Origin of the sequence: Streptomyces sp. AA4, from assembly GCF_000158875.1 — a bacterium.
In the GTDB taxonomy this organism is placed as follows: domain Bacteria; phylum Actinomycetota; class Actinomycetes; order Mycobacteriales; family Pseudonocardiaceae; genus Amycolatopsis.
This window is the reverse complement of sequence record NZ_GG657746.1, coordinates 5,109,267-5,164,452: the sequence shown is the minus strand read 5'-3', so window position 1 is coordinate 5,164,452 and position 55,186 is coordinate 5,109,267. Positions and strand designations below refer to the sequence as shown.

Annotated in this window: 57 protein-coding genes (1 of these 57 running past the window's edge); 26 read left to right on the top strand and 31 right to left on the bottom strand. The window is 70.3% G+C overall.

Annotated elements, in window-relative coordinates:
* From SSMG_RS23640 to SSMG_RS23630, 3 genes are all read left to right on the top strand, one after another.
* Positions 1-222, top strand: the 3' portion of a protein-coding gene (locus tag SSMG_RS23640; protein ID WP_037714629.1) for an SDR family oxidoreductase. The gene continues 687 nt to the left of window position 1, outside the view; 222 of the gene's 909 nt are visible here — the last part of the coding sequence; the start codon falls outside the window, past its left edge; its stop codon occupies positions 220-222.
* Positions 219-1,004 carry a MaoC/PaaZ C-terminal domain-containing protein gene (locus tag SSMG_RS23635; protein ID WP_009080117.1) on the top strand — a complete coding sequence of 262 codons (786 nt, stop codon included), beginning with the start codon at positions 219-221 and terminating at the stop codon, positions 1,002-1,004. Before SSMG_RS23640 ends, SSMG_RS23635 begins: the two co-directional genes overlap by 4 nt.
* A 79-nt stretch (positions 1,005-1,083) precedes the next feature.
* Entirely contained in the window at positions 1,084-2,694 is a 1,611-nt protein-coding gene (locus SSMG_RS23630) for a class I adenylate-forming enzyme family protein (protein ID WP_037714627.1), read from the top strand.
* A 217-nt stretch (positions 2,695-2,911) separates the two neighbouring features.
* Here the strand turns inward: SSMG_RS23630 and SSMG_RS23625 are convergent, their stop codons facing one another.
* Both SSMG_RS23625 and SSMG_RS23620 read right to left on the bottom strand, forming a co-directional pair.
* Positions 2,912-3,517: a TetR/AcrR family transcriptional regulator gene (locus SSMG_RS23625; protein ID WP_037717819.1), complete on the bottom strand. Its 606-nt coding sequence runs from the start codon at positions 3,515-3,517 to the stop codon at positions 2,912-2,914.
* A gap of 52 nt (positions 3,518-3,569) precedes the next feature.
* Positions 3,570-4,166 (bottom strand): TetR/AcrR family transcriptional regulator, encoded by a 597-nt coding sequence (locus SSMG_RS23620; protein ID WP_009080111.1) that lies wholly within the window; start codon positions 4,164-4,166, stop codon positions 3,570-3,572.
* A 61-nt stretch (positions 4,167-4,227) separates the two neighbouring features.
* Here SSMG_RS23620 and SSMG_RS23615 point away from each other — a divergent pair, with 61 nt between their 5' ends.
* Positions 4,228-5,103: an oxidoreductase gene (locus SSMG_RS23615; RefSeq protein WP_009080109.1), complete on the top strand. Its 876-nt coding sequence runs from the start codon at positions 4,228-4,230 to the stop codon at positions 5,101-5,103.
* Positions 5,104-5,107: 4 nt separating this feature from the next.
* On the opposite strand, the gene SSMG_RS23610 is transcribed toward SSMG_RS23615, so the two are convergent.
* Positions 5,108-5,962, bottom strand: a complete 855-nt coding sequence (locus SSMG_RS23610; protein WP_037714624.1) for an alpha/beta fold hydrolase — start codon at positions 5,960-5,962, stop codon at positions 5,108-5,110.
* Between the two features lie 81 nt (positions 5,963-6,043).
* A complete protein-coding gene (locus SSMG_RS23605; RefSeq protein WP_009080106.1) occupies positions 6,044-6,376 on the bottom strand; it encodes a VOC family protein in 333 nt (110 codons plus the stop codon).
* A gap of 253 nt (positions 6,377-6,629) precedes the next feature.
* Between SSMG_RS23605 and SSMG_RS23600 the strand changes: the two genes are divergently transcribed.
* From SSMG_RS23600 to SSMG_RS23585, 4 genes are all read left to right on the top strand, one after another.
* Positions 6,630-8,249 carry an alkaline phosphatase family protein gene (locus tag SSMG_RS23600; protein ID WP_037714622.1) on the top strand — a complete coding sequence of 540 codons (1,620 nt, stop codon included), beginning with the start codon at positions 6,630-6,632 and terminating at the stop codon, positions 8,247-8,249.
* Between the two features lie 952 nt (positions 8,250-9,201).
* On the top strand, positions 9,202-10,725 hold the full coding sequence (locus SSMG_RS23595; RefSeq protein ID WP_009080104.1) for a Re/Si-specific NAD(P)(+) transhydrogenase subunit alpha: 1,524 nt from the start codon (positions 9,202-9,204) through the stop codon (positions 10,723-10,725).
* 22 nt (positions 10,726-10,747) lie between these two features.
* Positions 10,748-12,166, top strand: a complete 1,419-nt coding sequence (gene pntB / locus SSMG_RS23590) for a Re/Si-specific NAD(P)(+) transhydrogenase subunit beta (RefSeq protein WP_009080103.1) — start codon at positions 10,748-10,750, stop codon at positions 12,164-12,166.
* A 14-nt stretch (positions 12,167-12,180) separates the two neighbouring features.
* Positions 12,181-13,155, top strand: coding sequence for an NADPH:quinone oxidoreductase family protein (locus SSMG_RS23585; RefSeq protein WP_009080101.1), 975 nt, complete (start codon positions 12,181-12,183; stop codon positions 13,153-13,155).
* On the opposite strand, the gene SSMG_RS23580 is transcribed toward SSMG_RS23585, so the two are convergent.
* The 4 genes from SSMG_RS23580 to SSMG_RS47130 all read right to left on the bottom strand — a co-directional run bounded on the left by SSMG_RS23580 (position 13,133) and on the right by SSMG_RS47130 (position 16,101).
* A complete protein-coding gene (locus SSMG_RS23580) occupies positions 13,133-14,077 on the bottom strand; it encodes a helix-turn-helix domain-containing protein (RefSeq protein WP_009080100.1) in 945 nt (314 codons plus the stop codon). The two genes, SSMG_RS23585 and SSMG_RS23580, sit on opposite strands and share 23 nt — an antisense overlap.
* Positions 14,078-14,130: 53 nt before the next feature.
* Entirely contained in the window at positions 14,131-15,006 is an 876-nt protein-coding gene (locus SSMG_RS23575) for an NADP-dependent oxidoreductase (protein WP_009080098.1), read from the bottom strand.
* A gap of 412 nt (positions 15,007-15,418) precedes the next feature.
* Positions 15,419-15,916 (bottom strand): N-acetyltransferase, encoded by a 498-nt coding sequence (locus SSMG_RS23570; RefSeq protein WP_009080096.1) that lies wholly within the window; start codon positions 15,914-15,916, stop codon positions 15,419-15,421.
* Positions 15,913-16,101 (bottom strand): hypothetical protein, encoded by a 189-nt coding sequence (locus SSMG_RS47130; RefSeq protein WP_050788261.1) that lies wholly within the window; start codon positions 16,099-16,101, stop codon positions 15,913-15,915. The genes SSMG_RS23570 and SSMG_RS47130 overlap by 4 nt, the downstream gene beginning before the upstream one ends.
* 23 nt (positions 16,102-16,124) lie before the next feature.
* On the opposite strand from SSMG_RS47130, the gene SSMG_RS47125 reads away from it, so the two are divergent.
* Positions 16,125-16,289, top strand: a complete 165-nt coding sequence (locus SSMG_RS47125; protein WP_199841085.1) for an IclR family transcriptional regulator C-terminal domain-containing protein — start codon at positions 16,125-16,127, stop codon at positions 16,287-16,289.
* A 34-nt stretch (positions 16,290-16,323) separates the two neighbouring features.
* Positions 16,324-16,485, top strand: coding sequence for a hypothetical protein (locus SSMG_RS47120; RefSeq protein WP_234392735.1), 162 nt, complete (start codon positions 16,324-16,326; stop codon positions 16,483-16,485).
* Here the strand turns inward: SSMG_RS47120 and SSMG_RS23560 are convergent.
* The 3 genes from SSMG_RS23560 to SSMG_RS23550 all read right to left on the bottom strand — a co-directional run bounded on the left by SSMG_RS23560 (position 16,482) and on the right by SSMG_RS23550 (position 19,943).
* On the bottom strand, positions 16,482-17,528 hold the full coding sequence (locus SSMG_RS23560; RefSeq protein WP_009080093.1) for an LLM class flavin-dependent oxidoreductase: 1,047 nt from the start codon (positions 17,526-17,528) through the stop codon (positions 16,482-16,484). The genes SSMG_RS47120 and SSMG_RS23560 overlap by 4 nt on opposite strands.
* A gap of 196 nt (positions 17,529-17,724) precedes the next feature.
* Positions 17,725-18,981 carry an LLM class flavin-dependent oxidoreductase gene (locus SSMG_RS23555; RefSeq protein ID WP_009080092.1) on the bottom strand — a complete coding sequence of 419 codons (1,257 nt, stop codon included), beginning with the start codon at positions 18,979-18,981 and terminating at the stop codon, positions 17,725-17,727.
* Positions 18,978-19,943, bottom strand: coding sequence for an LLM class flavin-dependent oxidoreductase (locus tag SSMG_RS23550; RefSeq protein ID WP_037714617.1), 966 nt, complete (start codon positions 19,941-19,943; stop codon positions 18,978-18,980). The genes SSMG_RS23555 and SSMG_RS23550 overlap by 4 nt, the downstream gene beginning before the upstream one ends.
* 172 nt (positions 19,944-20,115) lie before the next feature.
* Between SSMG_RS23550 and SSMG_RS47115 the strand changes: the two genes are divergently transcribed.
* On the top strand, positions 20,116-20,247 hold the full coding sequence (locus tag SSMG_RS47115) for a hypothetical protein (protein ID WP_255409766.1): 132 nt from the start codon (positions 20,116-20,118) through the stop codon (positions 20,245-20,247).
* Positions 20,244-21,323 (top strand): YeiH family protein, encoded by a 1,080-nt coding sequence (locus tag SSMG_RS23545; RefSeq protein WP_100266853.1) that lies wholly within the window; start codon positions 20,244-20,246, stop codon positions 21,321-21,323. Before SSMG_RS47115 ends, SSMG_RS23545 begins: the two co-directional genes overlap by 4 nt.
* A gap of 49 nt (positions 21,324-21,372) precedes the next feature.
* Here SSMG_RS23545 and SSMG_RS42555 read toward each other — a convergent pair whose 3' ends face one another.
* The 3 genes from SSMG_RS42555 to SSMG_RS23530 form a co-directional block, all read right to left on the bottom strand.
* Positions 21,373-24,144 carry a hypothetical protein gene (locus SSMG_RS42555; RefSeq protein ID WP_050788260.1) on the bottom strand — a complete coding sequence of 924 codons (2,772 nt, stop codon included), beginning with the start codon at positions 24,142-24,144 and terminating at the stop codon, positions 21,373-21,375.
* A gap of 96 nt (positions 24,145-24,240) precedes the next feature.
* The gene (locus tag SSMG_RS23535) at positions 24,241-24,969 is read right to left on the bottom strand and encodes a hypothetical protein (RefSeq protein ID WP_009080082.1); all 729 of its coding nucleotides are present in this window, start codon (positions 24,967-24,969) and stop codon (positions 24,241-24,243) included.
* Positions 24,970-25,399: 430 nt separating this feature from the next.
* Entirely contained in the window at positions 25,400-26,761 is a 1,362-nt protein-coding gene (locus tag SSMG_RS23530; RefSeq protein ID WP_009080080.1) for an aspartate aminotransferase family protein, read from the bottom strand.
* 1,250 nt (positions 26,762-28,011) lie between these two features.
* Here SSMG_RS23530 and SSMG_RS23525 point away from each other — a divergent pair.
* On the top strand, positions 28,012-28,695 hold the full coding sequence (locus SSMG_RS23525; protein WP_009080077.1) for a transglycosylase family protein: 684 nt from the start codon (positions 28,012-28,014) through the stop codon (positions 28,693-28,695).
* Positions 28,696-29,115: 420 nt separating this feature from the next.
* Here the strand turns inward: SSMG_RS23525 and SSMG_RS23520 are convergent, their stop codons facing one another.
* Positions 29,116-29,943 carry a helix-turn-helix transcriptional regulator gene (locus SSMG_RS23520; RefSeq protein WP_009080073.1) on the bottom strand — a complete coding sequence of 276 codons (828 nt, stop codon included), beginning with the start codon at positions 29,941-29,943 and terminating at the stop codon, positions 29,116-29,118.
* Between the two features lie 78 nt (positions 29,944-30,021).
* On the opposite strand from SSMG_RS23520, the gene SSMG_RS23515 reads away from it, so the two are divergent.
* The 7 genes from SSMG_RS23515 to SSMG_RS23485 all read left to right on the top strand — a co-directional run bounded on the left by SSMG_RS23515 (position 30,022) and on the right by SSMG_RS23485 (position 35,827).
* The gene (locus SSMG_RS23515; protein WP_009080071.1) at positions 30,022-30,759 is read left to right on the top strand and encodes an SDR family NAD(P)-dependent oxidoreductase; all 738 of its coding nucleotides are present in this window, start codon (positions 30,022-30,024) and stop codon (positions 30,757-30,759) included.
* A 26-nt stretch (positions 30,760-30,785) separates the two neighbouring features.
* Entirely contained in the window at positions 30,786-31,526 is a 741-nt protein-coding gene (locus tag SSMG_RS23510) for an SDR family NAD(P)-dependent oxidoreductase (protein ID WP_009080070.1), read from the top strand.
* 64 nt (positions 31,527-31,590) lie between these two features.
* Entirely contained in the window at positions 31,591-32,259 is a 669-nt protein-coding gene (locus SSMG_RS23505; RefSeq protein WP_009080068.1) for a M23 family metallopeptidase, read from the top strand.
* Between the two features lie 73 nt (positions 32,260-32,332).
* Positions 32,333-33,277, top strand: a complete 945-nt coding sequence (locus SSMG_RS23500) for a cation diffusion facilitator family transporter (protein ID WP_234392734.1) — start codon at positions 32,333-32,335, stop codon at positions 33,275-33,277.
* An 84-nt stretch (positions 33,278-33,361) separates the two neighbouring features.
* Positions 33,362-33,709, top strand: coding sequence for a BlaI/MecI/CopY family transcriptional regulator (locus SSMG_RS23495; RefSeq protein WP_037717808.1), 348 nt, complete (start codon positions 33,362-33,364; stop codon positions 33,707-33,709).
* Positions 33,706-34,605, top strand: coding sequence for a M56 family metallopeptidase (locus SSMG_RS42550; RefSeq protein ID WP_009080064.1), 900 nt, complete (start codon positions 33,706-33,708; stop codon positions 34,603-34,605). Before SSMG_RS23495 ends, SSMG_RS42550 begins: the two co-directional genes overlap by 4 nt.
* Positions 34,606-34,639: 34 nt before the next feature.
* A complete protein-coding gene (locus SSMG_RS23485) occupies positions 34,640-35,827 on the top strand; it encodes an Ig-like domain-containing protein (RefSeq protein ID WP_009080063.1) in 1,188 nt (395 codons plus the stop codon).
* Positions 35,828-35,872: 45 nt separating this feature from the next.
* On the opposite strand, the gene sbnA is transcribed toward SSMG_RS23485, so the two are convergent.
* The 7 genes from sbnA to SSMG_RS23450 form a co-directional block, all read right to left on the bottom strand.
* Positions 35,873-36,847: a 2,3-diaminopropionate biosynthesis protein SbnA gene (gene sbnA / locus SSMG_RS23480; RefSeq protein ID WP_037714610.1), complete on the bottom strand. Its 975-nt coding sequence runs from the start codon at positions 36,845-36,847 to the stop codon at positions 35,873-35,875.
* Positions 36,848-36,888: 41 nt separating this feature from the next.
* The gene (sbnB, locus tag SSMG_RS23475; RefSeq protein WP_009080061.1) at positions 36,889-37,956 is read right to left on the bottom strand and encodes a 2,3-diaminopropionate biosynthesis protein SbnB; all 1,068 of its coding nucleotides are present in this window, start codon (positions 37,954-37,956) and stop codon (positions 36,889-36,891) included.
* Positions 37,953-38,966 carry a TauD/TfdA family dioxygenase gene (locus SSMG_RS23470; protein ID WP_009080060.1) on the bottom strand — a complete coding sequence of 338 codons (1,014 nt, stop codon included), beginning with the start codon at positions 38,964-38,966 and terminating at the stop codon, positions 37,953-37,955. The genes sbnB and SSMG_RS23470 overlap by 4 nt, the downstream gene beginning before the upstream one ends.
* 33 nt (positions 38,967-38,999) lie before the next feature.
* On the bottom strand, positions 39,000-41,474 hold the full coding sequence (locus SSMG_RS23465) for an amino acid adenylation domain-containing protein (protein ID WP_009080059.1): 2,475 nt from the start codon (positions 41,472-41,474) through the stop codon (positions 39,000-39,002).
* Between the two features lie 32 nt (positions 41,475-41,506).
* Positions 41,507-44,008 carry a Pls/PosA family non-ribosomal peptide synthetase gene (locus tag SSMG_RS23460; protein WP_199841084.1) on the bottom strand — a complete coding sequence of 834 codons (2,502 nt, stop codon included), beginning with the start codon at positions 44,006-44,008 and terminating at the stop codon, positions 41,507-41,509.
* Positions 44,009-44,944: 936 nt separating this feature from the next.
* Positions 44,945-45,532: a nitroreductase family protein gene (locus SSMG_RS23455; RefSeq protein WP_009080057.1), complete on the bottom strand. Its 588-nt coding sequence runs from the start codon at positions 45,530-45,532 to the stop codon at positions 44,945-44,947.
* Between the two features lie 43 nt (positions 45,533-45,575).
* A complete protein-coding gene (locus SSMG_RS23450) occupies positions 45,576-46,478 on the bottom strand; it encodes a helix-turn-helix transcriptional regulator (RefSeq protein WP_037714608.1) in 903 nt (300 codons plus the stop codon).
* A 129-nt stretch (positions 46,479-46,607) separates the two neighbouring features.
* Between SSMG_RS23450 and SSMG_RS45540 the strand changes: the two genes are divergently transcribed.
* The 4 genes from SSMG_RS45540 to SSMG_RS23435 all read left to right on the top strand — a co-directional run bounded on the left by SSMG_RS45540 (position 46,608) and on the right by SSMG_RS23435 (position 49,282).
* Entirely contained in the window at positions 46,608-46,754 is a 147-nt protein-coding gene (locus tag SSMG_RS45540) for a hypothetical protein (RefSeq protein WP_158688073.1), read from the top strand.
* Between the two features lie 424 nt (positions 46,755-47,178).
* Complete coding sequence (locus tag SSMG_RS23445) at positions 47,179-48,537, top strand: MFS transporter (protein WP_009080055.1); 1,359 nt, start codon at positions 47,179-47,181, stop codon at positions 48,535-48,537.
* Positions 48,534-48,848 (top strand): carboxymuconolactone decarboxylase family protein, encoded by a 315-nt coding sequence (locus tag SSMG_RS23440; RefSeq protein WP_009080054.1) that lies wholly within the window; start codon positions 48,534-48,536, stop codon positions 48,846-48,848. Before SSMG_RS23445 ends, SSMG_RS23440 begins: the two co-directional genes overlap by 4 nt.
* Before the next feature lie 32 nt (positions 48,849-48,880).
* A complete protein-coding gene (locus SSMG_RS23435) occupies positions 48,881-49,282 on the top strand; it encodes a cupin domain-containing protein (protein ID WP_009080053.1) in 402 nt (133 codons plus the stop codon).
* Here the strand turns inward: SSMG_RS23435 and SSMG_RS23430 are convergent.
* The gene (locus SSMG_RS23430) at positions 49,272-49,493 is read right to left on the bottom strand and encodes a hypothetical protein (protein WP_009080052.1); all 222 of its coding nucleotides are present in this window, start codon (positions 49,491-49,493) and stop codon (positions 49,272-49,274) included. The two genes, SSMG_RS23435 and SSMG_RS23430, sit on opposite strands and share 11 nt — an antisense overlap.
* Between SSMG_RS23430 and SSMG_RS23425 the strand changes: the two genes are divergently transcribed.
* Positions 49,465-49,839 (top strand): MFS transporter, encoded by a 375-nt coding sequence (locus tag SSMG_RS23425; RefSeq protein WP_199785964.1) that lies wholly within the window; start codon positions 49,465-49,467, stop codon positions 49,837-49,839. The two genes, SSMG_RS23430 and SSMG_RS23425, sit on opposite strands and share 29 nt — an antisense overlap.
* Before the next feature lie 150 nt (positions 49,840-49,989).
* Here SSMG_RS23425 and SSMG_RS23420 read toward each other — a convergent pair whose 3' ends face one another.
* Positions 49,990-50,373: an Lsr2 family protein gene (locus tag SSMG_RS23420; RefSeq protein WP_009080050.1), complete on the bottom strand. Its 384-nt coding sequence runs from the start codon at positions 50,371-50,373 to the stop codon at positions 49,990-49,992.
* Between the two features lie 339 nt (positions 50,374-50,712).
* Between SSMG_RS23420 and SSMG_RS23415 the strand changes: the two genes are divergently transcribed.
* Positions 50,713-50,904: a DUF2795 domain-containing protein gene (locus tag SSMG_RS23415; protein ID WP_037714604.1), complete on the top strand. Its 192-nt coding sequence runs from the start codon at positions 50,713-50,715 to the stop codon at positions 50,902-50,904.
* Between the two features lie 117 nt (positions 50,905-51,021).
* Here the strand turns inward: SSMG_RS23415 and SSMG_RS23410 are convergent, their stop codons facing one another.
* From SSMG_RS23410 to SSMG_RS23380, 7 genes are all read right to left on the bottom strand, one after another.
* Positions 51,022-52,803 (bottom strand): complex I subunit 5 family protein, encoded by a 1,782-nt coding sequence (locus SSMG_RS23410; RefSeq protein ID WP_037714602.1) that lies wholly within the window; start codon positions 52,801-52,803, stop codon positions 51,022-51,024.
* Between the two features lie 2 nt (positions 52,804-52,805).
* Positions 52,806-53,087 (bottom strand): NADH-quinone oxidoreductase subunit K, encoded by a 282-nt coding sequence (locus SSMG_RS23405; RefSeq protein ID WP_353611803.1) that lies wholly within the window; start codon positions 53,085-53,087, stop codon positions 52,806-52,808.
* Between the two features lie 68 nt (positions 53,088-53,155).
* Positions 53,156-53,872 (bottom strand): MnhB domain-containing protein, encoded by a 717-nt coding sequence (locus SSMG_RS23400; protein ID WP_009080046.1) that lies wholly within the window; start codon positions 53,870-53,872, stop codon positions 53,156-53,158.
* The gene (locus SSMG_RS23395; protein WP_009080044.1) at positions 53,869-54,105 is read right to left on the bottom strand and encodes a DUF4040 domain-containing protein; all 237 of its coding nucleotides are present in this window, start codon (positions 54,103-54,105) and stop codon (positions 53,869-53,871) included. Before SSMG_RS23395 ends, SSMG_RS23400 begins: the two co-directional genes overlap by 4 nt.
* On the bottom strand, positions 54,102-54,401 hold the full coding sequence (locus SSMG_RS23390; RefSeq protein ID WP_037714600.1) for a monovalent cation/H(+) antiporter subunit G: 300 nt from the start codon (positions 54,399-54,401) through the stop codon (positions 54,102-54,104). The genes SSMG_RS23395 and SSMG_RS23390 overlap by 4 nt, the downstream gene beginning before the upstream one ends.
* On the bottom strand, positions 54,398-54,649 hold the full coding sequence (locus SSMG_RS23385) for a monovalent cation/H+ antiporter complex subunit F (RefSeq protein WP_037356679.1): 252 nt from the start codon (positions 54,647-54,649) through the stop codon (positions 54,398-54,400). Before SSMG_RS23385 ends, SSMG_RS23390 begins: the two co-directional genes overlap by 4 nt.
* Positions 54,646-55,101 (bottom strand): Na+/H+ antiporter subunit E, encoded by a 456-nt coding sequence (locus SSMG_RS23380; protein WP_009080041.1) that lies wholly within the window; start codon positions 55,099-55,101, stop codon positions 54,646-54,648. Before SSMG_RS23380 ends, SSMG_RS23385 begins: the two co-directional genes overlap by 4 nt.
* Between the last annotated feature and the right edge of the window lie 85 nt (positions 55,102-55,186).

Genomic DNA, 55,186 nt, shown 5'->3' with positions numbered 1-55,186 from the left:
AACGTGTCGCCGATCGTCGCGTGGCTCGCCAGCGAGGACGCCGCGGACGTCACCGGCCGCGTGATCGAGGTTGAAGGCGGCCGGATCTGCGTGGAAAACGGCTGGAGCCACGGTCCGTCCCGCGAACTGGACCGGCGCTGGACCGCTGTCGAAGTCGGCCCGGCCGTACGCGAACTGCTGAAGGAAGCGCCCGCGCCCGAACCGGTTTACGGCGCACAGTGAACAGCCCGCTGGACTGGAAAGGCCGCGTCCTCGGCGAGCGAACCGTCGCCTACTCCGACCGCGACCCGATCCTCTACGCGCTCGCCATCGGCGCTCGGCCGGACGAACTCGACCTGGTCTTCGAGGACCGGCTTCGAGTGCTCCCGCCGTTCGCGCTGACGCTCGCCCAATGGGCCCCGGACGTCCTCGGCTCGGCCGGAGCGTTCGAGGTCGGCAACGCGGTGCACGGTTCGCAACGGCTGCGGGTGCGGAAGCCCTTGCCGCGTGCCGGGGAGATTTCCATGCAGGCCCGCGTCCCCGAGGTATGGGACAAAGGCAGCGCGGCGGTCTACGAGGTGGCCGTGGAATCGGACTACTTCGTCGCGACGTGGTCGTTGTTCTGTCCCGGTATAGGCGGCTTCGGCGGCGAACGCGGCCCTAGCCGTCCGCCCGCTTTGGACAGTCCGGAGTGGACTGCCGAACTGTCTACTGCGGACAATCAGGCGCTGCTCTACCGGCTGCTGGGGGACCGGCACCACATCCACGTCGACCCCGCGGCCGCCGCCGGAATCGGCCAGCCCCGTCCGATCCTGCACGGTTTGGCCACCCTCGGCGCGGGCGCGCTGGTCGTCGCGCGGCAGGTGGGCGCGCACCCCGCGGATTTGACGTCGCTGGAAGGCCGATTCGCCGCTCCGGTCTTCCCCGGCGAACAATTGCGGGTGGAGGGGTGGCCTGACGGCGGCCTGCGGATCACGTCGGAACGCGGCCCGGTGGTCGACGGCGGACGGGTCCACTTCGGATAACGATCCTGGTCCTCGGGGGAACCGGCACGCGGGCGGTGCGTTCGGCGGGATGTCCGATGACCACGACGGGAGGCGACCGATGACCGATCGGGACGACATCATCGCGCGGCTGACCGCGCCGGGCGCGCCATTCGAGATCCGGACGGAACCGGTCGCGGGCCGTCCGGCGAAGGTGTTCGCCCGGCGGCATCGGTGCCTGACCGAGTTGCTCGAGGCCTCGCGCGGGTTCGGCGACCGCGAGTACCTGGTCACTGTGGACAGCCGGCTCACCTTCGCCCGGCACTACGACCGGGTCGCGGCACTCGCCTCGGTGCTGCGGAACGAATACGGGGTCGGACGCGGGGACCGGGTCGCGTTGTGCGCGGCCAACTGTCCGGAGTGGATAGTCGGATTCTGGGCGGCGGTGTCGCTCGGCGCGATCGCGGTCGGGATGAACTCGATGTGGGCCGCGCCCGAGGTCGCGCACGGCCTCGACCTCACCACGCCGAAAGTCGTGCTGACCGACGCGGCCCGGACCCCGCTGGTCGCGGCTCCGGTGCTGGAGTTCGGCAGCCCCGAATACCGGGAACTCCTCGACCGGCACGAAGGCGCCCCGCTGCGGCCGGAGCCGGTCGACGAGGACGACCCGGCCGTCATCCTCTTCACGAGCGGCACTTCCGGACGTCCGAAGGGCGCGACGCATTCGCACCGCAACGTGCTCGCCGCGGTCTGGTTCCACCTGTTCAACGACGCGGTGGCGGCGGAATCCGGCCGTCCGGCGCGGGACCGCCGGTTCCTGCTGGCCACGCCGTTGTTCCACATCGCCGCCCTGCACAACCTCGCCGTCGTGCGGCTCGCGGTGGGCGATGCCGCCGTGCTGTACCAAGGGAAATTCGACATCCACCGGGTGCTGGACCTCGTGCAGGCCGAGCGGGTCACCAACTGGGGCGCGGTCCCGACGATGCTGTCCCGCCTGGTCGAAGCCGACCTCTCCGGATACGACCTCAGCGCGCTCAAGACGGTCTCGGTCAGCAGCGCGCCGTCGACCGCCGAGCTGAAAGACCGGCTGCGGGAAGCGTTGCCGGGCGCGGCCGCCTCGCTGAGCACGAATTACGGCCTGACCGAGTCGTCCACCGCGGCCACCCTCGCGACCCCCGCCGAACTCGTCGCCGACCCGGACACCGCGGGCCGTCCCGTGCCGAACATGGAAGTGCGGATCCGCGACGCCGACGGCCGCCCGGTCCCCGACGGCACCGACGGCGAGATCCACCTGCGCGGCCCGCAGGTGATGCTCGGCTACTTCAACGACCCGGCCGCGACGGCAGCCGCGTTCACCGGCGACGGCTGGTTCCGGACCGGCGACCTCGGACACCTGCGCGACGGTGCGTTGTTCGTGCTGAGCAGGCGCAGCGATCTGATCCTGCGCGGGGCGGAGAACATTTATCCGGCGGAGGTGGAGGAACAGCTCGCCGGACACCCCGGGGTCGCGGAGTGCATCGTGGCCGGACTGCCGGATCCGGACTACGGTCAGCTCGTCGCGGCGAAGGTAGTGCTCCGTGCGGAGTCCGATGTGGACGTTGAGGAACTGCGCGGATACCTCAGTGCTCGGCTCGCTCGGTACAAGGTGCCGACGGCGTGGTTTCTGACCAGGGAGGCGTTGCCGCGGAACGCGACGGGGAAGGTTGTGCGGCGGTTGGTGCGGTGGGAGTAGCGCCGGGAAGTTCGGCACGACCCCCGCGGACCTGCTGATTGGCGGCGGTGATTCCCGCTGAGAATGTCGCATTCGATCCGCTTGGCTTCAACGAATTCCTTGCCGCGAAACCGGATCTCGGTACGAAATGGCGATCTGCGGTGGTCCGGATGGCACGCGCCGAACCGGACCAGTCCGTACCGGCTGCTCACCGAGGAGGACCGGCGGAGACTGCTGATCACCGAGGCGGCAACCCCCGGGAAATCCCCGCGAACACCTCGCGCAACGTCGCCGGGACGTTCTTCTCCAAGCTCTCGTCCAGAAACCGGTTCAGCACCGTCATCATCGCCGCGATCGCGACGTCGGACACCAGTTGCGGGTACAGCTCGCCGACCCGCGTGCCGGTGCGTTCGGCGATCGCCTTCACCAGTTCGCCGGTGTCCACGCGGGCCAGCGCGGTGCGCATCTCCGGCGTCGCGCTCCACGCCTGCACCGCGCTGATCTGCTCGGACGCCGGCTGCCCGTACGGCACTCCGTCGGCGCGCAGCGGTTCGATGAGCGCTTCGGCGAGCGCGGTCCACAGCGGTTCGTCGGCCGGGCGCTTGCGCAGCAGTTCCGCGCTGAGCCGGATCCGGTGCTCCTGCCGGTAGGCGACCGCGTCGTATTTCGTGGCGAAGTAGTTGCTGAACGTCCGGAGCGACACCCCGGCGCGCTCGGCGATGTCCTCGCGGACGACGTTGTCTGGACCTCTCTCATACATCAGCGCCACTGCGGCGTCGCTCAGCGCTTTGCGCGTGTCGAGCTTCTTGCGTTCCCGCAAGCCGAGCGGTCGTTGGTCAGCCATGCCGACCACGGTATCCAATTGTCCGCCGCATTCGCCCGGCCTATCGGTTTTGTTATGGACGAGCGCCGCGCAGGAACTGCGTGACGGCGGTGTCCACGAGCCCGTCGAGCAATTCCGGCGGAACCAGGTTCCCGTTGCCGAGCGTCGCGATTCCTTGCAGCGTCGCGAACAGCACGACGCCGATCTGCTGCGGCGGGCCGTCCTGCAGCGCGCCCTGCTGCTGGCCTTCGACGATCAGGTCGTTCATCAGCGAGAACGGCGCTTCGGCGGCCTGCACGATCCGCGACGCGCCGGGGCGGTGCTTGCTCGTGTACATCAGTTCCAGCAGCGCCGAGTTCTCGGTGGCGAAGCGGGTGTACGCGGTGGCTGCGGCGCGTACGCGGCCCGGGAAGTCGTTGGCGGTCTTCAGGGCCGTTCGCAACGCGCTGTCCAGGCGGGCGAAACCGGCTTCGGCGAGGGCGTCGAGCAACGCCTGCCGATCGGGGAAGTGGCGGCGCGGCGCGGCGTGACTGACGCCGATCTCCCGGGCCAGGTCGCGCAACGACAGGCGGTCGGCCCCGTGCGCGCGCAGACCGCGTTCAGCCGCGTCGAGCAAGGCGGTGCGGAGGCTGCCGTGGTGGTAGGGGCGGTCTTCGGGCTGGTCGGGCACCCGACGAGTCTAGCAGTATGTTTCCGTTGACAACATTGTTGCCGGTGCCTACTTTGGGGACATGGACCTTCTTCCGGAAAACCAGACCGGCCGCACGGCCGTGATCACCGGCGCGAACAGCGGATTGGGCAGGGCGACAGCGGCGGCACTGGCGGCCAAGGGCGCGCGGGTGGTGCTCGCGGTGCGGAATCCGCACAGCGGCCGCGAGGTCGCCGACCAGCTGCCCGGCGACGTCGAAGTCCGGCGGCTCGACCTCGCCGACCTGGCGTCGGTCCGCGCGTTCGCCGCGGAGTTCACCGAGCCGATCGACCTGCTGATCAACAACGCCGGCATCATGATCCCGCCGCTGTCGCGCACCGCGGACGGCTTCGAATCCCAGTTCGGGACCAATCATCTCGGCCATTTCGCGCTCACGAACCTGCTGCTGCGGCAGATCCGCGGCCGGGTGGTGACCGTTTCGTCGAACGGGCACCGGGTCGGCTCGATCGATTTCGCCGACCTGAACTGGGAACGCAGGCCGTACCGGGCGACGGCGGCCTACGGGCAGTCGAAACTCGCGAACCTGCTGTTCACCGCCGAACTCCAGCGGCGGCTGACCGAAGCCGGTTCGCCGGTGCTCGCGACCGCCGCGCATCCGGGCGTGGCGGCGACGAACCTGCTGAAAGTCGAGACGCCGGTGCTCTCTTCCCTCGCGAAATTCGGCACTCGCTTGATCGCGCAAACCCCCGAGCAGGGCGCCCGGCCGACCCTTTACGCCGCTTTGGCCGACATTCCCGGGAACAGCTACGCGGGTCCGCGCAGCTTCCTGCAGAACCGCGGCGCGCCGAAACTCGTTGGCCGGTCAGCGAAAGCACGCGACATGGAGACTGCCCGTCGCTTGTGGACAGTCTCCGAAGAGCTGACCGGCGTGCGTTTCCCGCTGACGGTATCGGCCTGACGACTCAGCGCGCGCCGGTTTCGGCGAGGAACGCGGTCAGTTCCTTGGCCAGCAATTCCGGCTGATCCTCGGGAATCAGCGTGCCGCTGTCCGGGATCTCCACGAGACGGCCGTCCGGAAACAGGTCGGCGAGCCGTCGTCCGTGCTCGGCGGGCATCATCCGGTCCTTGCCCGCCCACACCACCAGGACCGGCCGCTCGAACGCCCGCAGCCGCTCCGTCCATTCGAGCAGCACGCGCCGCGGCGGGCTCCCGGTGGCGAATTTGACCATGTCCCGGCGGATTTCCTTGTCCCGCAACGCCGGGGAGAACCAGCCTTCGAGAACGTCGTCCGGGATCCGGCTTTCGCACATCCCGCCGTACGCGGCTTTGGCGTGCCGGTAAAACGAGGTCCGGGTGGCCTGGGCGTGCAGCCACGGCCCGCCGGGCAGCCGGAGCAGTTTCACGGCCGCCCGCGCGGGCTTGGGCGGGAAGTTGTCGAAGGCCTCGCACGCGACGAGCGCGAGCCGCCCGACCCGAGCGACGTGTTCGGCCGGGGCCAGTCCGTCGGCGACGAGGAATTGGCCGCCGCCCCAGTCGTTGAGCACGATTGTCGCGTCGTGGAGGTCGAGTGCGGCGAGGAATTCGCCGAGCAGCCGCGCGACGCCGAACTGGGTCAGGTCCGCGTCCGGCCGCATCGGGGCGAGGTGCGCGCCGAGCGGCAGCGTGGGCAGCAGGCAGCGATAGCCGTCCAGCAGCGGGACGACCTTGCGCCATTGCGTGCCGGACATCGGGAACCCGTGGCCGAATACCAGGGCCGGGCCGGAGCCGCCGGTGTCGGTGTAGTCGATCGGCCCGGCGGACAGTTCCACGCGCGGCATCGGACCTCCCTCGGGTTCGCGACTAGAGCGATCACTCTAGTCGCGAGAGTAGGCCGGTCCGGGCCGGGCGGTCAAGCCGCCTCACGTGCCGATGAAGACCACGCGATTCCCGTCCGGGTCGGCGAGCGGCAGGATGCGCGCGCCGCCGCCCGGCTGCGGTCCGTCGTGGGCGACGCCGGCCTTGGTCGCGTGCGCGGCGGCCGCGTCGAGATCCGTCTCCTCCAAGACGACCGTCGACCGTCCGGCCCGCTCGGGTTCGGACCACACCTGCAGGCCGAAGGTGTCGCCGAGATGCCATTCCAGCAGGCCGGGCATCGGCCGGGCGTCCGGATCGCGGTCGAACAACGCGGCGTACCACTTCTCGGCCCGCGCGAGGTCGGAGACGGTGCACTGGGCGAGTACTCGGCGGATCATGGCTTCCCCTTCGAAGCGGTTGTGATTTGCAAGCACTTCCAGGAGACCACAAGTGCTAGCGAAGTGCAAGCACTCGCGCGGACCGGCGGCCGCTATCCGCAGCCTTGAACGAATAGGGCGAATTGCGCCCGATTCGCATGCTGGTTCGCCGCCAGCGTTCATCTTGTGTTTCTCCCGCGGTTTTCCTTCGTCTTTGTGCGCGGCCTGGAATACGCCGGTCGCCGCGTCGGCGGCGGAGACGAGGAGGACATCCGTGTCGAGAATTCGTTGGCGTGCCGCGGCGGCGCTGGCCGCTGCCGCTGCGGTGGCGGCAGCCGTGCCCGCGCTGGCCGCGCCGGTGCGCACCGAGCACGTGCTGCTGCTTTCGGTCGACGGGCTTCACCAGTCGGACCTGGAGTGGTACACGCGCACTCATCCCGGGTCGGCGCTGGCCGCGCTCGTCGCGCACGGCACCGAGTACACGCACGCGAACACGCCGGTGCCGTCGGATTCGTTCCCCGGCATGGTCGGCCAGGTGACCGGCGGAAACCCGGCGACCACCGGGATCTATTACGACGCCACCTACAACCGGGCTTTGCTGCCGTCGGGCACCACGTCGTGCGCGGGCGCGAAGCCGGGGTCCACAGTGGACTACACCGAGGATCTCGACCGGAACCAGAACAGCATCGACGCCGGACAGGGCCTGCCGAACCTGCCCGACGGCGTGCTCGCGATGACCGGCGACCCGCGTTCGCTGATCGACCCCGCCGCGCTTCCGGTCGACCCGAAGACGTGCGAACCCGTTTACCCGCACCAATACCTGCGGGTGAACACCGTGTTCGAGGTCGCCCGGCAGGCCGGATTGCGCACCGCGTGGTCGGACAAGCATCCGGCGTACGAAATGCTCAGCGGTCCGTCCGGGACGGGGATCGAGGATCTCTTCACGCCGGAGATCAACAGCAAAGCACCGAATTCCGCCGACTGGACCAAGGACAACGCCGCGACCCAGCGTTACGACGGTTACAAGGCCCAGGCCGTTCTGAACGAAATCGACGGATTCGACCACAGTGGACGCACCCGTGCCGGTACGCCCGGAGTGTTCGGAATGAACTTCCAGTCCGTTTCCACGGCGCAGAAACTGCCGGTTTCCGGCGGCCAGCCCGGCGGTTACCAGGCGGACGGGACGCCCGGCCCGGTGCTGCGGTCCGCTTTGGACTCCGTGGACCGGCAGGTCGGCGCATTCGTCGCTGAACTGCGGAAACAGCACCTGGACGGCTCGACGGCCGTGGTCCTGTCCGCGAAACACGGCCAGTCGCCGATCGATCCGGCCGCGCTGACCCGGATCGACGACGCTCCGCTGCTCGCCGGGCTGAACTCGGCCTGGCGCGCCGCGCACCCGGGCGCGCCCGACCTGGTCGCCCAGTCCACCGACGACGACGCGATGCTGCTGTGGTTCACCGACCGCTCGCCGGAGGCCGCCGCGTTCGCCCGGCAGTACCTGCTGGCCCAGTCCGGCACCGGAAACGGCAGCACCGGCGCGCCGAAGCCGTTCACGCACGCGGGCTTGAGCGAGGCCTACGCCGGAGCCGACGCCGCCCGGTACTTCCACACCGCTCAGGGCGATCCGCGGGTGCCGGACCTGGTCGGCATCGCGCAGCACGGCGTCGTGTACACCGGCGGCCACTCGAAGATCGCCGAACACGGCGGCGCGGCGGCCGACGACCGCGCGGTCCCGCTGGTGGTCAGCGGCGGGCACGGCGTGCGGATCCCGGCGGCGGTCGAGACGACGCAGATCGCGCCGACGATCCTGCGCCTGCTGGATCTGGACCCGCGTGCGCTGGACGCGGTGCGCGCGGAGGGCACGCGCCCGCTGCCGGGCCTGGGCCGCGACTAGCCCGCTGGCCTCGGCCCGGCTCCCGGGAGGGCCGGGCCGAGGCCGGCAGGCATCGGTGCCGCTCAGAGGAGGCCCGGCAAGCGGCTTCAGCCGCGCACCGGCAGCGGATCCTCGCGGCCGCTGCGCGGATCTTCGCCGAGTTGGGCTAAGCGGCGGGCACGACGAATCGGATCACAGGGCGGGCGCGGGTGTCGATCGGGTCGTTGCGCTGACGGCGCGCGCCGCGAACTCGTGGACGTGGCGTCCAGAATTACCTCGACGATCCGCAACTGCTGCGCGTACAGCTCGTCTACGTGCGTGACCTGCTCGAACGGTGTCCGGAAGCGCGCGTGTCCAATGTGGACCTGGCGGCGCGGATCGTGGTGCACCCGGTGGAGCCGCTCGATCTTCCCGTGTTCGAGGGCGAGCTGACCCGGTACGCGACCGCGGGCTCCGAGCGGAGCAGCGGGTTGCGCCACACCCGGTCGGCTGAGCCGGGAGGACCGCGCCCCGGCGGCTGCGCTGCCGCTTGGACGGCGAAGTCGGCCCGGTCGACGCATTGCGGACCTGGATGTCCCGAGCGGCATCGGTTGTCAAGTGGCGGACATCACTGCGGACGTCGTGATCGATCCGGTGATCGATCCGGTGGCCAGGCCCGCTGCCGCGCCCGGGGTGGCGGAGGCCGGGACCGGGCGCGGCGGTTCAACCGGGTAGTCGGCGGTTTCCCGGGGTGCCGCCGCGGTCCGGGAAACCGCGCGCGGGACCCGGCCGCAGGGACAGTCGGGGGCTATGACCGTGCTCTCGTTGCACTCGCCGCTGAAAAAGGGCCTCCGGTTGGCTGCCGGAGGCCGGGCGGCATGGGAGTATCCAGCGCATCTGTACCTGAAGCGGGCGAAGTCGGACCAGGTGGCGACCCAAAACGCCGTCAGGCCCGGCCGGCGGATCTTCCGCGAACGAGCGGGAAGGAGACGGCATGCTGATCGGGGTGCTCAAGGAGGCCCGGCCGGGGGAGACGCGCGTCGCGGCGACTCCGGAAACGGTAGGCAAGCTGCGCGGGCTGGGTTACGACGTCACGGTGGAGCCAGGTGCCGGTCTGGCGTCGGGCTTCTTTGACGAGGCGTATGTCGAGGCGGGCGCGTCGGTCGGGTCGGTCGCCGAGGCGGACATTGTGTTCGGGGTGAACGCGCCGTCGTCGTCGCAGCTGGATGCGGTGAAGTCCGGGGCGACGGTGGTGAGCCTGTTGGCTCCGGCGTTGAAGCCGGAGTTGGTGGAGGATCTGGCGAAGCGGCCGATCACCGCGTTGGCGATGGACGCGGTGCCGCGGATCAGCCGGGCGCAGTCGCTGGACGTGCTGTCGTCGATGGCGAACATCGCGGGCTACCGCGCGGTGGTCGAGGCGGCGCACACGTTCGGGCGGTTCTTCACCGGCCAGGTGACCGCGGCAGGGAAGGTCAACCCGGCGAAGGTCCTGGTCGTGGGCGCGGGTGTGGCGGGGTTGGCGGCGATCGGCGCGGCGGGATCCCTGGGCGCGATCGTGCGGGCGACGGACCCGCGACCGGAGGTGGCGGATCAGGTGAAGAGCCTGGGCGGGGAGTATCTGTCCATCGAGGACCCGAACGCCGAGGTCTCCGCCACCGGCTACGCGAAGGAAATGGGCGACGACTACAAGGCCCGCGAGAAGGAACTCTATGCGGCCCAGTGCCGCGAGGTCGACATTATTGTGACGACGGCGTTGATTCCGGGGCGTCCGGCGCCGCGGATCATCACCGGCGAGATGGTGGCGTCGATGAAGCCGGGTTCGGTGATCGTGGACATGGCCGCGGCGAACGGCGGCAACGTCGAGGGCTCGGTCGCCGGGGAAAGCGTCGTCACCGGCAACGGCGTGACGATCCTCGGCTACACGGATCTGGCCGGTCGGCTTCCGGCGCAGGCGTCGCAGCTCTACGGCACCAACCTGGTGAACCTGATGAAGCTGATGACGCCGGAGAAGGACGGCCGGCTGGTCGTGGACTTCGACGACGTGGTGGTCCGCTCGATCACCGTGGTGCGCAACGGCGAATTGACGTGGCCGCCCCCGCCGGTGCAGGTCTCCGCGGTGCCGCAGAAACCCGCGGCGCCGGTGAAGGAGGAGGAACCGGCGAAGGAACCGATGTCCTCGGGCCGCAGGCTCGGGATCGTGTTGGGGATCGCGGCGGTGTTCCTGTTGCTGGCGGCGTTGGCTCCGGCGGCGTTGTTGCCGCATTTGACGGTGTTCGCGTTGGCGATCGTGATCGGGTATTACGTGATCGGGCATGTGCATCATGCGCTGCACACGCCGTTGATGTCGGTGACGAACGCGATTTCCGGGATCATCGTCGTGGGCGCTCTGCTGAATCTGGTCAGCGGCAACACGGTGGTGGTGGTGCTGGCGGCGGTGGCGACGTTGCTGGCGACGATCAACATTTTCGGCGGGTTCGCGGTGACCCGCCGGATGCTCGCGATGTTCTCCCGCAGCTGACCCCGGAAGGCCTTCTTTTCTGATGACTGTGCACACTGCGAGCCAGGCCGCCTACATCGTGGCCGGGCTGTTGTTCATTCTCGCCCTCGCCGGATTGTCCCGGCACGAAACCGCGCGGGTCGGGAACTATTTCGGCATCGCCGGGATGGTCGTCGCGCTGATCGCGACCATCGCCCAAGCGGTCACCGGGGACATCACCGGGACCTCGATCGCGTTGATGGTCGTCGCGATGGTGATCGGCGCCGGGATCGGGCTGCGGCGGGCGGCGGTGGTCGAGATGACCGGCATGCCCGAGCTGATCGCCCTGCTCCACTCGTTCGTCGGTCTCGCCGCCGTCCTGGTGGGCTGGAACGGGTATCTCCAGGTGGAATGCGACCCGACCGGAACCGAAGCGCGCCACTTGGAAGCGTTGGGGACGTTGGGGATTCACCACGCCGAGGTGTTCATCGGGGTGTTCATCGGGGCGGTGACGTTCACCGGGTCGATCGTGGCGAACCTGAAACTGTCGGCGAAGATGAAGTCCGCACCGCTGATGCTGCCCGGCAAGAACATCCTCAACCTCGGCGCCCTCGTCCTGTTCGTCGCGTTCACCGCCTGGTTCGTGATCAGCCCGGCGCTGTGGCTGCTGCTCGTCGTCACGGTCCTCGCTTTGGCGTTGGGGTGGCATCTGGTGGCCTCGATCGGCGGCGGGGACATGCCGGTGGTCGTGTCGATGCTCAACAGCTATTCCGGGTGGGCCGCGGCGGCGTCGGGGTTCCTGCTGGAGAACGACCTGCTGATCATCACCGGCGCCCTCGTCGGGTCCTCCGGTGCGTATCTGTCCTACATCATGTGCAAGGCGATGAACCGGTCGTTCATCTCCGTCATCGCGGGCGGTTTCGGCATCGAAGCCGGGCCCAGTGGCGACAAGGATTACGGGGAGCACCGGGAAATCACCGCCGAGGGCGCTGCGGAACTGCTCACCGGAGCCTCCAAAGTGATCATCACCCCGGGCTACGGAATGGCCGTCGCGCAAGCCCAGTACGGGGTCGCGGAGCTGACCCGGAAACTGCGCGACAAGGGCATCGAGGTCCGGTTCGGCATCCATCCCGTCGCCGGACGACTGCCCGGCCACATGAACGTCCTCCTCGCCGAGGCCAAGGTCCCGTACGACATCGTGCTGGAACTGGACGAGATCAACGACGACTTCGCCGACACCGACGTCGTCCTCGTCATCGGCGCGAACGACACCGTCAACCCCGCCGCTGCCGAGGACCCCGGCAGTCCGATCGCGGGCATGCCGGTGCTGACCGTCTGGGAAGCCGAGAACGTGATCGTGTTCAAACGCTCCATGGCCTCCGGCTATGCGGGCGTGCAGAACCCGCTGTTCTTCCGAGAGAACTCGGCGATGCTCTTCGGCGACGCCAAGGACCGCGTCAACGACATCCTCTCCGCGCTGTGAATCAGGAGAAACGCATGAAAGCCGTACACATCAAGGATCTCGAAGGCCCGTCGACCGTGTCCGTGGTCGAGGCGGAGTCGCCCGCCCGGACGGCCGATCAGGTGCTGATCGACGTGCACGCGGCCGGGGTGGCGTTCCCGGATCTGCTGCAGACGCGCGGGCTGTACCAGGTGAAACCGGAGCTGCCGTTCATCCCGGGCGCGGAGGTCGCCGGGGTCGTGGCGGAGGCTCCGGAGGGCGCGGCGGTCAAGGCGGGGGACCGGGTCGCGGCGCTGCCGTTCCTGGGCGGGTTCGCCGAGCGGGTCGCGTGCGCGGCGGACGCGGTGTTCCCGATCCCGGACGGCCTCGGCTTCGACCAGGCGGCGGCGATTCCGTTCAACTACCTGACCGCGCATTTCGCGCTGTGCCGCCGCGGCCGGATGGCGGCCGGGGAGACGGTGCTGGTGCACGGCGCGGCCGGCGGGGTCGGGACGGCGGTGATCCAGGTCGCGAAGGCGTTCGGGGCGGGCAAGGTGCTCGGGGTGGTGTCGACGCCGGAGAAGGGCGAGGCGGCGGTCGCGGCCGGGGCGGACGAGTACGTGCTGGCGGACGGGTTCAAGGACGCGGTGAAGGCGTCGACCGGAGGCCGCGGCGTCGACGTGATCGCGGACGTCGTCGGCGGCGACCGGTTCACCGATTCGCTGCGCTGCCTGGCCGCGGACGGCCGGATGCTGGTCATCGGGTTCACCGGCGGGTCGATCCCGGAGGTGAAGGTGAACCGGTTGCTGCTGAACAACTTGGACGTCGTGGGCGTCGGGTGGGGCGCGTACGCGCTGCCGCGGCCGGGGTACCTGCAGGGGCAGTGGGCGGAACTGCTGCCGAAGCTGGCCGAGGGCGCGATCGTGCCGCCGCTGGGCGGGAGTTACGCGCTGGCGGAGGTGCGGGACGCGTTGGAGGCCATCGAGAACCGGAAGGCGATGGGGAAGCTCATCCTGTCGGTGCGTCCATAGTGGACTGACGCGGCAGTCGAGTTCGAGAACGTCGAGTGACTTCCGGGACCGGAGGGAGATGCTCATCCTGCCGCGCGTCCATAGCGGACTGCTGTGGTGCGAGGTTCTGGGTGCCGATGGCGGCCAGCAGTTTCAGGTGGTCGCTGCCCGGCGGGGCGGTGAACCACAGGAGGCGCTGGCCGCCATCCTCGCTGAGCAGGTTCATGCAGTCGAGTTCCAGGACGCCGAGCGTCGGGTGCAGGAGCCGTTTGCGGTCGGTGCGCCGGACGGCGACCTCTCGTTGTTCCCAGAGCTGCGCGAATTCCTCGCTCCTCGCGAGCAGCGTCGCCAGAAGCTCGTCGGCCAGGGCGTCGCGGCCGCGTTTGGCGAGTGCGGCGCGCAGGTCGGCGACGAAGACTCGCGACTGGTGCCCGTGTTCGTCGGGGTGGTACCGCTCGCGCGCGGCGGGGTCGGTGAACCACTGATACACAAAGCTGGCCTGGACGCCTTCGCCGGGTGTCGCGGGGCCGAGCAGCGCCTCGGCGAGCCGGTTCTGCACGAGCGGGACGCTGAGGTCGGTCATCACCTGCGCGGGCGTCGCGGACAGCTGTTCGAGGAGGTTGAGCAGTGCTGGCTGGACGTGCGCGTGGCCGCTCGACGCGGGCGGCAGCGGGCGGCCCGCCAGGTGGTAGAGGTGGTCGCGTTCGTCGCTGCTCAGCCGCAGCGCGCGGGCCAGCGCGGCGAGCATCTGCTCGGACGGCTGGGCGCCGCGGCCCTGCTCCAGCTGCACGTAGTAGTCCACCGAGGCGCGCGCCAGGGTGGCGATCTCGTCGCGGCGCAGCCCGGCCACCCGGCGGCGCGGCCCGGCGGTCAGGCCGACGTCCGCCGGGTTGATCCGGTCTCGCCGCGATTTGAGGTAGCCGCCTAGTTCGCGCAGGTCCATGCCGCCACTATGCCTTCGCGCGACCGGGCGCAGCCAGGCGACGCCAGCACCACTCAGGCGACGCTGAGCAGGACTTTGCCCCGCGCGTGGCCTTCGGCGAGGTAGGCGAGCGCCTGGGCGCCGTCGGCCAGCGGGCAGGTGCGGTCGACGAGCACTTCGAGGTCCAGGTCCGCGACCTTGGCCAGCCGGGCCGCGTCGGAGGCGTGGAACACGAACTCGGCCTCTTCGGCCGGGGCGGGAGTGGTCACGAGCCGCCCGCCCGGCTTGAGCACCTGCTGGGACCGGGTCGTGACTTCGCCGCCGACAGTGTCGAGCACGACGTCGATACCGCGGAGCTGGCTGTCGAAGGCGACCTGCCGGTAGTCGAGGACCTCGTCGGCACCGAGCTTCTCCGCGACGGCGACGCCCGATCCGGACGCGGTCGCGACGACCCGCGCACCGAGTCGCCGGGCGATCTGGACCGCGAAACTGCCGACGCCCCCGGCGGCTGCGTGCACGAGCACTGTCTGTCCAGAGTGGACATTCGCGACTTCGACCAGTGCCTGCCACGCGGTCGCGGCGGCGGTCGGGAGGCCCGCGGCGATTTCCAGGCTGCTCCGCGCCGGTGCGGGAGCCAGCTGCGCGGCGTCGATCACGAGCTGCTCGGCGAAGGCGCCGCCCGCGCTGGGATCGAGGCGGCCGATGACCGGGTCGCCGATCTGCCAGCCCGGGCCTGCCGTCGCGATCCTGCCGGAGAAGTCGGTGCCCAGGACGTAGGGGAGGGAGACGGGGAAGAAGTCGTTCATCGCGCCGGAGGCGATCTTCAGGTCGAGCGGGTTGAGCGCAGCGGCTGTGACGTCGACTACGACCTGGCCCGGTCCCGGGCTCGGCGCGGGGACGTCGGTGAGACCGGCTTCGGTGCCGAAGGAGGTGATCTGCAGTGCTTTCACGGGATTCGCTCCAGTCCGGCCGCCGGGGTGCGGCCCTGGTGCCAGAGTGCGGCGGCCGAGGTCGGGGAGCTAGGCGGCGGTTGTACTGGTGACGGCGGCACTACCGTCGAAGCAGCGCCGGTCCTTGACTCCGCGGTCTCCGGTGATCTCGGAGGGAACCGTGCCAGAGCCGGTGAACACCGACCTCGGAAGCTACCTGCGACCGATGCGCGAGCGCGTCCAACCCGCCGAAATCGGCCTGGTCACCTGCGGTTCCCGGCGCGACCTACTACACCCGGCTCGAGCAGTCGCAGACCGCGCACACGTCGCCGGAGGTCCTCTTCGCAATCGCCCGACCGCTGGACCTGAGCGCGGTCACCACTGGCGAACTGGACGCGATCGGGGTGGATGCGTTGATGCGTAGGGGGAAGCGCTAGGCGCTCTTCGTCAGGCGGATCGCCCTGCGGATGTGCTTCCCGAGCGTATTCGCGGGAGGTTCCGCGATCCGGTACCCGGCACGGCGGTACATCGTCAGGTTCCGCTCGCTGCCCGCCCCGGTGTAGAGCACCAGGCTGGTCGCCTCCGGAGGAGCCTGCTGCTCGGCATAGCTCAGCAGCCAGCGGCCGACGCCCCGTCCGGCGAGGTCCGGGGCCACCATCAACCGGCCGATCTCCCAGCGGTCCTCCTCAAGATGGGCGCGCACGGCCGCGACGAGACGGCCGCCGGTCCGGACGGTCCACCCGCGCGTGGTCTCGATCCAGCCGCGCACGGTATCCAGGTCCTCGTGCAGGGCGGGGACGTCGAAGGTGTCGTTGACGATCGCCTGCGGGACCCAGCAGCATCGTTGCAGCACAAGGAGTTCGGCGGCGTCGGAGGGCTGGGCTTCGGACAGCTGGGCATCGGCGAGCGGCAGGGCGGCGAGGTCGGTCACGTGTCTTGATCTTGCGCTCCACCAGAAGCCATGTCCAGCGAATATCCGAGCCGCCGCTGTGCGAGTTCGGCCAGCAGTGCCGCTCCGTCGGGGAGGACGGCGTCGTCGAACTCGGCGTCCGGCGCGTGGTTTCCCGGCGCGGTCGCGGGATCCCGGCCGGGCGGGCAAGCTCCGACGCTGGTCATCTCCCCGCAGCGGCACGGACGCGGTGATCCTGGCCGGCTCGAGCGTCGCCCTGACCGCCGGGCTGGGCCTGCGCCGCCGGCTGCACTCGACGGCGCTGGGCAAGGTCCTGCTCGCGTGGCGCCGCCGGGCGAGGACGACCTGCGCGCCGAACTGGACCGCGTCCGCGGACCGCGTCCGCGCTGAATGACGGGGAATCAGCGTTCGGCGTCCGGACGATCGGGGTGCCAGTGCTTCGCGCTTCCGGACACGTGCACGCGGCGCTCGCGCTTCGGTCCACTTCGGACACTCTGACCGACGACCGGTTGCCGTGGTTTCTCTCGCGCGCGCAGCGGTGCGCGGAGGCGTTGGCGGTGTTGTTGCTGGAGCCGGGGCAGCGGTATTAGCTGGGCGGCCACGGCGGCCCCGGTATCGCGCGCCGCAACGCTGGTGCCACCTCGGCTTGGAACAGTTCCAGAGCAGCGCGATGCTCCCGCGGCGTCCGGCCGTCGCGGTCGGCGGACAGGTGCGTCACGCGGTGGCCGAACTGCTCGTGATATCTCAACACCTTCTCGGTGACCTGAGCAGGACTGCCGATCAGCGCGGAGCTGCGTTCGACGAAATCCTCCAGCGTCGGGAAAACCGGTTCCTGGCCGAGTTCGCGCTGGAGCGCCAGGCGGGCTTCGAAGATCGGGCGGTACGCGTCGAGGGCGTCCTGCGAGCGGGTCGCCAGGTGGAATCCGGCCGTGCCCGCGCCGACCACGGCGTCGGCGGGGTCGCGGCCGTGGAAGGCCCAGCGCTGCCGGTAGTGCCGGATCAGCTCGGCGTACGGTTCGATCGGGTTGGTGACGTTCGCGGAGAACAGCGGATCCCCGTGTTTCGCGGCCAGTTCGACGGATTCGCGGCTGGTGGCGCTGCCGTGCCAGATCCGGATCGGCTGCTGCAGCGGTCGCGGCCACACCTCCGCGGCGGTGAGCGGCGGACGGAACCGGCCGGACCACGTGACCCGGTCCGCCTGCCACAGCTTGCGGAACAGCTCGTAGCCCTCGGCGTTGCGGTCCCACTGGTCCTCGGGGGCGACGTCGAACAGCTCGCGCTGGGCGGAGCCGTTGCCCTTGCCGATGATGAGCTCGAGGCGGCCGCCGGAGAGGTTGTCCAGCATCGAGTAGTCCTCGAACGCGCGCACCGGGTCGAGCAGGCTGAGCGTCGTGACCGCGGTGAACAGCCGGATCCGGCGCGTGCGGGCGGCGATGTGGCTGAGCACGACCGGCGGGGACGACGACAGGAACGGGCGCTCGTGCCGTTCCCCGACGCCGTAGCCGTCGAAGCCCAGCTCCTCGGCGAGCACGGCGTTGTCGACGACCTCCCGCAGCCGCGCGTCGGGGGCGGCGAGTTCGCCGGTGACCGGGTCGGGGGTGTGCGTGATGAGGGTGATGAGCAGGAACTTCACGGCCGCTCCAGGGTGGTGCCGGTGGGCGAGGGGCGCCGCGGTTCGGCGACGTGGCGCGGGGGCGCAGGGCGTCCGGCGACCGGCGGGCCGGGCGCGGTCAGTGGGAATTTCCCAGAATCCCCGGCAGCGCCGATGAACGCGCGACGCGCCCGGGCAGCGCGTCCAACCGCCCGCCCGGGCGAGACAAGCAGGAACTTCACGGCAACTCCAGATGCTCGCGCAGCGTCGACCCGGTGTACTCCGTGCGGTACACCCCGCGCTCCTGCAGCTCCGGGACCAGCCGGTCGACCACCTCGTCGATCGAGCCCGGCACCAGGTGCGGGCTGAGGTTGAACCCGTCCACCACCCGGTCGGCGACGTAGCGGGCCCATTCGTCGGCGACCTGCCCGGGCGTTCCGACGAACGAGTGGTGCCGCGGTTCCACTTCCAGCACCAGCTCGTGGATCGAGAGGTTCTTCGCCTCCGCGAGATCGCGCCACTGCCGGATGCGCTCGAGCTTGCCCGTGCGGTGCTCGATCGAGATCGTCCCGCGCGACGGGTCCAGTTCCCCTTCGACCGGTTCGATGTCCGGCAGCGGGCCGTGCGGGTCGTAGGCCGACAGGTCCTGGCCCCAATACTGTTCGAGGAACGCGATGGCCCGCTGCGGGTTGATCTGGCGCCGCCGGATGTCCTCCGCGCGTTCAGCGGCCTCGGCTGGCGTATCACCGAGGACGACTGACGCGCCAGGCAGGATGCGTACCGCGTCAGCGGGCCTGCCGTGGCGTGCCAACCGGGCTCGCAGGTCGGCTGCGTAGGCGGCGGCTTTGTCGTAGGCGGTGTTCGCGGAGAAGACCACGTCGGCGTGTCGCGCGGCCAGTTCCCGGCCGCCGGGGGAGTCGCCGGCCTGGAACAAAACCGGGCGGCGCGGCGGGACGGTCGGTTCGGCGCGCAGCCGCACCAGGTCGGTGTCCGTCTCGAACGGCCCGGCCCACAACGCTTTCGCGGCCTCGACGAATTGGGTCGCGCGTTCGTAGCGCCGCTCGTGGGCCAGCCAGCCGCCGTGCCGGAAGTTCTCTCCGGTCCACGCGTTGTCGGTGGTCACGATGTTCCACCCGGCCCGTCCGCCGGAAAGGCAGTCGAGCGAGGCCAGGCGGCGCGCCAGGTCGGCGGGGTAGTTGTAGGTGGTGTTCTGCGTGGCGACGAGCCCGATTTTCGTAGTGGCCCCGGCAAGTGCGCTGAGCTGCGTGATCGCGTCGGGGCGACCGGCGACGTCGAGCGCGTGCACGCGGCCGCGGTTTTCCCGGACCCGCAAGCCCTCGCCGAGGAAGAACGCGTCGAAGAGCCCGCGTTCCATCGTGCGCGCGACCGACACGTACGTCTCGATCTCGGTGTGCGCCGCGTTCGACGGGTCGTCCCACAGGAACTGCGGTCCGACGCCGGGGTAGAAGACCCCGAGGTGCAAGTGCGCGGTCATGCGATTCCCTTCGACGACACGGCGAATCGGTTCTGCGGACGCGGAAGCCCCAGCGTCGTGCGGAGCGTCGCGCCCGGTTCCGGCGGAGTGTGCCGGCCTCGTCGGCGCAGTTCCGGGAGTACTTCTCGGCTCAGCAACGGCAAGTCCGCCGCGCCGGGGTGCAGGCGCACGCCGTCGAGGTCGAGTTCCTCCAGGAACGGGATCAGACCGGCGGGCGAACCGGTGTAGCGGGTGCGGCCGTTCGCTGCTGGCGTGCCGGAGTCGAAGCGGACCTCCAGTTCGCCGAAGACCAGGCGAGCGTCGGCCGTGCGGGAGCGCCGGAGGTCGTCGGTGAGGACGATGTCCGGGCGGACGACCTCGGTGAACTCCTCCGCGGCCAGGACGACGAGGCTGCCCTGCGGCGGTCGCGGCGTGATCAGCGGGCCTTTCACGGAGAAGGTGTCCCCGACGAAGTCCACGTGGTGGACCTTGTCCGGATTCAGGTAGCGGCCAGTGGCGAGGTCTTTGATGACCGCGTCGTCCTCCCACGAGTCCCACAGCCGCCGGACCGTTTCGACGACGTCGGCCACCTCCTGGCGGAGATCGTCGGGCGCGGCGCGGCCGACTGTCGCGAGCGCTTCGGGAGTGGCCGCGGTGCCGACGATCCAGGCCGCGCGGCCGTGCGTCGCGTGGTCGAGGCTCGCCAGCTGGGCGGCCAGATGGAACGGTTCGGCGGTCAGCACGTGCGACGTCGGGGCGAGGCCGAGGCGGGACGTCCGGGTGGCGGAATAGGCGGCGCGGACCGTGGCGTCGACCCGGAATCCGCCGGCGGGCGGGACGGGCGCGTCGTCGAAGGTGGCGAACGTGTACCCGGCGCGCTCGGCGTCGGCGACGACGTCCGCCAGCGCGCGCGGACTGGTTTCCGGAGGTGCTCCGTCGCTGTCGAGTTCGACCGCGAGGTGCAAGGTTTTCGATGAACTCATGCGGGCCCTCGATTCGTTTGTGCCACAGGTAGCCGGAATCCGGGGCGCGCCGCACCGAGGTTCAGGATGTGGGCGGCCGGACGGTGTTGTTCCGTCGGTGTCCACAACGGGGTGTTCCCAGCTGGTGGACGCCGGGGACCGCGGCGGCCGGTCCGCCTACAGTCCTGCGGTCATGAGTTCAGATGCGAAGCCGCGAGGCGCTGCGCGGATCAGCGCCGACTGGGCCGCGGTGCTGGTCGCGGCCGTTCTGGTGGCGTTGGCCGCGTTCGGCGTGCTGCCGGCGATTCCGTTCCTCGTCAAATGACCGCCGCGCTGGAGGGCCGCCGCACGGTGCCCGCGGTCGTGAGATATCTGCCGGGGCTTCTGCTGTTGGCAGCAGTCGGCATTGTGGGAACGTTGGCGCAGAACGGCATCCGCAGCCTCGGCCACGCGACCGGGACCGCGCTGCCGGACATCGAGTACGTGCTGTGGGCGATCGTCCTCGGGCTCGTCATCCGCAACACGATCGGCATCCCGGCGCTGTTCCGGCCCGGGGTCGGGACCTACGAGTTCTGGCTGAAGACCGGCATCGTCCTGCTCGGCGCCCGGTTCGTGCTGGGCGACCTCGCCAAGCTCGGCGGGTTCAGCCTGGGCTTGATCCTGGTCGACATGGCCGTGGCGACCACCGTGATCCTCTTGGTGGGCAAGGCTTTCGGCCTCGGCGGCAAACTGTCCTCGCTGCTGGCGATCGGCACCTCGATCTGCGGCGTGTCAGCGATCATCGCCGGGCGCGGGTCCATCGACGCCGACGACGAGGACTCCGGCTACGCCATCGCCGCGATTCTCGCGCTGGGCGCGGTGGCGCTCTTCACCTTCCCGGCGATCGGGCACGCGCTGAACCTGACCGACACCGAATTCGGTCTGTGGGCGGGACTCGCGGTGGACAACACCGCCGAGACGACCGCGACCGGCGCGGCGTACTCCCCGCATGCGCAGGACGTCGCGGTCGCGGTGAAGAGCACGCGGAACGCGTTGATCGGCCTGGTCGTCCTCGGGTACGCGGCGTACTGGTCCACCCGCGGCGGCAAGGCGGTCGCGGGCGGGCTGAAGGGCCGGGCGGGTTTCGTGTGGCGCACCTTCCCCAAGTTCGTGCTGGGCTTCATCGCGGTGTCCGCGCTGGCGACCGCGCACCTGTTCGCCAAGGCGCAGGTCGCCAATCTGGGAAACCTCTCGAAGTGGGCGTTCCTGCTGTGCTTCGCCGGGGTCGGCCTGAACTTCGACCTGCGCCAGATGGCCCGCAGCGGATGGCGGCCGCTGCTCGTGGCCGCGCTCGGCCTGGTGGTGGTCGCGCTGTGCTCGCTGGGACTGGTGCTGGTGTCCTCGCAGTGGTTCAGCTTCTGACCGAGCAGGCGGGGCGCCCGGGTGGCGCGGCCCGGGCGCCCCGCGTGGCTCACTGGGGCAGCGTCGGAATCCCGGTGGCGGGCAACGCCGACGGGCTCAGCGGCAGGGTCAGCTGTGCCGGGGTGTTCCCGTCCGCCACCTGCGTGACGTTCTCCGGCACGATGGACGTCGCCTGTCCGAGCAGCGCCGGGCTCAGCCCGTAGACCTGCCCGACCGCGCCGACCGGCGTCTGGTTGTGCTGGCCGGTCGTGCTGACGGTTCCGCCGGAGTTGCCGTGCGTGACGTTGTCGCCGTACGCGTTCGCGACCCCGCCCCACACCGCCGAGTCGCCGAACACCTGCGCCACCTCCGAGGTCGGCACGTCCTGCACCATGCCGGACGTGCCGGTGCCGGAGCTGGTGATGTCGCCGCCCGAGGTGTTGCGGGTGCGGTTCACCGCACTGCCGTCGACCATCCCGATCCACGCCGCCGAATCGCCGAAGGCCTGGGCGATCGGCAGCGCTTCCGCCGAGACCGCGTCGCCGGACAGTTGGCCGCGGTCGCCTGCGGTGCGGGTGTCGCCGCCCGCGGTGGAGGTGACGTTGTTCGTCGCGTCGCCGGTCGTCCGGCCGATCCACGCCCCGGCCAGGCCGAACGCGCCCGCGGTCCCGGCGGACGGAGCGTTGACGACGTTGCCCGCGAGGGTGCCGCCGGTGCCGTCGGCGACATTCTTGCCGCCTGCCCGGGAATCGGTGGTGTTGTCGGACACGCCCTGTCCGTAGCCGCCCCACGCCGCTCCGATCCCGTCGACCTGGGTGACCTGCGAAACCGGGGCCTGCGCGATGTTCCCGGCCGCGGTGCCGAGCGCGCCGGTGCCGTGGTAATTGCCGCCCGCCTTCGAATCGGTGTGGTTGCCTGCTTCGCCGACGCCCCGGCCGAGCCACGCGGCTCCGACGCCGAAGACCTGAGTCGGGGCGGAAAGCGGGGCCGCGACGACGTTCGAGGACAGTTTCCCGTTGTCGTCGTTGGTGTTTCCGTCCCCGCCCGCGGTGACCCTCTTGTGCTCGTCGGCGACTCCGACGCCCTGGCCGATCCACGACCCGCCGACGCCGAACACCTCGGCGGGCAGCGCGGCCGGAGCGGTGACGATGTTGCCGGAGGCCGCCGAGTTGTTGCCTTGCGTGCCGTCGTAGCCGCCCGCCTGCACGTTCTTGGTGTTGGTGGCCTGCCCGTAGCTGTTGCCGATCCACGAGGCGCCGGAGCCGAACACGTCCGGGCTGGCCGCGACCGGCGCGGACGCGAGGTTGCCGGACAGCTTCCCGCCGTTGCCGTTCGAGTAGGTGCCGCTGCCCGCCTTGACGTCGGACGTGTTGTCGTGCCCCGCGTACGATTCCAAGCCCCAGTTCCCGGCTACGCCGAACACCTCGGCCGGGACGGCCAGCGGCGCGTCGGCGATGTTGCCCGAACCGGTGCCGTCCTGCGCGGACGTGGAGGAGAACCCGCCGGACGTGACCGTCGATTTCGAGCTGGACGCCGACTTCGGCGCTTGCGCCGGTGCCACCGGCTGCGGGCTCGGGATCGGGACCGGCCACAGCGGCGACCCGTCCGGCCGGGTCGGCTGGCCGGTCGGCGCCGGTGCGGACGGGTCGATGCCGCCGGTCAGCGGGTTGCCGGTGGGGAAGGGATAGCCGGGCAGCGGAACCGGGTCCGCGAGCGGGCTGCCGTGCACTCCGCCGGTGCTGGACTTGCCCGCCCACGCGGCCGCGACGCTCGCCACGTTCGCGAGGCCCGCGCCCTGCGGCTGCACGATGTTGCCGGAACCGGTGCCGCGGTCGCCGTCGGTCTGCACGTAGGACGGGATGTGGTTGATCCCTTCCTTGGTGCCGCCGGCGGTCACCGTGTCCGCGGTGTTCGAGGAGTCTACTGTGGACACACCGCCCCAGGTCGGGGCGTTTCCGTTGAATTCCAGGGGAAACGCCAGCGGCGCCGCGCCGACGTTGCCGGCGAGTGTGCCGTCCTTGCCGGCGCTGGAGATCGGGCCGCCGGACGAGGTCGTGTCGTGTGCCTGCGAGTCGGTCGTGCGGGCCGAACCTCCCCAGGACGCCGCGTTCCCGGTGACCTGCACCGGCGTCGCCCACTGGCCGGCCAGGACGTTGCCGGAGCCGGTGCCGCCGCGGCCGTCGGTGGTGTCGGCTCCGGTCGTCGAGGTGGTCTGCTCGGCGCGGCCGCCCTTCGTGCGCGCGGCGCCGGCCCAGGAGATCGCGTTGTTCGCGAACTGCACCGGCACCGCCCAGCGCGCGTCGACCACGTTCCCGCCGAGCGGGGTGCCCGCGCCGCTGGTCGTGATGTCGTGGTTGTTCTGGTACGTCTGGTGGTGGTTCGAGCCGTCGACCTCGGCGGGGCCGCCCGCGGCGAAGGCGTTTCCGGCGATCTGGACCGGTACCGCCAGTTCGGCGTTCGCTCGGTTGCCGCGCAAGGGATCGCTCGGCGGCGCGGCGGCCTGGGTGCGTGCAGCCTTGGCCGGGACGGGCGCGTTCCGCGCGGGGTTGGCGGCGACCGGTTTCGGCGCGCGCGGAGCTTGGGCCGGCAAGGCTTGCCGGAGCGGGTTGGTGAGCGTCTTCGTGGAGATCTCGCCCTGGTATCCGGGCAGTTTCGTTTGCCCGAGCGGGGTGCCGAGGACGTTGTCGCCGATGTCGATCGGCACGGTGACCCCGGCGTCGACCGGATTCGCCGGAGTGTCCGGGCTGGTGTTGTCGGCGGCCGAGGCGATTCCGGTGCCGAGGACGAGCAAGCCGCCCGAGAGCAGCGCGGTCTGCATGCCGCGTTTGACCCAGATGTGCATGACAATTCCTTTGTTCGTTGAGCGGACGGAGATTTCGGGCACGACTTCGAAGCCCGAGAAGAATCGGGTGCGGTGCGGGGAAGAATTCCGGCGGCGCTAGTCCGGGTCGTATCCGGGCCGGGCGTTCGTGCCGGCCGGGCAGGAGGTGTCGCGGGGCCGAGCCGGAATCGCGACCGGCGTCGGTTCGGACAGCCGCGTCAGTTGCTGCGCTTCGCACTGGGCCGAACCGCTGTGCCAGAGGAATACGCCAGGCGACGGCGGAATCGCCGGCGCGTGCTTCGCTTTCGGCGCGAAGCCGAAATGTGCGGGCGCGGATGGCCGGTGAGTCGGGTGTCGGGCGATGTGGTTGGCCGGGGCTGTTTGCGGAGCGGCACTCGCTGTGACGGGTGCCTGTCGTTTGACGGCGGTCGGCGGTGTGGTGGCCTTTTCCGCCGCCCGCGTGGCGGGTTTCGCCGGTGGTTCGACGGCAGTGGTTCGCTTCGGCTGGATGGTGGCGCTAGGCGGCTGCGTGACGACTGGCGCGGGTGCCGGGGTGACAGTCCGGACCAGACGGGAGACCGTTTTCTCCACTGTGCCAACGATTTCCTTGCTCACTGCTGCGGCGTCGGCTTTCCGCACGCTGTCCACAAGGTGCGGAACGCCAGCGTCCTTGACGAGCGAAGGAAGATCGGGCGGCGGCGGCAGTGGTTCGGCGGCGGCGGACGAAGACGAAATCAGCCACGCGAGAAGGATCCCGCCCGCGAGCGCCGCCGTCGTCACCAGGATGCGCACGGCCCAGCGAGCCACCTGGCTCGCGGGCATTTCGGCCGTGCTGCCACACCTCATGACGAGGCCTCCTGGAAACGGTGCGTGCGTTCGCGAGCGGCGATTCCTCACCGGCGAAACGATGCGTTGTTCCCAGTCTGACAAACAGTGACGACGAGCACTAGATCCGTAATTGCCTCTTCCCCGTTAGAGTGAATGCCGAACGGTGCTCTTGGTCGGCGGGCACGCAGTGGATGTGCAGGTGGGCCGCGCATTCCGGCAGGCGGGCGCAGCAAGATCGACGGCTCCCCTCGCCGGGGGAGGTCACTCTGCGCGCACAATTTCCGAGACTCGAATTGCGGAACTACTTTCCGTGTTTCCGGGAGCCGCGGAGAAAGGACATCCCGGGCGGCTCAGTCGGTTCAGCGACCCGAAACCTACTCAGAAGACGAGTTTCGCCGCCGTCCGCCGGAAACCCGCACTGACAGTAGAACCGCGGCGCGCCGCGGAGTCAGCGCGCCTCCCGGGTCGCGGAGTCGAGCGCGGCGAGCAGGATTCCGGCGGCCGTGCGCACGACGTCGGCGGTGACGTTGAGCGGCGGCAGCAAGCGCACCACGCTGTCGCCGCGTCCGCCCAATTCGACGATGAGCCCGCGGCGCAGCGCGTGGTTCTGCACGGCCAGCGCGAGTCCTGACGCGGGCGCCCCGGTGCGCGGGTCGGCCAGTTCGATGCCCCACATCAGCCCGGCGCCGCGCACGTCGGTCACCCACGGATGGCTGGCCAGCGGGGAAAGCAGCTCCTCGAACTGGTCTCCGCGTTCGACGACGTTGTCCAGCACGCTGTCGCGGTTGACGACCTCGATCGCCCGCGCCCCCGCGGCGAAGGCGAGCTGATTGCCGCGGAACGCGCCGGCCTGTGCGCGCGGCGCCCAGTTGTCGAGGCGCTCGTCGTAGATGATCAGCGAGACCGGCGAGCCGATCCCGCTCAGCGCCTTGGACGCGACGATCACATCGGGCTCGATGCCGTAGCGTTCGAAGGCGAACCAGGTTCCGGTGCGGCCGCAGCCGGTCCGCAGTTCGTCGACGATCAGCGGGATGCCCAGTTCCCGGGTCAGCTCGCGGACCCGGTGCACGAAATCCGCTCGCGCCGGGACCACGCCGCCCTCGCCCTGCACCAGTTCGAGCACGACCGCCGCGGGCAGCGGGAGGCCGCCGTCGGGATCGTGCAGCGAGCGTTCGAGCAGGTCCGGGCAGGTCGTCGCGCAGGTGTCCGGATCGTGGCCGGTCGGGCATCTCGGGCAGGAGGAGTACGGCGGATACTGCGTGCCGGTCAGGGGGTGCGCGCCCGGCCGCTTCCCGGTCAGGCCCAGCGCGGCGTGCGCGCTGCCGTGGAACCGGCCCTGGAACGACACGACGCCGCCGCGTCCGGTCGCGGTTTTGCACAGTTTCAGCGCGGCCTCGACCGCGTTGGTCGCGGCGGGGCCGCAGAAGTGCAGTTTCATCCGCGAGCGCAGCGGCTCGGGCAGCATCGCGAGCTGGGCCTCGGAGAACTCGTCCTTGACCGGGGTCGCGAAGTCGAGCGCGTGGGTCAGCTTGCTCAGCTGCGCGGTCATGGCCGCGACCAGTTCGGGATGGTTGTGCCCGAGGGAGAGCACGCCCGCCCCGGCGAGGAAGTCGATGAAGACGTTGCCGTCGGCGTCGCGCACGAAACTGCCCGAACCCTCGGTGATCGCGATCGGCAGCCGTCGCGGGCCGCCGCGGGAGTTCGGTTCCCGGCGGTCCTGCCGCGCGAGGTACTCGGCCGAGCGCGGGCCGGGCAGATCGCAGTGCACGGCGGGACCGGTGAGCGGCGCGGGATGGTCGAGGATGGTCATCTGGCCTGTTCTCCCCTGACAGTGGTGGTGGCGCGGCCGGACCCGGCCGCCGGGAGCCCGCCCCGGTGCGCGGCGGCCTTCCCTTCGAAAAGGGCGAATCGTTCCCGCTCAGCGCTCGGGGAGAGCCGCCGGGCGCGCTTCGCCGGGGAACGGCGCGGTATCGCGGTGGCGGGCGTCGGACAGAACACCCCGGTTCTTGCCGGGGGATGCGTTCCGCCGATTTCGCGCCGTGCGTCCGTCATGCACTCCTCCTCCTTTTCGCAGGGATTCGCGCACCGCCGGAAAACGGTTTTCGCGAGCAGAGGCGGGGGAGGGCCGCGCTGGGCGCAGCCCTCCCCGGGCGACCTCACTGGAATACCGCGCGGCACAGAGTAGCGCAGCCGGTTCCGGGGCACCGGTACGCGCGAGGACGGCGGGCGGGGTCCGGCTCCGGAAAGAAAAGGAACGGGCGGGAGGAGGCGAGGCAATGCGCCGGGAGAGTGAACGCGGCGATTTCGCGGAGTTCGCCGTACTGGGCTGAACGACTGAATGCACGACGGTGTTCGCGGCGGCGCGAAACGAAACGTGAATATTCACGGTCCGTTTCCGGCGTGTGAATCGGGGCCGGGAGACCGCATCGTGAGATGTTTTCCGGAGGGTCGCGGCCGGGGTTCCGGGACGTGCCGGATGAGGGAATTGTCGAGGGTTCCGGGGTGTTTCCTGCCTTTTCGCCGTCCGGGTCCGGTTGCGGGTGCGGTTTTCGTCTCGGGGTTGTGGTCCAGACCACCGTGGTGGTCTGGACCGGTGGTCGCTGGTCCAGACCATGGCGGTGCGGCTTCGCGGGCGCGTCCGGGGGTCTGGCCCGACTGCCCGCGGACTGATGTCAATCTCGACCGTAACTGAACATAAGCGTGCGTATACCAAACAAAGTGCAGAGTAGGAAAATAACTAACTGTACCATTTTGGCTGGCGTTTGAGGTGATGAGGGCGGGTAGATCGTTGGGGTTGAGCTGTGATTGAGTAACCAAGTATCGCGCCATGGGCATGACGCACCGTCGCCCGTCTGCTACGCGCCGAGGCGATCTGTGGCCGATCCCACTGACTCTGTACACCTGCTGTTTCCGTTTCGTAATCTTCTCGCGCTTTTGCGGTGACCTGCGATCTACCCCGAGGATCAGCGACCCGGAAGCCGCCGCGCGCCGTCGCGGCTCGCTGCCTGGACCAGGTGCGAGGACGGTGGCGGGGCGTGACAGAGAAGGAGCCCACCCACCGTGGGACGGCACAGCAAACCCAGCAAGACGAAAACAGCTCTCCAGCGCACCGGCGCGACCGCGGCTCTCGCGGGCGCCACCCTCGGCGGCATCGGCCTCGCCGGGGCGGGCACGGCCAACGCCTTCCCGGGGCAGGCCGGCATCGTCAAGTGCGAGAGCAGCGGCAACCCGACCGCGGTCAACAACACCGCGGCGGGCCAGCGCGCGGGCCGCCCCGCCGGCCTGTTCCAGATCGTCACGAAGACGTGGCTCGCGAACGGCGGCGGCCAGTTCGCCCCGACGGCCGACAAGGCCACGCCCGCGCAGCAGCAGATCGTCGCGGACCGGATCTACGCGAAGCAGGGTTCGGCCCCGTGGCAGTGCCGCGGCGGCTCCGGCCCGGCGAGCTACGCGGACTTCGGCGGCGACACCTCCGGCGGTTCGGCCGAGGTCGAGGCCTCCGTCGCGAAGCCGAAGGTCGAGGTCGAGGTCAAGGCCGAGACGAAGGTGAAGTCCGCGCCGAAGCACGCCGCGCCGGCCTCGAACCCGGACGGCAGCTACACCGTCGCCGCCGGCGACACCCTGTCCGGGATCGCGCAGAACCTCGGCGTCGACGGCGGGTGGCAGCACCTGCAGCAGCTGAACGCGAAGTACATCCCCGACGCGAACCTGATCCTGGTCGGGCAGAAGATCGTCACGAAGTAACCCGCCGGGGCCCTGGCCGGGCCCGCGCCGCTTTCCCCCGGGCGGCGCGGCCCCGGCCGGAGGCCGCCGGTGCACGCGCGCGCGAAAGTGCGCTCGGGCACCGAACGCGCGCCCCGGCGGTCGGCGTGCGGGGCGGACGGGCCCGCATTGTGGGAACACGGGCCGGTTCGCGCCGCACGCCTTGCCTCGTGGGCTAAGGATGTTCGAGGAGCGCGGGAAATTTGCGCTCGATTCCCGCGTATGCGTGGCTGATCCGAGCTGGCAGCCTTTCGGTTGCAGCGTGGAAACCGGCCGGATCAGAAAGTCCTGGCCGAGGAAGCCGATAAGGCGAGGGGCGCGCACGCAAATTTCGCCCGGGCATTCCGGACCGCGCCGGTTCGATGTGTTCGCTGCCGACTTCGCGCACGTGAACTCGCGCGGTTACCCCTGAGCGGCTTTCCCGTTGACCCGCAACGGAACACTGCGCAACAACGAGAGCGCCTCGGCACTGCGGCTGCCCGGCTCAGCCTGATAGACGATCAACTGCTGCCCAGGTGCACTGCGCACGTCAAACGCCTGATAAGTCAACGTCAACGGCCCGACCGCGGGATGCGCGAACTGTTTCGGCTCGCGGGTTTTTCCGCGTACCTCATGGGTTTCCCACAAAGCCCGGAACTCCCCGCTGCCCTCGCTGAGTTCGGCGGTCAACCGGGGCAGGGCGGGGTCTCCCGTCGCTGCGCGCAGGTTCGCGACGGTGGCCTGGGCGGTCCAGTCCCAGCGGGTGTAGAACTGCCGTCCCGCTGGGTCGAGGAAGGTCATGCGGGCCAGGTTGTCCGCGGTTTCGAACGGGGAGAACAGCGCGTCGGCGAGGGTGTTCGTCGCCAGGATGTCCAGGACGCGGTTGAGCACGAACGCGGGCGCTTGCGGATAGCTGTCCATGAGTTGCCGCAGTTCGGGGCTTACCGATTGGGGTGCGGGGGAAAGGGCGTCGGGCGGGGCTGCGCCGGCGAGGCGGTACAGGTGGGCGCGGGCGTCAGGCGGCAGGTCGAGGACGCGGCTGAGGGCGTCGAGTACTTGCGGTGAGGGGCGGGTTTCGCGGCCCTGTTCCAGGCGTGCGTAGTAGTCGACGTTCACTCCGGCGAGCACGGCGACTTCCTCGCGGCGCAAGCCGGAGACCTTGCGCCTGCCGGAATAGCGCACGTCCGCGTCCTCCGGGGAGCGTTGTGCGCGGCGTGCTCGCAGGAAGTCGCCGAGATCTGTACTGCCCATGCGGTCCAGGGTAGGCGGCGGCTGGGTGGGTGTGACACGTCCTGTCAGCGACCCGCACAGGCGCTGAGACTGGTCGGCATGACGAAAGAACTGGCGGGAAAGGTCGCCCTGGTCACGGGTGCCGCGCGCGGGGTCGGCGAGGCGACGGTCGCTTGGCTGCGCGCCCGCGGGGCACGAGTGGTGGCCACCGACCTCCGGCCTGAGGTGGAAAAGTTGGCCGACGAGGACGTGGCGGTGCTGGTCGGCGATGTGTCCGAAGAGGACGTCGCGGTGCGGTCAGTGGCTGCGGCGCTCGAGCGGTTCGGCGGGCTCGACATTCTGGTCGCCAATGCTGGGCGGTCGGTGAACAAGCCGGTCACGGAGACGACTGCGGCAGACTGGGACGAGGTGCTGTCCGTCAACGCGCGCGGAGCGTTTCTGCATGCGCGAGAGGCGTTTCGGGTGATGCGTGACAACGGCGGGGGAGCGATTGTCACTGTCGGCTCGTTCGCCAGCACGGTGGGGTTGGCCGAGGCGGCGGCGTACAGCGCGTCCAAGGGAGCGCTGTCGCAATTGACGAAAGTGCTCGCGCTGGAAGGCGCTCCGCACGGAATTCGCGCGAATGTGGTCGCGCCGGGCGTAGTCGAAACCGACCTGCTCGACAGTTTCCGCGCCGACAGCCGGGCGTATCTGCGGTCCTTCGGCGACGTCCATCCGCTCGGCCGGGTCGCGCAGCCGGAAGAGATCGCCGAGGTGATCGGCTTCCTGGCTTCGCCGCGGTCCGCGTTTGTCACCGGTGCGGTCGTCGCGGCCGACGGCGGTTACACGGCGGCTTGAGTTCCCTCCGAAGAAAGGAATACCCCATGCGGCTCAAGGGAAAAGTAGCGTTGCTCACCGGGGCGACCGGCGGTATCGGGCAGGCGACGGCGGAGTTGTTCGCGCGCGAGGGCGCCAGGCTGGTTGTGACCGATGTCGATCCCGACGCGGTGGAGAAACTCGCGGCGCGGCTGGAGACCGACGTGCTGGCCGAGGTGCTGGACGTGTCCTCGCCGGAAAACTGGCGCGAGGTCGTCGAACGGACGCGGCAGCGGTTCGGCCGCCTCGACGTGCTGGTCAACATCGCGGGGATCGTGGACTGGCCGGGCATCGAGGAGACCACAGTGGACGGCTGGGACCGGGTGATCGCGGTCAACCAGACCGGAACCTGGCTCGGGATGAAGACCGCGATGCCGCTGCTGCGCGCCTCCGGCAACGGATCGGTCGTCAACACTTCCTCGGTGCTGGGCCTGGTCGGCAGCGGCGCGGCGGCCGCGTACCAGGCGTCCAAAGGGGCGGTGCGGTTGCTGACCAAGACCGCCGCGGTCGAGTACGCGACGCGCGGCGTCCGGGTCAACTCGGTGCACCCGGGCGTCATCGCCACGCCGATGATCCAGGACCTGCTCGACGAACAAGGCGACCGGCAGCCCGACATCGTCCGCACGCCGATGCGCCGCGCGGGCAGTCCCGCCGAGGTCGCGCGCGCGATGCTTTTCCTGGCCAGCGACGAATCCTCGTTCGTGACCGGAACCGAACTGGTCGTGGACGGCGGGCTCACCGCGTACTGACCCCGGCATCATCTACTATCCGGCGTAGTACTTGATCCCGAGGTCCGGCGAGAGGAGCACCGCGGTGCGGCGTTCGAACCGGGTTTCCGCCGGCGCTCGCGGCGGGCTCGGCGCGGGGCTCGTCCTGGCGGGCTTCGCGGGCGGGGCGGCGTTCGCGGCGGTGGCGCGGGCGGCTCCGGCTGAGCGCGAACGTGACTTGACAGCGACGGGCCACGAGGTGCTTCCGGTTTCCGCGCGTCCGCCCACGGCGGAGCTGGCGGTGCTGAAGTCCGCCGCCCAGGTCCGCGACGACCGGCTGCGGCGTGCCGAGAAAGCTCGCCAGGAAGCCGGACAACCCCGTGCTTACGCGCCGGTGACCGGCACGATCACCTCGAATTACGGCGCCCGCTGGGGAACGACCCACTACGGCCTGGACGTCGCGAACGCCATCGGCACGCCGGTCCGGACGCCGCTCGCCGGGACCGTGCTCGAGGCCGGTCCGGCGAGCGGGTTCGGGCTGTGGGTCCGCGTCCGGCACGACGACGGGACCGTCACGGTGTACGGCCACGTCAACCGCTATTCGGTTTCCGCCGGGCAGCGCGTGGCGGCTGGGCAGGCGATCGCCGAGGTGGGCGACCGGGGGCAGTCGACCGGGCCACACCTGCACTTCGAGGTGTGGGCGGCGGGGGAGCGCAAGACCGATCCGCTGCGCTGGCTGCGCGGGCTCGGCGTGCGGATCGCTCCGGGCGGGTGATCCCGGGTGGACGCAGGGCCGGAGCGTGCGCCACAATACATGCACGTTTCACTATATGTCAGGGACGGTGCGAGTGAGCGAGCACAACACGGGCCACGGCCACGGCCACGGAGTGACGGCGGGGGCGGACCGCAAGTGGCTGGTGCGGGCGCTGGTGCTGATCGTCGGGTTCATGGCCGTCGAGCTGGTGATCGGCCTGATCGCCGGGTCGCTCGCGCTGATCACCGACGCCGGGCACATGCTGACCGACGCCGCGTCGATCGTGCTCGCGCTGGTCGCGATCCGGCTGGCGGCGCGGCCGGCGAAGGGCGGGTTCACCTACGGGCTCAAGCGCGCGGAAATCCTGTCCGCGCAGGCCAACGGGATCACCTTGCTGCTGCTCACCGCGTGGTTCCTCTACGAGGCGGTCGCTCGGCTGATCGAACCGCCGGAGGTCCAGGGCGCGCTGGTGCTCGTGACGGCGCTGGCCGGGATCGTCGTGAACGTCGCGGCGAGCTGGTGCATCAGCCGGGCGAACCGGTCGAGCCTGAACGTCGAGGGCGCGTTCCAGCACATCCTCAACGACCTCTACGCGTTCATCGCGACCGCGGTGGCCGGCGCGGTCGTGTGGTGGACCGGATTCGCCCGCGCGGACGCGATCGCCGCGCTGGTCGTCGCCGCGCTGATGGCGAAGGCGGGCTGGGGCCTGGTCCGCGAATCGGGCCGGATCTTCCTGGAGGCCGCGCCCGCGGGGATCGACCCGGGGGCAGTCGGGGAGCAGGTGGCGTCCGTCCCGGACGTGGTGCAGGTGCACGACCTGCACATCTGGCAGATCACCTCGGGCGAGCCCGCGCTGTCCGCGCACGTGCTGGTGCGGCCCGCGGCGGACTGCCACGCGGTGCGCGCCGGGATCGAGGAGATCATGCGGTCCCGGCACCGGCTCGACCACACGACGCTGCAGGTGGACCACGTCGACGAGGACCGGGCCGAGCATTGCGAACGGTCGCACGGGCCGACGTACCGGTTCACCGGCCGCTGACCGCCACCCGGCCCGGCGCGGGCCGAAAACGAGGCGCACAGCAGCGAAGCAGACGCCGGACGAGCGAGCCCTAGGATGCGTGGCGTGCAAGGACTCGGCGAGCTGGAATCGGCGGCGATGGACGTCTTGTGGCGCGCGGGCGAAGCGCGCACCGTCCGCGAAGTGCTCGACGCGCTGAACCGGGACCTCGCCTACACGACGGTCCTCACCGTCCTTGACCACCTGCACAGCAAGGGCTGGGTGGAACGCGAAAAACGCAGCCGCGCCTACTGCTACACGCCGGCTCTCTCGCGAGAAGAGGCCGCGGCGCGCGCGATGCGGAACCTGCTCGCGGACGTCGGCGATCCCGAAGGAGTGCTGCTGCATTTCGCGCGGTCGGCGTCCGAGGGGGAGCGGGAAGCGTTGCGGCGCGGGCTGCGGAAGCGCTCGTGATCGTCTCCGCGGCGCTCGTCGCGACTGCGGCGCTGGTGGGGTGCTGCGGGCCGTTGTTGCTGCGTCGGATATTGCGCGCTCGGATGCCTGCGCCGCTGCGCTTCGTCGCGTGGATTCTGTTGCTGGGCAGCATGATCGCCGCCGGAGCCGGGGCGGTCGTGACGGCGTTCGGGCCGGGGCACGAACTGGCGCGGCAGGTGGTCGCGCGGCTGCGGCTCGACGCCTCGCGGCATCGCGAAGTGCTGCATCTGGACGAGGTGCTCGGCGTCTCCGGCGCGTTGCTCGCGGCGGGCGCGGCCGGGGCGTTCGCCCTGGCGGCTATCCGGCTCTACCGGCATCAGCTTCGTTTGCACGACCGGCATTTCGCGGACCTGTCGATCGTGTGCCGGGCGCGGGCGGGGGTGTGGTGGCTGCCGCTGGAGGAGAAGCTCGCCTACAGCGTCGCGGGAAAGCCCGGCCTCGTCGTCCTCTCCGAAGGGCTCGCGAAGGACCTCTCTGAAGCCGAACTCGCCGCGGTGGTCGACCACGAACGGTCCCATCTGCGCGGACGCCACCACCGCCTGGTCGGGTTCGCGCACGCGGTGGCGGCGGCGCTGCCGTTCGTTCCGCTGGCTCGGAGGTCGCCGGAGTTCGCCGCCGCCGCGGTGGAGTTGAGCGCGGACGCCGCGGCTGGGCGGCGGCACGGACCGGCGACCGTCAGCGCGGCTTTGCGCCGGATGCATGCGGTGCCTTCGTCGGCCGTCGCACTTCGCCTGCAGCACCTCGCCCGCGGCGATGACACCGCGTTGACCGGCCTTGTCGCCTTCGCAGCGGCCGCGTTACTCCCCGTGAGCACCGCCGCGGCCCTGATCGTCGCCGGAGCCTGGACGGCGGCTCCCGCCCTGCTCCGCGCCTGACCGGTATGACTACTATGTCCGGTAGTACTCGCGAATGGGGGCAGATCAGGTGCTGGGGAGAAAAACGCAGATCATCGCGGGGATCCTCGCCGGGCTGGCGCTGGCCGCGGGATGCACGTCCGCACCGGGCCCCGGTCCCGCCGCGGGCAACGACCCGAAGACCAGCGCCGCGGCCAAGCCCGCGACCCTCGACCTCGGGCCGAAGGACGGCTCGAACGACGTCGCGCCCGGCGAACCCGTCACCGCGGTCGCCGGGGGCGCCACGCTGAGCGAGGTCACCCTCGCGGCCGCGGACGGCACCCCGGTCCCGGGCGAACTGGACCCCGCGAAACAACGCTGGACCAGCAGCAAGCCCCTCGAATACCGCACGAAGTACACGCTCACCGCGCGTTCGGTCGGAGCGGACGGCAATCCGGTGACCCGCACGAGCACCTTCACCACCGCGACCGCCAAGGCGCAGGCCTACCCGTCGGTGATCCCGCTCGACGGCGAGACGACGGGCGTCGGCATGCCGATCACGGTCAAGTTCTCCGCGCCGGTCGCGGACAAGGCCGCCGCCGAGAAGATGCTCACCGTGACCTCCGACAAGCCCGCCACCGGCGCGTGGCGCTGGTTCGGCGACGACGAGGTGCACTACCGCACCAAGGAATACTGGCCGGCCTACTCCACGATCACCCTCGACATCAAGATCGCCGGCCGCGCGCTCGGCAACGGCGTGTTCGGCAAGGCCGACCGGAAGATCGCCTTCAAGACCGGCCCGTCGATCATCTCGAAGGTGTCCGACAAGGAAAAGCAGATGCGGACGTACCAGGACGGCCAGCTCGTCCTGACGTCCCCGGTCAGCCTCGGCAAACCGTCCGCGCGCAGCGTGTCCGGCACCATGCTGATCATGACCGTGCAGTCGCCGTACACCATGGATTCCAGCACGTACGGGGTGCCCACCGACTCGCCGGGCGGCTACCGCACCACGGTCAAGTACGCGCTGCGGCTCACCAACTCGGGCCAGTTCCTGCACTCCGCGCCGTGGTCGGTCCGGCAGCAGGGGCGCACCAACACCTCGCACGGCTGCCTCAACGTCAGCGTCGAGAACGCGAAGTGGTTCTACGAGAACTCCCATCGCGGGGACGTCGTGGTCGTGACCGACACCGGCGTGGACCTGAAACCGGGCGACGGCTGGACCGACTGGCGCTTCAGCTGGGAGGAATGGACGAAGCAGGTCTGACGGAGGGCGGCGCACCGGGGAACGGCCGGCGCGCCGCCGCGCGGGTCAGACGGACTGGCGGGGCCGGGGCGACAGCACGTCCTCTCCGTAGATGCCCTGCAGCCAGTTGGTCTGGTAGATCGTGTCGAGGTAGCGCTCGCCGAGGTCCGGGGCGACGGCCACCGCGGTCAGGTGGTGCGCGTCGTGTTCGGACAGCCAGCTCGTGGCGCCGCTGACCACCGTCCCGGTCGAACCGCCGAACAGGAACCCGTTGCGCGCCAGCCGGTGGCACGCCCGGACCGAATCCGGTTCCTCGACGAGGACCACGTCGTCCACATAGGACTCGTCGAGGATCGCCGGGCGCACACTGGTGCCCAGCCCGGGCAGCATCCGCCTGCCCGCCGGGCCGCCGAAGGTCACCGAGCCGACGCTGTCGATCGCGACGATCCGCACCGGCCGGTGCCACTGCCGGAAGAACCGCGCGCAGCCCATCAGCGTGCCGGTGGTGCCCGCGCCGACGAACAGCACGTCGAGATTCGGGAACGCGGCGGCGATTTCCGGCCCGGTGCGGTGGAAGTGCGCTCCCCAGTTGTCCGGGTTGGTGTACTGGTTGAGCCAGACGTAGCGCTCGTCGGAGGCGCACAGCATGCGCACGTGGCCGATGCGCGCCCCGAGGAAACCGCTTTCCGGGTCGGGTTCGGTGATGATGTGCACCTCGTTGCCGAGCGCCTCGATCGCGCGGCGCGTCGCCAGGTTGCAGCGGGAATCGGTGACGCACAGGAACTGGTACCCCCGGCTGGCGGCGATCATGCTGAGCGCGACGCCGAGGTTGCCCGACGACGATTCGACGATGATCGAGCCCGGCCGCAGCAGGCCGTCGCGTTCGGCCGCGTCGACCATCTCGGTCGCGGCCTTCAGCTTGATGGAGCCGGCGAAGTTGAACCCCTCGCATTTGAGGTAGAGCGAGTAGCCGAAGCTCCAGCGGAGGTCGACGTACAGCGCCTCCTCGTTGAAAGCTTCGGGAACGGTGATGACACGCACAGTTTTCTCCCCTTCAGGCAAAGCTCAGTGGCGGACGGCGGTCAGCCGTACCGGCGCAGTTCGTGGAAGAAGTCCTCGATGACGTGCAGTCCGCCGGCGTCGGACACTCTCTCGTGGACGAAGGCCCCGACCGCGAGGTCGAGAACGCCGAGCCCGAACGGCGAGAAGACCACCGGCCGGTCGGCGGGCGGGCTGACGCGGCCGGTCAGCACGTCGTCGAGGGTGCCGAGCAGGAAATCCCGGCTGCCGGTGCGCTGTTCGACGAGATGCGGCGACGTGTTGGCCTTGAGGCAGTGGTCGACGTCGTCCACGAAATTCGCCGACGCCAGCAGGACTTCCGGGGCCAGATCGCGCAAGGACACGTGCAGCACCAGCGGATGGTGCGAGAACCACGAGGGATCGTGCACGTGCGGTTCGCCCGCGATGGTCGCGAAGACCACCAGATCGCTGTCCCGGACCAGGCCCTCGGCCGTCTCGTGCACGCTGATTTCTCCGGCGAAGCCCGCCTGCTCCAGGTAGCCGCGGAACCCTCCCGCGCTGTCCGGATTCAGGTCGTGCACGTTGATCTCGTCGAACTCCCAGCCGGTCCCGGCGAGGAAGGTGTGGATGTAGCGGGCGATCAGGCCGACGCCGAAGAACCCGACGCGCCGCGGCCGCTGCCGGGTCCGGCTGAGCCAGTCCGCGGCGAGCGCGGCGGAGGCGGCGGTCCGGGTCGCGCTGATGATGGAGCTTTCCAGGCAGGCGAACGGATACCCGGTCGCGAGGTCGTTCAGGATCAGCACCGCCGACGCCCTCGGGATCCCCGCCGCGACGTTGGCCGGGAAGCTGGAAATCCACTTCAGGCCCGCGACGTTGGTCTTCCCGCCGAGGGAGGCGGGCAGGGCGATGATCCGGTCGGCCGGGCGGTCGGGGAAGCGCAGGAAATAGGAGGGCGGGTTGACCGAATCGCCGGAGCCGTGCACCCGGTAGGCGGTTTCGACGAGGTCGACGACCTCGCGTTCGCGCCCGGACAGCGCCTGCTGGACCTGGGCGCCGGAGATCACCGCGAACGGCGGCACGGCCGCCGGCTCCGCGGACGCGGATTCGGCGGCAGAAGCTTGCGTGGTCACTGGTTTTTCCCCTCAGCAGCGAGCGAGCAGTCGGAAAGCCGCACCGGGTCGGCCAGCCCGACGAGCACCTCGCGCGGGCCCTCGTAGGCCTCGCGGCTGTGCGCGGTGCGGACGTTGTCTACCAGCAGCAGGTCTCCCGCCTGCCACGGTTCGCGGACGGTGTGTTCCTCGTACACCTCGTTGAGCAGGTGCACGACGTCCTCGCCGATCGGGTCGCCGTTGCCGAAGCGCGTGTTGAACGGCAGGCCGTCGGCCCCGTAGATGTCGACCAGGTACTCGTGCACCTCGGGGGCCATCGTCCACTCGTTGAGGAAGGCGATCTGGTTGAACCAGCACGCCCGGCCGGTGACCGGATGCCCGACGACCGCCCGGCGGCGCTGCCGCGTGCGCAGGCCGCCGTCGGGCTGCCATTCGAACTCGATCCCGTTGGCGCGGCAGTACTTCTCGACCGCGGACCGGTCCTCGGTGCCGAACGCCTCGGCGACCGACGCCCCGATCTCGTCGTTGAAGCTCCGGGTGAGCAGCCAGCCGTCGCGTTCGAACCGGGCGCGCAGGCCGGCGGGCAGCGCGGCCAGCACGGCGGTGGAATCGCTGACCCCGGTGACCCCGCCCGAGGACGGCGGGCTGACGCAGGCGAACAGCAGCAGGCCGGGGAATTCGAGGGTGTAGCTGAGTTCGTGGTGCATGCACATCGGCTGGTTCGGCGGCCATTCCGTCGAGGAGTGCACCCCGCCCGGGTACGCCGTGCGCGGCGCGAACGCCTCCCGCTCGGTCGTGAGCAGGTCGGTCAGCCTCCCGAACACGGCCGCGACCGCGGTCCGGTCGGCGAGCCCGAGACCGCGGACGAGCACCGCGCCGTATTCGGCGACGAGTCTTCGCACCGTCTCCCGGTGCGTGCTCGCCCAGCCGGCCGGGTCGCCGCCCGCCTCGGCCCGCAGCACCGCGGGCAGCCCGGGACAGAAATCGGGCTCGGGCGGGGAAGCCTTCGGCAGGAATTTGGACAACGACATCGTGGAATCCCTTCGCTTTCCGCGGTTCGAGGGTCAGGAGGGGGAGCCGGACCGGCTGTCGATCAGCTCGGCCAGGTCGGCGAGCACGGGGTGCTTGGCGACGTCCTTGATCGAGACCGCGCGGTCGAGCGCGATCGCGAGCTTCACCGCGGACAGCGACGTGCCGCCGCGGTCGAAGAAGTGGTCCCGGCGGCCGACCTGGCCGGCCCGGATCCCGAGCACCCGCGCCCAGGTCTCGGCGAGCCGTTGTTCGGTGCCGGTGACCGGTGCGTCGTAGTCCTCTTCCGCGGCGTCGAGTTCGACGGCCAGCGCGGCGAGGTTCTTCTTGTCGATCTTTCCGTTGGCGGTCAACGGCAACTGCTCCCGCCAGTGGAACGCCGAGGGCAGCATGTATTCGGGCAGCGCGGCGCCGAGCTGTTCCCGCACCAGCTCGAGGTCGAGCTGCTCCCGGCTGGAGTAGAACGCGACCAGCCGCTTGCCCTGCCCGCGTTCGGCCACGACCACCGCGCCGTCGCGCACCCCGGGCACCCGCAGCAGCGTGTTCTCGATTTCGCCGATCTCGATCCGGAAGCCGCGGATTTTGACCTGCGAATCGCGCCTGCCGAGGAATTCCAGCTTTCCTTCCGGAAGCCAGCGGCCGTGGTCGCCGCTGCGGTAGAGCCGGGCGTCCGGACGGTGCGGGTCGGTGGTGAACGCCCGCGCGGTGCGCTCCGGGTCGTTGACGTAGCCGCGGCCGACGCACACCCCGGAGAACACGATCTCGCCGGGCGCGCCGAGCGGGACCGGCTGGAGCTGGTCGTCGACCACGTACACGCGCACGTTCTGCACCGGCGGCCCGAGCGGCACGCGCTCCCGCGTCGGCGCGCGGTCCATCACCTCGTGGTTGGTGTCGTCCGAGGTTTCGGTGAGGCCGTACGCGTTGACCAGCTTGATGTCCGGCATCGTGGCGAACCAGCGCTGCGCCAGCTCGGTCTTGAGCGCCTCGCCGGTCACCGAAACGCAGCGCAGGTCCGGCAGCGCGACCGGGTTCTTGTCCACCGCGGACAGGACGACCTCGAGATACGACGGCACGACCTGCAGCACCGAAACCCCGCCGCGGCCGAGTTTGTCCACGAACCGGTCGGCGTCGAGGATCGCGTCCTGTTCGATCAGCAGCGTCCTCCCGCCGACCAGCAGCGCGGAAACCAGCTGCCACAACGAGATGTCGAAGCACTGCGGCGCGACCTGCGCCACCACCGAATCCTCGGTGATGCCGAGGTCGTTGATCTTGGCGTAGAGGTGGTTGACCATCCCGGCGTGCTCGCACATCGCGCCCTTCGGCTCGCCGGTGGAGCCCGAGGTGAAGTAGATGTAGGCGAGCTGGCCGGCGTCGACGGCGATGCCGAGGTCGTCTTCGGAATGGTCCTCCTCGTACGCGGCGTCCACGAACAAGGTGCGCACGCCGGGCAGCGATTCGACCGCCTTGCGCAGCGTGGTCGTGCTGCCCGGTTCGGTCAGCACCAGTTCGCAGTCGGCCCGCCGCAGCGTGGTCGCGATGCGGTCGGTCGGGAAATGCGGCTCGATCGGCAGATACACCCCGCCCGCCTTGAACACGGCGAGCACGGCGGCCATCCAGTCCAGATTGCGTTCGGTCACCACCGCGACGACGCCCTCGCGGCGCAGCCCGCGCGCCACCAGAGCCCTCGCCAGGCGGTTCGCGCGCCCGTTCAGCTCGCGGTACGTCCACTGCCGGTCGCCGTGCACCGCGGCGATCGCGTCCGGATTCCGGGCGACGCTGCGCTGGAACAGCTCGTGGCAACGCAGGTCCGGCACCTCGACGTGCGGTCCGGCGAGCCCTTCCAGCTGCAGCTTGAGCTCGGCGGCCGACAGCAGCGTCGTTTCGCGGTGCGGGGCGGTGACGTCGGTGCGGATCAGCGTGAGCGCGCTCAGGTGATAGCCGAGGATGCGTTCGGCCGCTTCGGAATCGAGCACCTCGGTGCGGAAGCGGAGCCGGAGCGTCTCGAGATCCGGCGAGACGTCCAGCCGCAGCACCGTGTCCCCGGCGAGGTCGCCGGCGGTGCCGGTCGGGTCGAAGACCGTTTCGAACGGCGGCGCGAGGATGCCGAGTTCGGCGCGCAGCTCGTCGACCGGGAAGTCCTTGAAGGCCAGGGTCTGCGCGTCGATCCGCGCGACGTACTCGATCAGCTCGCGCCAGGTCCCGGATTCGGTGCTCAGCCGGCAGGGCAGCGGCGCTCCGCCCGGTTCGGCGACGTAGCCGGTGCACACCTCGGCCTCGCCGGACAGGGCGGCGAGGACCTTGGCGTGCGCGGCGAGCAGCACCGAGCTCAGCGGCACGCGCAGCCGGTCGGCCAGCTGCCGCAGCGCGGCGCCGGTCCCCCGGGGGACCGGCGTTTCGTGGTCGCCGACGGCGGAGCCGGCGTCCAGCGTCCAGCGCGGGACGCTGGTGCGGCCGCCGGCGGCGAGTACTTCGCGCCAATGCTCGCGAACCGCTCCCAGTCCGGTTCTCATGGCTTTTCCTTCCCGTGGTTGTCGGTGGTCCGTCACGATTTGCCCGCCGGCAGGCGGCGGGCCGCCCGGATCTCCTGCGCGGGGTTTCCGCCCCACTGCGCGTGTTCCGGGACTTCGGCGCCCTTCATGAGGAAGGAATCGGGGGCGAGGCTCGACCCGTCGCCCATCGTCACGCCGTAGTGCACCAGCGCTCCGACGCCGACCGTGCACCCGTTGCCGATGGAGATGCGGTCCATCTTGAAACCGCCGTCCTCCTGCGAATGGCACTGCACGACGGAGCCGGCGTTGAGCGTGACGTCGTCTCCCATGCGCACCAACGTCTTTTCGATGATCATCGCCCCGTCGTCGAACAGCCGCTTCCCGACCTTGACGCCCAGCAGCCGCCATACGGCGCGCTTGAACGGGGTCCCGTCGAACGCGCGCAGGTGGGCGTTGGTCGCGGCCGCCTTCCAGAACCGTTCCTGCCGCCAGAACCGCCGGTCGTAGATCGAGCACGAGACCGGGCGCAGCGGCCGGACGAGGACGGTGATCCGTTCGACCGCGACGAAGTAGACGACGCCGTACAGCAGGAAGGCCAGCGTGTCGATCGCGAACAGCGGAGGGCCGATCAGGTCGTAGTAGACGTCCGAGGCCCAGGTGAGCAGCAGCAGCCCGTAGAAGAACAGCCACTGGGACAGCGTGTACAGCAGCATGCCCCCGGCGTTGTGCCGCGTCTTGGCGGCCAGCCTGCGCCGGAATTCCTCCGGCGTCTTCGGGTGGTCGAACTGGCTGTCGCGCTCCACCGAGCGCGGGATCTCGAAGCTGGGGGAGCCCAGCAGCCCGACGCCCTCGCGCACCGGGCCGTCGAGCGGCACCAGGACCTTCGTGGCGAGCAGGCAGTTGTCGCCGGTCCTGGCCCCGGCCGGGTAGACGACGTGGTTGCCGAGGAAGTTCCGCGCCCCTACGCGCACCCGGGAGAGCCGGAAGGAGGTGCTGGTGTACTCGGCGTTGACCACCGAGAGGCCGTCGGCGATCATCGTGCCCGCCCCGGCCTCGAAGAGGTACGGGTTCTCGTATTTCTCCTCGAGCCCGAAATTGGACCCGGTCTGTTCTTCCTTGGAGACCTTGCAGCCGGCCGCGCGCAGGAAGTGCACGATGGCCGAGCTGTCGCCGAGGAGGGTTTTGAAGAACCGCGGGTTCGTGAGCACGCGGATGGCGCGGTGTGCGGTGTAGCGAAGGGTGTAGAGGCGGTAGACCTCACCGGGTTTCAGGGCGAGGTTCAGCAGCCGCGGCACGAGCGTGACGATCAGGAAGCCGGCGAGCCGCAGGCCGAAGTACAGGATGAAGGAGACGACGAGGGCTTTCCAGTAGAACTTCGGGTAGGTGAAGTCGATGACGGCCGAGCCGAGCCCCATCGCCGGGCTGAGGTTCGGCAGCGTGGTCAGCACGAAGGCGAGCAGGCCGAGCACGAACGGGGCCAGGAAGAACACCGCGGTCAGCGCCTGGCGCACGGCGAAGAACGCCCGCCGGACGCTTCCGCAGGCGCGCGGTTCGACCCGCCGGTACTGCACGTCGGCGGGGACGGCGGGCACGCCGTGCCAGCTCTGCCCCCGCGGCACCGCCTGCCCGGCGTGCAGGGACGAGGCGTGCCCGAGCTGGGCGTGGTCGCCGATCCGGGTCTCGACGTCGAGGACCGACATCTCGCCGACGTACGCGTGCGCGCCGATCGCTACCGGTCCGGTCCGGATCACCCCGCGCTCCGCGCGATACGTGGGGAAGAAGGTGTCCTTGCAGACCACCGTGCCTTCCCCGACGGTGAGCAGGTCGGTGCACACCGGCACGTGCCGCGAAAAGATCGTGACGCCCTTGCCGATCTTCGCCCCCAGCGCGCGCAGGTACAGCGAGTAGAGCGGGGACCCGGCGAAGAGCGGGACCAGCAGGTTTCGCTGCACGAGCGTCTTGACCACCCAGAACCGGACGTAGCCGAGGCTCCACACGCGGATCTCCGCCGGTTTCCACCGGCCGACGAGGAGCCATTTGAGCGCGATCGGAAGGGTGCACAGAATCACCAGCACCGCGGCGCCGAAACCGACCGCGCGCAGGTAGTAGGAGAGCACGCCGGAACCGGCCAGGATCCAGTCGGTTCCCGCGCCGAGCACCTGGGCCACGAGGAAGGAATAGGCCAGGAAGACCGCCAGCTGCAGGATTCCGCAGCCGAGGTATTCGAGCCGGCTCGCCCGCTTCGGCGGAGCCGCGGGGGCCGGCTCCGGCTCCTCGGCGGGGGCTTCGCCGGTCTCGGACAAAGCGGAGACGAGACTCGCGATGGTCGGATTCCGGTAAATGTCCTTGATGGAGACGGCGGGAAGATCGGCACGCTTGCGCACTCGTGCGCAGAACTGTGCCAGCACGAGCGAGTTGGCCCCGAGATCGGCGAAGAAGTTGCTGTCGGCCGAGACGTTTTCCTGCCCGGTGACGTCGGCCATCACCTGGGCGAATGCTTCCTCGGTGTCGGGTGCCGGACCGGGGCGGGCGGTCGGGTACTCGGTGAGATCCATATTCCTCATCATCGGTGGATGTAACGCCGACGTAACCTACGGACGTCGGTGTTGACAATTTCGTGACCTGTTCGATGCGCGTTTCGGTTGACAAATACGGCACGCGCCTGGATTGAGGTCTAGACCACGTGAAGAGCCATTAATCTGGCAAAGAGGACCAAAGCCGTGAATGCCCTTTGTTTTTCCACGTCCGGTGGCGGTTGTCGACGGATCCGGGAAATTCCGGCGAGGGCTTCCGGGGAAGTCTGATCGTCGTCGTGCATTTACCGCAAACCTGTCCTCCGCACGGGCGATGGTACCAGGATTTCCCCGCTTTCGGGGTCCGGATTCCCCGGTTGGCGCACGCCGAACTGCTCCGCAGGGGTGAAATCCGTGGCGCGACGAGTGGGGTTCGGCGGGGAGGTTGATCTTGTTCCGCTCGCCGCCGGCCGGCCGTCAAGTTTCTTTGGTCCCCGAATTCGGTGACATTCCGCGGCGGACTGGAATATGCAAGTGCCGCAGCACGGGATTGATGGCACTTTCGAGGGAATTGCCGTCCTGGCGCCCCCTTTGCGCCATCCAGGGGAAAAGTGCGGCAGACGGGTGGTTTCGCTGGGCTGTTCGGCTGGTTCCGGCTGCTCCGTCGAAGCCGGCGCCGCGGAAGCTCGCACGGGAGCCTTCCCGGGAGAAAACGGCCTCCGGCGGGATTTCGCGCCCTGGCGGCCCGGCGAGGGTCGGCCGTGACGGTAATTATGCCGCCTCCGCGGGTTTTCCGGCGGTCTTGAAACGTTTTCGTGTTTTACGGATGTTCTGGATCGTGCCGGGAGGCCGGGACGGCGGCGTCGGCCGCGCTGTCTTTTCCCGGGATCACGTGCCGCGGCGAACTCCGGCTCAGGAGCGACGAGGGGCCAGGGCGCGGCTAGGTCCGCGAGACGCCGCGGTCGCCGCGAGAACGCCTTACCACTGTCCGAAGTGGACAGTCTCGCTTTCCGGCTTCCGGCGGCGGGTGGCGGGGGACGCGCCCGGGGAGATCTTGGCGTCCGCGTCGTGGCCGATGGCGATCGCGCCGATTGGCTCGTGGGTGTCGGGGACGCCGAATTCGGCGCGCAGCCGGTCGAAATCCTGCGCGCCGATGCCGAAGTACACCGCGCCGAGGCCCTCGTCGACGACGGTCTGCAGGATGAGCAGGACGGCCATGCCGGTGTCGATGTACCAGAACGGCACCGGCCAGTGGTCCTCGCTGCGGTCGGTCCAGCCCTTGTCCGGCTGGGCGTAGCGGTCGAGGTACGCGTCCTTCACCGAGAACGGGATCACGATCACCGGCGCGGACTTGACGTTGTCGTCCAGCGTCCAGGATTCGAGGGTGCCGGCGAATCGGCGCACGTCGTCGCCCTGCAGGACGAGGAACGCTTGGCCCTGCGAGAATCCGGCGGACGGGCCGCGCAGCGCGTTGCGCATGATCCGGCGGATGCTCTCCTCGGAGACGGGTTCGCCGGTGAACTTGCGCACCATCCGCCTGCGCCGCACGACTTCCTGAAACTCCATCGCTGCCCCCCGAAGAAGTCTTCCGGGCAACTGTAGCGGGTTTCTACCGCGCGCGGCTCGGTCCCGCGGCGATTTCGGTGGCCGCCCAGCTGGCGAGGAGCCGGAGCGATTCCTCGGCCGCGGAGCCGGGCGCGGCGGTGTAGGCGGTCAGGGTGAGGCTGGGGTCGGTGGTGAGCTGCATGGCCTCGAAGTCGAGCGTCAGCTCGCCGACCGCCGGGTGCCGGAAGTCCTTGACGCCGGTGCGGTGGAGGCGGACGTCGTGCGCGGCCCAGCGGGTGCGGAAATCGTCGCTGCGGGTGCAGAGCTCGCCGACGAGGTCGGAGAGGCTCTTGTCGTGCGGATCGCGGCCGGCCTCGGTGCGCAGGATGGCGACGGACGTGCGGCAGGACTTGGGGTAGTCGGGGAAGAAATCGTGGGCGGCGGGGTCGAGGAACCCGAAGCGGGCCAGGTTGGGCGGGGTGTGCTCGCTGGTGCGGGTCGGGCTGTCGAAGGCGGGGGAGTAGAGCGCGCGGGCGAGCGGGTTGGTGGCGAGGATGTCGAGCCGCCCGTTGCGGACGAAAGCGGCGGTGGTGGTCATCGAATCGAGAATGCGCTGCACGATCGGGCTGACGCGCTGCGGAGGACGCCTCCGCTGCCCGTTGCGGTGCGCCCGCCCGGCGGCGTTGGCGGCGCGGGCGAGGTCGAAGAGGTAACCGCGTTCGGCCTCGTCGAGCTGGAGCGCGGCGGCGACGGCGTCGAGCACGCTGTCGGACACCCCGGCGAGGTTGCCTTTCTCGAGACGGGTGTAGTAGTCGGCGGAGACGCCCGCGAGCAGCGCCACCTCCTCGCGGCGCAGGCCCGGCACCCGGCGATTGCCGCCGTAGACGCTCAGCCCGGCCTGCGCGGGCGTGATCTTGGCCCGGCGGGTGACCAGGAAGTCCCGGGCCTCGGTGCTCTTGCCGCTCATGCCGTCCACGGTACGACGGCCCGCCCGGACGAGGGGGGTTCTGCCAGGACCCGGAACGACGCGACCTCCCGCCGGGGCCGGGGGCGGGGTGTGCTCGTGGGGTGAGTGTTTCGGATGGTGCCTGGCCTGGTGCCCGGTCTCGTTGGGGCGGACGAGGTCTGCTGGGGGTGCGGGAGCGGGGTGCCTGGTCGCCTGCTCGGGTTCGTGGTGTTGAGGTGGCTGGTGCGGCGGGTTCGGGTGCCTGGGCACGTGCTCGGTTTCGTGGCGCTGCCGTGACTCGTGCGTGGTCCAGTGGGCGGAGCCTGCTGGGGTCGGGTTCGAGGCTGGCATGGCCGCGTGTCCGGGTTCGCGGTTCGCTGCCTGCCCTCCGGCAGGGCTTCGGCGAGCGCGGCCCGCAGCGGCTAGCGGGATTGGCGCGAGAGGCGGCTTCGGGCTTCGCTCGGCTGCCTGCCCCGCTTCGGCGCGTTGCCCTGTTGGCGCAAGCGTGCCTCGATGGGCCTGATGTACCGCACGGGCGAAGTGCCGGTTTGCCTCGTGCGTTGACTCCGCATGGTGTCCGGTTCAGCCGGGTTGCGGTGATTTCGTCGGCAATGCGGCCTGCGACCGGCCCGGGCCTAGGCGAACGCGGGCAGCGATCGCGGCTGTCTCGTCGTGCGACCGCTTCGGATCCGGCCCGCGCGGTCTCGGCCGAGGTGCTTCCGTGACCCGGGCGGCCCCGCCGGGCGAGGCGGCCTCGGACTTCACCCAACCGGGCAGCGCGACAGCCACCCTGCTCGCCGCCCTCCTGGGCTTCTTCGTCGTCACCCTCGACGCGGTGATCGTCAACGTCGCGCTGCCCGCCGTCCGGGCGGATCTCGGCGGCGGGATCGCCGGGCTGCAGTGGGTCGTCGACGCTTACACCCTCGCCTTCGCCGCCTTCCTGCTCTCCGCCGGGTCGCTCGCCGACCGGATCGGGGCGAAGCGGGCGTTCGGGTGGGGCGTGGGCGGGTTCGTCGCGGCGTCGGCGGCCTGCGGGCTCGCGCCGTCGCTGGCGATGCTGGTCGGGTTTCGGCTGGTCCAGGGCACCGCGGCGGCGGTGGTGATGCCGTCGTCGATGGCGTTGATCGGGCAGGCCTTCCCGGATCCGGTGAAGCGCGGCCGGGCGGTCGCGTGGTGGGCGATGGGCGGCGCGGTGGCCTCGTCGGCCGGGCCGGTGCTCGGCGGCCTGCTGACGCTCGCGAGCTGGCGGTGGATCTTCCTCGTCAACGTGCCGGTCGGCGCGGCGGCGCTGGTCTTGCTGGTCCGGGTCGGGCGGTCGGCGCGGCATCGGGCGCCGTTCGACTGGGCGGGGCAGGCGACCGGCGCGGTCGCGATGGCGGCGTTGGTGTTCGGGGCGATCGACGCGCACCGGGCCGGGCCGGCGCTGGTGGTGTCCGGGATCGCGGGGGTCGCGTTCGCGGTGGTTCAGGCGCGGGCGAAGCATCCGATGGTGCCGCCGGCGCTGATGCGGACCCGGGCGGTGGTGGTCGCGGTCGTGATCGGGTTCGCCTTCATGGTCGGCTACTACGGAATGCCGTTCGTGGTGAGCCTCCTGCTGCAGCACCACGGGCTGTCGGCGCTGGACACCGGCGTGGTGTTCCTCCCGATGATGCTGACCGGGCTCGTGCTGACGCCGCTCGTGCCCCGGCTGGTCGAGTGCGCGGGTGCCCGGCGAGTGGTGGTGAGTGGGCTGCTGGTGATGACGATCGGGCTCGCCGCCGTCGCGGAGACCGCGGGCAGCGCGCCGGTGTGGGCGACGGCGGCGCTGATGGTGCTGGTCGGCCTCGGCGGTCCGACAGTGATCCCGCCGGTGATCGCGGTGCTGCTGGCCGCGGTGCCGGGAAAACAGGCGGGGATCGCCAGCGGGGTGCTCAACACGAGCCGTCAGCTCGGCGGCGCGCTGGCCGTCGCGGTGTTCGGGGCGCTCCTCTCGGCCGGGATCGCGAGCGGGACTCGCGTCAGCCTGCTGCTGGCCGCCGCGGTAGCCGTGCTCGCTGCTTTGACTGCCTACAAAGGACTGTCGAGAAAGGACAGAAGATGACAGAACCGTCCGGAGCGGAAAAGATGTTCGGCGGCTTCGCGCCCGCGCTGGTGCGCTTCACCGACGACGTGCTGTTCGGCCAGGTATGGCAACGCACGGAGTTGACCCCGAAGGAACGCAGCCTGGTCACAGTTGCCGCGCTGACCGCGAATGGCAACACCGGGCAGTTGGAATATCACCTCGGCCTGGCCAAGGAGAACGGCAACACCGAGGCCGAGCTGATCGAGGCGATCACGCACCTGGCGTTCTACACCGGCTGGCCGCAAGCGATGGCGGCGATGGCGGTCGCGAAGAAGGTCTTCCGCGGATAACCCCGCCGCGCCAACGAATTCAGGAGAAACCCATGGAACTCATCCCCGTCCAGGACACCGCCAAAGCCCCGGCGGCGGCATTCACCGGCGACGTCTACGTCACTCCGCTGAAGAAAGGGCGGCTGATCGCCTCGCTCGTGCGATTCGCCCCGGGCGCCCGCACCCATTGGCACTCCCACGCCAACGGCCAGACGCTCCACGTGACCGAAGGCGTCGGCTACGTGGTGAACCGCGCCGGTCAAGTCATCCGGATGCGCGCGGGCGACACCGCCTGGACCCCGCCCGGCGAGGAACACTGGCACGGCGGCGGCGCGACGACCTGCATGGCCCACATCGCGATGCTCGAAGGTCTCGAAGACGGCGACGGCACCACCTGGCTCGAACCCGTCACCGACGAGCAGTACGCCGATGCGCAGCGAGCAGCTACTTCGTAGTGCGCGAAGACGCCGTGTCCGTGGGCGCTTTCCAACTGGCCAGGAGCTTCAACCGGTCTTCGGAAGTGCTGCCGGGCTCGGCGGTGTAGGCGGTCAGATCGTGCATCGCCCGCTGGCTCAGCGGCAGTTCGAGCGACTGGTAGGTCAATTCGAGTAGCCCGGCCTCGGGATGCTGAAGCCGTTTGACGCCCTCGTGCCGGACCGCCGCCACCGCGCTCGTCCTGCTGACGGTGTGCTTCGCCGCCGGTGCGGTGCTTCCGACCGGGATTCTGGTGGTGCCGCCGGGATTCTTCGGCCTCGGCGCGAACCCGGTCCTGATCTCGCTCGCCGTCCGCTACGCCGGCCACGCGCCGACGCTGGGGTCCTCGCTCAGCGTCGCGGCCTTCGACCTCGGCACCGCGCTCGCGTCGTGGATCGGCGGAGCGGCCCTCGATTCCGGTCTCGGCACGGTCGGGCCGGCGGCGGTGGGTGCGGTCCTCTCGGCCCTGACCTTGGTCCCGGTGCTCGTGCTCGCGGCGAGCCGCCGTGCGCCGCCTGTTTCGTCTTCGCCGCGTTGAGCGAGGTGTTCAGAAAAATGCCGCCCGGCCGGTGGCATTCGCCGATGGCCGGGCGGTGTTTTCCGCGCGCGGAAGACTGTGTTCCGGGAAGTCCGGGAGGGAACGGATTTGCTCGAAATGAGCTATCCGGAACCTGCCGAGTCCGGAAGGTTATTTCGCGGCGCGCTTTTTCGCGGTGCGCTTGCGGGGCTTCGCCTCCGGTTTCTGGCTTTCCTCGTAGGCGGCGATCACCTCGCGCGGGATGCGGCCGCGTTCGGCGATGGCCCAGTTGTTGTCCAGGGCCCACGTGCGGATCGCCTTGGAGCGCTCGCGTTCCTCGGCGGTCGGCGCGGCCGTGGCGCGCACGGCCGCCTTGCGTCCGCCGGTGCGGCGGGCCGCGGCGATGAACGTCGAGAGCTCCTGGCGCAGGGCGGCGGCGTTTTCGTCGGACAGGTCGATTTCGTACTGGACGCCGTCGAGTCCGAAGGGGACGGTCTGCCCGGCTTCGGACCCGTCGAGGTCGTCGATCATCTCGACGAGGACTTTCTGTGCCATCGCGGCGGCTCCTCCTGGAAACGGGACGTGGTCACCGCAGACCATAACAGGAGTCCACTGTGGCTGGTCGCCGGAGACAATGCGCGGCGGTCGGAAGGGGAGAACCGGCCGCGCGGCCGGGAAGTTTCCGCGCCGGAGCGGCGGCCGATCCGGTCGCGTTTCGTGCGGAGGCAACGCGAGTCCCGATCCGTATTCGCCGAGTCCGCGGTATTTCTCCGGGTCGCCGTGACCAAGAGCACTGAAGGAATTTCGGGTGCGGCCGCCCTCATGTCCCGAGCAACCCGCATTGATCCGGGGCTGGGCGGGTATGCGGAGGAAGGACCCGAGGAAGGGAGCGCCATGTCTGACGTCCGGGAGTATTTAACCGAAGTCGAGTACCCGTGCGAGCGCGACGAGCTCCTCCGGCGGGCGGCCGCGAAGGGCGCGGGCGACGACGTGATCGGCCATCTCGGCAAGCTGCCCGAACAGCGGTACGAGAACGTGGAGGCGGTGCACCGGCTGCTCGGCGACGACGTCGATCCGCATTCGTGAGGCCGGCGGACCGCGCACCCGCCGGAGCGCGTCAGTCGGCGACGCCGGTCTTCTGGTCGAGGTACGGATGCCGCTCCTGCCGGAGCACGCGTCCGGAGTTGGTCGCGTCCGGCGAGGTCAGAGCCAGACCAGCCCGGCGAGAAGGGCGACGCCCGCGAGCAGCCACGCCACGTAGTCGCCGACCTGGCCGGAATGTGCGCGGTGCAGGACGGTGAGGGCTTCGTGCAGCGGTTTCGGGGTGCGGTGCCGCGACCACAGCGCGAAGGCCGCCGCGCCCAGCGTGAGCAGCGCGGTCACCGCCGCGGACAGCAGGCCGGGCGCGGTCCAGGACAGTTCGGGCGGCGCGATGGGGCGGGATGGCGGCAGCGTCGGCAGGACGTCGTGCAGGTAGCCCGCGCGGTCGACGGCCTGCGCCCCAGCCGCCGCGGCGACGTCGCGGAGCCATGGCACGATCCCGGCGGCCAGTGCGAAACCGAGCAGGACGACGATGGCCGCGAGCATCGGGATCGGGGTGCGTGCGATCGGCTGTCCGGGTTTCGGGTTCCTCGCCGGAACCGGACGTCGTGTCCGCGGATCGTCGGCGGGCGGTCTGCCGAGTCCGAAGTAGACCCGCAGCCCGGCGCGCAGCACGGCGGCGGCGGTTAGCGCGGAGACCACCGCGAACACGATCATCAGCCATTCCGGGCCCGCGTGTTCGGCGGCGTCTTTGCCGAGTGCCAGGCCGAACGGCGGCAGTCCGGCGAGGGCGGCCGCCGCGACGAGGAACAACACCGCTTCTGTCCGTGAATGTGTTGCGCGGCCGAAAAGATCGTCCTCGTCGACGCTGCCGTAACGATCCTTCAGCACGCCCGTCAGGAGGAACAGCGCGCCTTTGGCCCCGGCGTGTCCGAGCACCGCGAGCACGAACGCGGCCGTCGCCTCGCCGCCGGTGGCGGCGAGTCCGCAAAGGAACAGTCCAATGTGGGCGATCGTCGAGTAGGCCAGCAACCGTTTGAGATGCCGCTGGGTGAAGCAAAGCACGGCGCCGAGCACCGCGCTGGCGATCCCGGCGACGAGGAAGACCCGGCTGACGGTCGCGTCGTCGAGCACCCTCCCGAATACCGTCGTGCGGACCCGGAGCACGCCGTAGAGACCGAGTTCGACCATGACCCCGGAGAACAGCACGCAGACCGGCGTCGGCGCGACGGCGTGCGCGTCGGCGAGCCAGAAGTGGAACGGCACAGTCGCGGCTTTGACGAGCAATCCGGTGCACACCAACACGAACGCGGCGATGACGAGCGCGTCCGCCGGACGTCCGTCGAGCGCGACTCCCAGCTGGGCGAGACCGAGCTGGCCGCCGCGGGCGTAGAGCAGGCCGATGCCCATCAGCGTGAAGTACGCGCCGAGGGAGTTCACCACGCCGAAGTTCAGCGCGCCCTGCACCGAGTCCGCCTCCTCGATCCGGTACCCGGTCAGCGCGTAGGCGACGCCGCTCATCAGCTCGAAGAAGACGAACAGCGTGAACAGGTCGCCGGTGAAGAGGAAGCCGGTCATGCCGGTCAGGAAGAGCAGCATCATCGCGTGGTAGCGCGCTTCGACGGCTTCGAAGTAATGCCAGCTGTAAAGCAGCGCGCAGACGGTCAGGAACGCGGCCAGCGCGGCGAAGGTCGTGTTCAGCCCGTCCGCGACCAGCACGATGCCGACCGAGCGGGTGCCTTCCGGACCCTGCCGGCCGAGCCAGGCGACCACTCGCTCGTGGTGCGCGGAGGTCAGCAGGACCACGCACAGTGCGCACACCGCCGCCGCGGTCACCGTCGCCGTCACGTCGACCACGACGCGGGGCAGTTTGCCGCCGAGGCCGAGCAGCAGGCAGGCGGCCAGCAGCGGGACGGCGACGGCGAGTGCGGGAAGGGTCGTCATGGTCAGCCGCGCAGCGCACGCAGTTCGTCGGGATCGACCGTGCCGTGGCGGCGCGAGATTTGCAGCGTCAGGGCGAGCAGGAGCGCGGTGATGGTCGCCGAGACGACGATGTCGGTGAGCGTCATGGCCTGCACCATCGGGTCGACCACCGGCTGGGACTGCCCTTGCGACACGATCGGGGCGGCGGCTTGGTCCTGGTAGCCGATCGCGAGCAGCAGGACGTACGTGCCGGATTGCGCGACCGACAGCGACACCACGGTGTGCACGAGGTGGCGGCTGCGCATGATCCCGGCGCAGCCGAGCAGCAACAGCCACGCCGCCACGCCGTAGCAGGCCGCCGACACCACGCCCGTCACCGCGGTTCCTCCAGTCCGTGCACGAAGAACCGCGACAGCAGGACGACGAACCCGGCGGCGACCTCGATGCCGATCAGCACGCTCAGCACCGGAACCGTGCCGGAGGAAAGCAGCGAGCCGAATTCGCCCAGCGGCAGGATGTTCGCGAGGAAGGAGCCGCCGATGCCGAGTCCGATCAGGCCGGTCACGACGTACAGGCCGGTGGCGGTCGCTTCGGCGTATTCGCACCAGTCGATCGGGCGCAGCCGGGCCAGCGCGCGGTAGCTGCCGGAGAGGTACAGCAGGTGCCAGCCGGTCGCGAGGACGACGCCGCCCTGGAAACCGCCGCCCGGCGTCAGGTGTCCGTGCACGACGATGTCGATGCCCAGCAGCACCGAGACCGGCAGCAGCAGGAAACCGGCGAGCTTCACGGCGGGCAGGACGTAGCCGGTCCCGTCCGTTTTCGGCTCCTTCTTGGGCGGTTGCAGCAACGCGAGCGTGCCGACGACCGCGGCGGCGACGATCGTTTCCTCGCCGAGGGTGTCGAGTGCGCGCAAATCGAAGTTCACCGACGACACCAGGTTCGGGGTGACCTCCCGGAACCCCATCGGCAGCACGAGGTCCCGGTAGACGTGGCCGGCGGTCCCGGCGGCGGGCATCCGCAGGAAGGCCGCGACGAACAGCGCCGCGACCCCGGCCAGCCCGGCGGCTCCGACGACGTCGCGGGTCCTCATCGCTTGCCGGTCTTCCGCAGCGTCAGCAGGACGAGGAGCGGGACGATCGCGGCGCCGACGGCGAGTTCGGACAACGCGACGTCCGGGGCTTGGAAAACCACGAAAAGCACCGTCAGGCACAGGGAAAACACCGTGAGCGTGATCGCCTGGCGCTTCGGATCGTGTGTCGTGACGACCGCGAACCCGGCCGCGGCGACCAGCGCGAGGGCGACGAGCAGCACCGCGGCGGTCATGAGGGGAGGTCCTCGTCGATCTCGCCGCGGTGGCGGGCTTCCAGGCGGGCGGTGGCCGATTGGAGGATCGGGCCGGTGAGCGCGAGCAGCACGACCGTCGCGAGGATCGCGCCGGAGCCGAGGTGGACGCCGTTGACCAGGACGAGCCCGATCCCGACGAGCGGCGCGCCGAGCGTGGTCGCCGGGGAGAGGAAGTGCAGGCGGGTCAGCAGGTCTTTCGCGCGGAGCAGACCCGCTGCGGAGGCGAGGACGACGAACACCCCGGCGAACACGAGAATCTGCGCGGCGATCGTCATCGGGTCCCCAGGAGGCGCGCGAAGACGAGCGTCCCGGCGAAGGCGAGGACGGTCAGCGTCAAGGGGAGGATGACGGCGCTGGACGGGCCGTACGCCTGGACGAGCAGCAGGAGCGTCAGGACGGTGACGGTTCCGGCGAACTGCATTCCGGCGAGGCGTTCGATCGCGGTGCCCCGGGCGGCCAGCCACAGCGCGGTGCCGAGGCCGCCTGCCATCAGGAGCAGCGCGGCGAGGAGCAGCCACGTCATCGCGTCACCCGATCGAGGGTCGGGGAGTCGTCGAGCAGGCGATGGACGACGAGGTGGTTTTCGGCCGGCGGGCTCGCGACGACCATCGCGCCCGGCGTGCAGCCGACGACCACCGTCGCGACAGCGAGGCGTGCTTCGTGCTGCGCGCGCGGTTCGGCCGGGACGGTGACTTTGTCGCACTTTCCGGCGGAGGGACGGGCGAAGACCGCGCGCAACGCGGCGACGGATTCGCTGACCGCGGCCTTGGGAAGCGGGGCCAACCAGGCCAGCCAGCCGGCTTTGACGTGCCACGCGCCGTTCATCGCCCGGCGCGCGGACCGGGCGGCGATCGCGCAGACCGCCGCGCCGCCGGCGCCGGCGAGCAGTTCCGGTGCCGCCGGGGTGGACAGCGTGAACGTCCACAGCCCGGTCAGGGCAAGCCACCACAGCAGGATCTCGGTCGCAGCGCGCATGTCTCACCTCGGGCAGGGGCTACCCACTTCGGAACCCGGCCAATCCGCGATGCCCGCCCGGCTCCGCTGCGCCCCGGCTGAGGTC

Bases quoted from the DNA above. Each gene is read 5' to 3' on its own strand.
- SSMG_RS23630 (WP_037714627.1), top strand. From the start codon at position 1,084: ATGACCGATCGGGACGACATCATCGCGCGGCTGACCGCGCCGGGCGCG.
- SSMG_RS23625 (WP_037717819.1), bottom strand. From the start codon at position 3,517: ATGGCTGACCAACGACCGCTCGGCTTGCGGGAACGCAAGAAGCTCGAC.
- SSMG_RS23615 (WP_009080109.1), top strand. From the start codon at position 4,228: ATGGACCTTCTTCCGGAAAACCAGACCGGCCGCACGGCCGTGATCACC.
- SSMG_RS23610 (WP_037714624.1), bottom strand. From the start codon at position 5,962: ATGCCGCGCGTGGAACTGTCCGCCGGGCCGATCGACTACACCGACACC.
- SSMG_RS23605 (WP_009080106.1), bottom strand. From the start codon at position 6,376: ATGATCCGCCGAGTACTCGCCCAGTGCACCGTCTCCGACCTCGCGCGG.
- SSMG_RS23595 (WP_009080104.1), top strand. From the start codon at position 9,202: ATGCTGATCGGGGTGCTCAAGGAGGCCCGGCCGGGGGAGACGCGCGTC.
- pntB (WP_009080103.1), top strand. From the start codon at position 10,748: ATGACTGTGCACACTGCGAGCCAGGCCGCCTACATCGTGGCCGGGCTG.
- SSMG_RS23585 (WP_009080101.1), top strand. From the start codon at position 12,181: ATGAAAGCCGTACACATCAAGGATCTCGAAGGCCCGTCGACCGTGTCC.
- SSMG_RS23580 (WP_009080100.1), bottom strand. From the start codon at position 14,077: ATGGACCTGCGCGAACTAGGCGGCTACCTCAAATCGCGGCGAGACCGG.
- SSMG_RS47130 (WP_050788261.1), bottom strand. From the start codon at position 16,101: ATGACCAGCGTCGGAGCTTGCCCGCCCGGCCGGGATCCCGCGACCGCG.
- SSMG_RS23555 (WP_009080092.1), bottom strand. From the start codon at position 18,981: ATGACCGCGCACTTGCACCTCGGGGTCTTCTACCCCGGCGTCGGACCG.
- SSMG_RS23550 (WP_037714617.1), bottom strand. From the start codon at position 19,943: ATGAGTTCATCGAAAACCTTGCACCTCGCGGTCGAACTCGACAGCGAC.
- SSMG_RS47115 (WP_255409766.1), top strand. From the start codon at position 20,116: ATGAGTTCAGATGCGAAGCCGCGAGGCGCTGCGCGGATCAGCGCCGAC.
- SSMG_RS23545 (WP_100266853.1), top strand. From the start codon at position 20,244: ATGACCGCCGCGCTGGAGGGCCGCCGCACGGTGCCCGCGGTCGTGAGA.
- SSMG_RS42555 (WP_050788260.1), bottom strand. From the start codon at position 24,144: ATGCACATCTGGGTCAAACGCGGCATGCAGACCGCGCTGCTCTCGGGC.
- SSMG_RS23535 (WP_009080082.1), bottom strand. From the start codon at position 24,969: ATGAGGTGTGGCAGCACGGCCGAAATGCCCGCGAGCCAGGTGGCTCGC.
- SSMG_RS23530 (WP_009080080.1), bottom strand. From the start codon at position 26,761: ATGACCATCCTCGACCATCCCGCGCCGCTCACCGGTCCCGCCGTGCAC.
- SSMG_RS23520 (WP_009080073.1), bottom strand. From the start codon at position 29,943: ATGGGCAGTACAGATCTCGGCGACTTCCTGCGAGCACGCCGCGCACAA.
- SSMG_RS23515 (WP_009080071.1), top strand. From the start codon at position 30,022: ATGACGAAAGAACTGGCGGGAAAGGTCGCCCTGGTCACGGGTGCCGCG.
- SSMG_RS23510 (WP_009080070.1), top strand. From the start codon at position 30,786: ATGCGGCTCAAGGGAAAAGTAGCGTTGCTCACCGGGGCGACCGGCGGT.
- SSMG_RS23485 (WP_009080063.1), top strand. From the start codon at position 34,640: ATGGGGGCAGATCAGGTGCTGGGGAGAAAAACGCAGATCATCGCGGGG.
- SSMG_RS23470 (WP_009080060.1), bottom strand. From the start codon at position 38,966: ATGTCGTTGTCCAAATTCCTGCCGAAGGCTTCCCCGCCCGAGCCCGAT.
- SSMG_RS23465 (WP_009080059.1), bottom strand. From the start codon at position 41,474: ATGAGAACCGGACTGGGAGCGGTTCGCGAGCATTGGCGCGAAGTACTC.
- SSMG_RS23460 (WP_199841084.1), bottom strand. From the start codon at position 44,008: ATGGATCTCACCGAGTACCCGACCGCCCGCCCCGGTCCGGCACCCGAC.
- SSMG_RS23455 (WP_009080057.1), bottom strand. From the start codon at position 45,532: ATGGAGTTTCAGGAAGTCGTGCGGCGCAGGCGGATGGTGCGCAAGTTC.
- SSMG_RS23450 (WP_037714608.1), bottom strand. From the start codon at position 46,478: ATGAGCGGCAAGAGCACCGAGGCCCGGGACTTCCTGGTCACCCGCCGG.
- SSMG_RS23440 (WP_009080054.1), top strand. From the start codon at position 48,534: ATGACAGAACCGTCCGGAGCGGAAAAGATGTTCGGCGGCTTCGCGCCC.
- SSMG_RS23435 (WP_009080053.1), top strand. From the start codon at position 48,881: ATGGAACTCATCCCCGTCCAGGACACCGCCAAAGCCCCGGCGGCGGCA.
- SSMG_RS23420 (WP_009080050.1), bottom strand. From the start codon at position 50,373: ATGGCACAGAAAGTCCTCGTCGAGATGATCGACGACCTCGACGGGTCC.
- SSMG_RS23415 (WP_037714604.1), top strand. From the start codon at position 50,713: ATGTCTGACGTCCGGGAGTATTTAACCGAAGTCGAGTACCCGTGCGAG.
- SSMG_RS23410 (WP_037714602.1), bottom strand. From the start codon at position 52,803: ATGACGACCCTTCCCGCACTCGCCGTCGCCGTCCCGCTGCTGGCCGCC.
- SSMG_RS23405 (WP_353611803.1), bottom strand. From the start codon at position 53,087: ATGCGCAGCCGCCACCTCGTGCACACCGTGGTGTCGCTGTCGGTCGCG.
- SSMG_RS23400 (WP_009080046.1), bottom strand. From the start codon at position 53,872: ATGAGGACCCGCGACGTCGTCGGAGCCGCCGGGCTGGCCGGGGTCGCG.
- SSMG_RS23395 (WP_009080044.1), bottom strand. From the start codon at position 54,105: ATGACCGCCGCGGTGCTGCTCGTCGCCCTCGCGCTGGTCGCCGCGGCC.
- SSMG_RS23390 (WP_037714600.1), bottom strand. From the start codon at position 54,401: ATGACGATCGCCGCGCAGATTCTCGTGTTCGCCGGGGTGTTCGTCGTC.
- SSMG_RS23385 (WP_037356679.1), bottom strand. From the start codon at position 54,649: ATGACGTGGCTGCTCCTCGCCGCGCTGCTCCTGATGGCAGGCGGCCTC.
- SSMG_RS23380 (WP_009080041.1), bottom strand. From the start codon at position 55,101: ATGCGCGCTGCGACCGAGATCCTGCTGTGGTGGCTTGCCCTGACCGGG.